Consider the following 47500-nt stretch of genomic DNA (forward strand, 5'->3'; position numbering starts at 1 on the left):
GTGGGGCAAGCTGGCGTGTACGATTCAGGTCAATCGACAGGTCGCGCAGGTCGCGGTTATTGATGCCGACCACTTTGGCTTCCAGCGCGATGGCGCGTTCCAGCTCTTCTTCGTTGCTAACCTCGGTCAGCACACCCATTTTCAGGCTGTGGGCCACCGCGGCCAGTTGGCGGTACTGCTCGTCATCTAACACCGACAGCATCAGCAGAATGGCATCGGCCTGGTAATGACGCGCCAGGTAGATCTGATAAGGGTCGATGATAAAATCTTTGCACAGCACCGGCTGCGTGATCGCTGCACTGACGATGGGCAGAAACTCGAAGTTGCCCTGGAAGTATTTTTCATCGGTCAATACGGAAACGGCGGAGGCATAGTTCCGATAAATACCGGCGATGGTCGCGGGATCAAAGTCCTCACGAATCAGTCCCTTCGACGGTGACGCCTTTTTGCATTCCAGAATAAAGGCAGTTCGTGTACCGCGCAGCGCATCGTAAAAATGGCGTTCGGCCGGTTGCAGGCTGTTCTGGAAAGTGGTCAGCGGCTGCTGCGCTTTACGCGCCTCGACCCAGACGGCTTTATCCAGCACAATTTTTTCTAACACGGTTCCCTTAATGCTCATCTCATCCTCTCGCTGCCAGTGCGACAACGCGTTCATAGGCCTGACCGCTGCGAATGGCGGTGATGGCGCGTTGTGCGTTGTCACGCAAATCTTCATTACCAAATACTTTCAGCAACATCGCCACGTTCACCGCAACGGCTTCCTCGTGCGCTTGCTGGCCTTTACCCTGGAGTAAACGCGTCAGAATGTCACGGTTTTCTTCCGGTGTACCGCCCGCCAGCGCTTCTTTGTCGTGGAAGCGGAAACCAAAGTCTTCTGGCGTCAGCTGATAGCCGGTAATTTCGCCGTCACGCAGCTCCGCCACCTGGGTTGGGCTATGCAACGCCACTTCGTCCATTCCGCCACCGTGCACCACGGCGGCGCGCTGGTAGCCGAGCACTTTCAACGTCTGGGCAATCGGCAGCACCAGCTCCGGGCTGTACACGCCGATCACCGCCAGCGGTGGACGCGCCGGGTTAATCAACGGACCGAGTACGTTGAACAGGGTGCGGGTTTTCAGCTGCTGACGTACCGGCATCGCGTGACGGAAACCGCTGTGATATTGCGGCGCGAACAGGAAACAGACGTTCAGATCATCCAGCGCCTGGCGCGCTTGCTCTGGCGGCATGTCCAGATTGATGCCAAACGCCGCCAGCAGGTCGGACGAACCGGATTTGCTCGATACGCTGCGGTTGCCATGCTTGGCGACTTTCAGGCCACAGGTCGCCGCAACAAAGGCGCTGGCGGTGGAGATATTAATGCTGTTGCTGCCGTCACCACCGGTGCCAACGATATCGGCAAAGGTGTAATCCGGGCGCGGGAAGGGTTTGGCATCTTCCAGCAGCGCTGACGCAGCACCAGCGATCTCTTCCGGGCGCTCGCCACGCACTTTCATGGCAATCAGCGCAGCCGCCAGTTGGGTCGGTTCCAGTTGGCCGGTAATAATGGCGCTAAACAGCTGATGGCTTTCTGCCTGAGTCAGCGTCTGGGCCTGATAAAGTTTTTCCAGAATAGCTTGCATCATTATCTCCCTATTACTTCGCCAGCGCCCAGGCCAGCGTCTGCTCTAACAAACGTGCGCCCTGGGTGGTCAGAATTGATTCAGGATGGAACTGGAAGCCGCATACGCGATCGGCATCGTGACGTACCGCCATCACCATGCCGTTGTAGCTGGCGTTCACCGTCAGCTCGGCTGGGGTATTGCTCCCCACCAGTGAGTGATAGCGCGCGACGGGCAGGGGATTGCTCAGACCGGCAAACATGCCAATCCCGTCATGGGTAATGGAGGAAGCCTTACCATGCAGAATCTCACCGGCCTGACCTACCTGGCCGCCATAGGCTTCAACAATCGCCTGATGGCCGAGGCAGATACCGATAATCGGCAGACGGCCACGCAGGGTGCGCAACAGTTCCGGCATACAACCGGCATCTTTCGGCGCGCCCGGTCCGGGAGACAGCATCAGCACCGGGTTTTCCATCTGCTGTAAGCGTTCAACCAACAGCTCCGCTGGCAGGTTATTACGGTAGATCACCACGTTGTGGCCGAAGGTCCGCAGCTGATCAACGAGGTTGTAAGTAAAGGAGTCGATATTATCGAGCAGCAGGATATCGGCCATCAGAAAATCTCCTTGCAGTGATGGGCGGTGGCAATCGCGCGCAGCACCGCGCGGGCTTTATTACGGCTTTCATCGGCTTCCGCCTGGGGCTGAGAATCCAACACGATACCGGCACCGGCTTGTACCGTGGCGACGCCATCTTCCACCCAGGCAGAACGAATGACGATACAGGTGTCAAGGTCGCCGTGCGCAGTGAAGTAACCGACCGCACCGCCATAGCTGCCGCGACGGGTGCCTTCGGCGTTGGCAATCAGTTGCATGGCACGTACTTTAGGCGCGCCGCTCAGGGTGCCCATGTTCATCACCGCACGATAGGCATGCAGAACATCCAGGTCATGACGTAACGTACCCACCACGCGGGAAACCAGATGCATCACATAGGTGTAGCGGTCAACGCTGGTCAGATCGGCGACATAGCGGCTGCCCGGCACACAGATGCGTGCCAGATCGTTACGCGCCAGATCGACCAGCATCAGATGTTCAGCCAGCTCTTTATGGTCGGTACGCATTTCCAGCTCGATACGGCTGTCCAGATCGCGATCCAGCGAGCCATCGGCATGACGGCCACGCGGCCGTGTACCGGCGATTGGGTAGATTTCAATCTGACGACTGGTGGCATCGTATTTCAGCGAGCTTTCCGGCGAGGCGCCGAACAGCGCGAAATCCTGGTCCTGCATAAAGAACATATACGGGCTGGGGTTGCTGTTTTTCAGCGTGTCATAGGCCGCCAGCGGTGACGGGCAAGGCAACGAGAAACGACGCGATGGCACCACCTGGAAGATCTCACCAATGCGAATGGCTTCCTGCATCTGGCTCACCACGTTGCAATAGACCTCATCGCTTTGGTTGGTGCTGAGGACCATATGTTCTACGGTTTGCACCGGCAGGGCGGGTGCGGGCTGCGTCATCTGTCCACGCAACTGTTCAACACGGCTTTGCAGACGCTGGAACTCGCTGGTGGAAGGGCAGAACAGGCTGGCCTGTAGGCGCGCACTGCGCGTCTGATGGTCAATCACCAGCAAGGTTTCTGCCAGGTAGAAGCAGTAATCCGGGCAGCGCTGATCATTGCGAAGCTCAGGTAACTCTTCAAAACCGGCCACCAGGTCATAGGCGAATAATCCACCGAGGAACATCGCTTCGCGCTCTTCCTCCGGGCTTTGCACCAGTTGCGGAATCAGACGTAACGCATCAAACACCGACAACGCTTTCAGGCGCGAATCTTCATCCTGTAAATCCTGGGGTTGCGGGAAGTGCAGCTCACGGCCATCGGGACGTACAGCAATCTGCACCGCCTGCGGTAATGCTTCATCCAGCAGCGCCAGCAATGAGCGGCCATTCTCAGACAGCGCCTGAACAGTGACCACATTGCCGGTAGCGCTGATACGCAGGGCGCTATCCACAATTAACAGGCTTTTCAGGTTACGTTTGCTGTCGATATCGGCGGATTCAAGCAGCAGGGTTGCCGGACGTGCGCCGCATAATTGATGAAACACTGCGGCCGGATCTTCGCGATAGGGCGCGGTGCCGGTAATCAACTTCAATGTAGGTTTCGCATTTGGCATGATGAATTCTCTGAATTTAGCTCAAAAAAAAGCCCGCTCGGTGGCGGGCTCAGGTATCTGCACAGCGTTTACGCAAGTTGTGCACGACGACGTCGCCCGTGTTCGGGAACATCGCGCCACCAACCATTTGAATGCGTGTGAACAACAGCCATGATTAAATACCCGTTACGTGTGAACTTGTGTACTAGTTAACTGGTTCGGCTGAAAAAAGTCAATACCCTTTTTCAGTTAAGGGCAAAATCGGTATCATGCCTGCCGGTTTATGCAGTTGCTGGAGCTATCCTTGTCGGACATCCCCCGTTTTCCCCTTTACGATTTACACAGTCATACGCTGGCTTCTGACGGCGTGCTGACTCCTGCGGCGCTGGTGCAGCGCGCAGTGGAGATGCGCGTCGGCGTGCTCGCCATTACCGATCACGATACCGTTGCCGGGGTGGCGGAAGCGCAACAAACGGTAGCGCAGCACAACTTGCCGCTGAAAGTGGTCGCCGGACTGGAAGCCTCAACGTTATGGGAAAACCATGAAATCCATATTGTCGGATTGTATGTCGACTGCCAGCATCCGGTACTGACCCAATTCCTGGCGCAGCAACATCACTGCCGTGAGCAACGGGCGCTGCTGATCGCCGAACGGCTGGAGCGCGCGCGAATTCCCGGTGCGCTGGACGGAGCGCAGCGTCTGGCACAGGGTGGGGTGATCACGCGCGGCCATTTTGCCCGCTATCTGGTTGAAATCGGGAAAGCGGATAACCTTGCCCAGGTGTTTAAGAACTACCTGGCGCGTGGGAAAACCGGTTATGTGCCCCCGCAATGGTGTACAATTAAACAAGCCATTGATGCAATTCATGATTCTGGTGGCTTTGCCGTGCTGGCACACCCCGGACGTTACGGTCTTTCCGGCAAATGGCTGAGACGACTGATCGCCCATTTCACGGATGCAGGTGGCGATGCAATGGAAGTGGCGCAATGCCAGCAGGCACCAAACGAACGCAGCCAGCTGGCAACGTATGCCCGCGAACATCAGCTGGCAGCGTCGCAGGGATCTGATTTTCACCAACCCTGTCCGTGGATAGAACTGGGTCGCAAGCTGTGGTTACCAGGCGGTGTGGAACCGATCTGGGAACGCTTTCCCGTGCTTGCGCCTGAGCTGAACCCCAGCGACAGGTGATATGAGGTTTTTATGAGTCAATTGTTCCATATTCATCCGGAAAATCCGCAGCCACGTCTGGTCAACCAGGCGGTTGACTATCTCAACAAAGGTGGGGTGATTGTCTATCCGACCGATTCCGGTTACGCGCTGGGTTGCCGTCTCGAAGAGAAAAATGCCATGGAGCGTATTTGCCGCATTCGTCAGCTGGATGGGCACCACAACTTTACCCTGATGTGCCGTGATTTATCGGAGCTTTCGACCTATTCACAGGTGGACAACTCGGCGTTTCGCATCATTAAAAACAACACGCCGGGAAGCTACACCTTTATTCTGAAAGCGACCAAAGAGGTGCCGCGTCGCCTGATGAACGACAAACGTAAGACCATTGGTCTGCGTGTGCCGTCGAACCCGGTGGCTCTGGCGCTGCTGGAAGCGCTGAACGAACCGATGATGTCGACCTCGCTGATGCTGCCAGGCAACGATTTCACCGAATCCGATCCGGAAGAGATTCAGCACAGCATCGGCAAGCTGGTGGACCTGATCATCGATGGCGGCACGCTGGGACAGCAGCCGACCACGGTTATCGACCTCACCAGCGATGCTCCGGTCATCGTGCGTGAAGGGGTGGGCGATATTCGCCCGTTCCAGTAATTATGTGTGGTCAGGCACGCTGTCAGGTGTCTGACCAATATTTCTCTCCAGCCAGCTCCTGAATTCACCGTACGGTATATACAGCGACACATCTTTCAACACCGCCTGACCGCTACGAATATTATCAATCCGGTGGCTATAGCCGACAATAACGCCGGCCATTGTCTGGTCTGCATTATAAACCGCGCCGCCCGACATTCCCTGTACAACACCGGCATTGGTTGCCATTGCGACACAAGGTTTTTTATTCCAGCGATTGTTAATTGCAGTGCGCGCTAAATTAACGCCACTTGATTCCACTGGCATGGCAGAAACAAAACTGTAACCGTACATCTTAATCGGTTCGCCAATGTTGCTTTTGCGGAATTTAACCAGGGTACTGGGATCGTTCTTGTGATAAATAATTGCCACATCACAATACGGATGATAAGCCTTCACACGCTGGACGGCAGTGGTTGCAACGTGCGCAGCGGTCAGGCTGTATTCTGGCGTTAAGGGAATGGTTGTGCCAAGGACACCTAAACCCAGTACAGTCGGGATGCCGGTCACGCTCATATCAACGTGTTGCAGCGCCGCACGGCTGTACTCAGTATGGCCCACGGAACAACCGCTCAGTGCCAGCGCGGCGAGCGCAGGCCAAAGCAGTGACGTTCTCATAATAGTCATCTTTATTCAGGCATGCCGGCAAAATCCCTGGTGAAGATTTTTGGCATGCAAGTTTAATTCGTACCTGAATGAATTAACGCAACAGCTCCCGCGCGCGCCGGTTTATAATATCAATGAAATTTCACAGTGCTCGTTAATGATTTGTTGGTAAATCGATAATAAAAAGTAAGACTTAATTTTTTTATTTTTACGATGCACTGGATTTCAGGCTCAAATTTTACACAATTTTTAATTCAGAACAATTCAGAAATTTAACCTTTCTCAAAAAAATCGGAAAATATAGATATAATCCAATCCACGATATTATTTGGCTGAGGATTTACATTTAATGCGCTTACGAAACTTACTTAACCTTTTTGAGTGGAGTTTTATCCTGTTTTTACCTTAAGGTTTGGTCTTTGAAATGGCACTTTATCATAAGTACAGATAGCTCTGCTGCGATATGAGCCTTGAGTCTGGCTAATGTATCAGTTTGTTTAAGTGAGGTCGGTTTAAGCCAGGGAAGTCTTAAGCTAAAAAGACAAAAATTCAGAGGGTTGAGTCAACGTCGCTGCGTAGCGCAGAACGTGATTTATTAGTCTGGCGAATGGATGGGATTTTTGACCCCAGGGTGATGGAAATCTGCGCGACCATTGTTATCGGCAGAAAAGTAAAAGGTTTTAACGCTGCTATGCTTAGTGTAAAATCGCGGGCCGCCTGAAGGTCTGGCGGTTAATCCGAATTCCGATATGGGAACTGGTAATCCCTGTATCTGTACCTTCTTACCACGACGCCTGGGAAGGCGACAACGAGGCTGCTCAATGAGCGAGAAATTACAGAAAGTGTTAGCGCGCGCCGGTCATGGCTCGCGCCGTGAAATCGAAACCATGATTTCAGCCGGACGCGTCAGCGTTGACGGCAAACTGGCGACGCTGGGCGATCGCATCGAAAGCGACAAATCCCTGAAAATCCGCATCGATGGTCATCTGGTGTCCATCGCTGAATCCACCACCGAAGTATGCCGGGTGTTAGCCTACTACAAACCTGAAGGCGAACTCTGTACGCGTAATGATCCGGAAGGTCGTCCGACGGTGTTTGATCGTCTGCCGCGCCTGCGCGGTTCCCGCTGGATTGCCGTTGGCCGTCTGGACGTGAACACCTGTGGCCTGCTGCTGTTCACCACCGACGGGGAACTGGCGAACCGCCTGATGCATCCCAGCCGTGAAGTCGAGCGTGAATATGCCGTGCGCGTGTTCGGTGAAGTGGGCGACGATAAAATTCGTCAGCTGAGCAAGGGCGTGCAACTGGAAGACGGTCCTGCTGCGTTCAAAACCCTGCGTTTTGCAGGTGGTGAAGGGATCAACCAGTGGTACAACGTCACGCTGACCGAAGGACGTAACCGTGAAGTTCGTCGTTTATGGGAAGCGGTAGGCGTGCAGGTGAGCCGCCTGATGCGTGTGCGTTATGGTGATATCCAACTGCCGAAAGGGCTTCCGCGCGGTGGCTGGATGGAGCTGGAATTACCGGCGGTCAACTATCTGCGTACCCTGGTGGGGATGCCGGAAGAGACGGTGACCAAAGTTGCGGTGGAGAAAGATCGCCGTCGTACCAAAGCCAACCAGATTCGCCGTGCGGTGAAGCGTCACAGCCAGGTGAGCAACTCACCACGCCGTAGCAGCAAACGCGGCGCCTGAGAATAAAAAGACGCCAGTGCGGCGTCTTTTTTTACCAGTCAATACCCTGCTGGGCCTGAATCCCGGCATCAAAGGCGTGTTTCACCGGACGCATTTCCGTCACGGTATCCGCCAGCTCGGTTAAGCTGCGATGGCAGCCGCGGCCGGTAATGATCACGCTCTGTCCCGTGGGCCGTTGCTGCAATGCGGCGACCAGTTCATCCAGATCCAGATAATCCATGCTAACCATGTAAGTGATCTCATCCAGAATCACTAAATCCAGTTGCGGATCCGCCAGCATACGTTTTGCATGTTGCCACACCTGCTGGCAAGCGGCGGTATCGGTCGCCCGGTTCTGGGTTTCCCAGGTAAAGCCGGTCGCCATCACCTGGAATTCCACTCCGTGCTGTTCCAGCAGATTACGCTCGCCGTTGGGCCATTCACCTTTAATGAACTGAATAGCAGCAACTTTTTTACCGTGACCACAAGCGCGCAGGGCTGTGCCAAACGCGGCGGTGGTCTTGCCTTTGCCATTGCCGGTAAACACCATCAGAATGCCGCGCACCTCATTCGCCGCTTTGATGCGTGCATCAACCTGTTCTTTCAAACGCTGCTGACGTTGTTGATGTCGTTGTTCACTCATGCGCTGGCCGGTCCGGGTTTGCGTCCTGGCTGAGCATCAAAACTGATGCCAGTCTTGCGGCGGCTGTCATCACCCATTAAATAAAGATACAACGGCATCAAATCCGCCGGGGTTTTCAGCAGGCTGGCATCTTCCTGCGGGAAGGCACTGGCGCGCATTTTGGTGCGGGTGCCGCCGGGATTGATGCAGTTCACCCGTAAATGGCGGTTTTTGTATTCATCTGCCAGCACCTGCATCATCCCCTCGGTGGCGAATTTCGATACCGCATACGCCCCCCAACCGGAGCGACCAACGCGACCGACGCTCGAGGTGGTAAAGATCAGCGATCCGGCATCGGATTTCAGCAGCAATGGCAGCAGGGCCTGAGTGAGGTAGAAGGTGGCATCAAGGTTAATCTGCATCACCTGACGCCAGATATGCGGCTCCAGCTCTGCCAGGGGGACAATCTCTCCCAGGATGCCCGCGTTGTGCAGCACCCCGTCGAGCCGTGGCACTTGCTGCGCCAGTTGTTGCGCCAGTTGCTGGCAGCTCTCAGGCGTGGCATGGGCAAAATCCAGCAGCAGGGTGGATGCCGGTTTTTTTTGCAGCTGATTAATCGCCTGTTCAGTTTGCTGCAAGGTGTGCGGGTTGCGCCCCAGCAGGATCACCTGCGCGCCATAGCGCGCATAGGTTAACGCGGCTTCACGGCCAATGCCATCTGAAGCGCCGGTTACCAGGATAATACGGTTTTCAAGCAGATCGCTTTTCGGTTGATAATGCACAGCGATGTCCTTTGCACAGGTCAGAAGGTTTTTTGGCTTTATGCCTTAATTTGCGGTCTGGCGCAATCGCTCAACCGCGCTTTCTGTGCCGCCTGCGGGCAATTCAGGCGACGAATGCCACTAAAGCGGGTAAACTCGGGCTTTGTTTGTAATTCACTGTTTAATAAGGCGGCAGAATGGATTTACTCTCCAGTTATGGATTATTTCTGGCCAAGGCCGTCACCTTAGTGGTGACGATCGCAGCTATTGTTCTGATTGTGCTCAATGCGGCGATGCGGAAACGTCACAGCGGTGGTCAGCTGCGCTTAACCCATCTGGATGAAGACTACCGCCAGATGAAAGAAGATTTGCAGTTGGCGAAGATGAAACCGCAAGCGCAAAAAGTTTGGTTGAAGCAACATAAAAAAGAAGAGAAACAAAAAGCCAAACTCGCCAAACGCCAGGCGAAAACAGGCGTGACGGAGACCGAAAAGCCGACGCTTTACGTGCTGGAATTTAAAGGCAGCATGGACGCCGGAGAAGTCAGTTCGTTGCGTGAAGAGATCTCCGCCGTGCTGGCGGTGGCCACGCCTGGTGATGAGGTGCTGCTGAAGCTGGAAAGCCCGGGCGGTGTGGTGCACGGCTACGGCCTGGCGGCTTCGCAGCTGCAACGTCTGCGCGATGCTGGCCTGACGCTGACGGCAGCGGTAGATAAGGTAGCGGCCAGCGGTGGTTATATGATGGCGTGCGTGGCCGATCGTATCGTTGCCGCGCCTTTCTCAATCATCGGCTCAATCGGGGTAGTGGCGCAGATTCCTAATTTTAATCGCCTGCTGAAGCGAAACGATATTGATGTTGAACTGCATACCGCCGGGCAATATAAGCGCACCCTGACTTTGTTCGGTGAAAATACCGATGAAGGGCGTGAAAAGTTTCGTGAAGACCTGAATGAAACGCATCTGCTGTTCAAAGATTTTGTCCATCAGATGCGCCCAGGGCTGGATGTGGAAAAAGTCGCTACGGGTGAACATTGGTACGGGCGCCAGGCGCTGGAACTGGGGCTGGTGGATGAGATTGGCACCAGCGATGCGTTGATTATCAATCAGATGGAACGATTCACCGTGCTGGGTGTGCATTATGCGCGCAAACGTAAAATGATCGATCGTATGACCCATAGCGCCAGTCTTGCCGCAGAGCGACTGATTCTGAAAATGTGGCAGCGTGGTAATAAGCCGCTCTTGTAAAACTACTCTATCCTGTAGCGGCGCGATTTATCGCGCTGCTACAAATAAGGGCGTTTTACTCCAGGTGATACTGCGACGAGAAGGTGATAGCCAGGTATTTAAACACGTTAAACACGGCGGTGGTTTTGGCGGTCGGTAACTCGTCGTTATCGAGAAACAACGGGCCGCGAAACACCAACACATCGCGTTGCTGGATGACGTCCGTCGCTTCCATACCGGCAAAATAATCATCGTGTTCTTTGATCAGTTGATTGGCCTTTTCCAGTAACGCCTGGCGCGAAATGGATTCCGTAAATGCTGACATTATTCACTCCTTTTTTGACAGTCTCTTTTCTCCTTCTATATTACTTGCCAGTGAGCATAAGGTGCAAACCCGCGCGGGAGTGTTAAGTTGGCGCAAAATTAACCAGGATGCTAATTAAGTTGCGTAACGGATTTTATCAGGTAGAGTGTGGGCGATTCAGATTTCAGGGAGATCACACTGGGATGTGTGATATTGTCAGATGGAAAACTCGCTCCTAATCATAAAGTTGCATAAGTCGATGCAATCTGACCTGAGATTGTCCCGGTTGCCTTGAAAAGTGAAACAGTGGCAGCAATATTGAACCCATTGGGTTTTAGGGTCTTCAATCCTCTCCCGTTTATCAGGACGTTTCAATTAGGTAAAGGTACATATGGGTAAAGCACTCGTCATCGTTGAGTCCCCGGCAAAGGCCAAAACAATCAATAAATACCTCGGTAATGACTACGTGGTGAAATCCAGCGTCGGTCATATCCGTGATTTGCCGACCAGTGGTTCAACTGCCCGTAAAACTGCCGATGGGGAAAAAGCGAAACCGGCTGGCAAAAAGGTCAAAAAAGATGAAAAAGCCGCGCTGGTCAACCGTATGGGCGTGGATCCCTGGCATGGCTGGCAGGCAGATTATCAAATCCTGCCAGGCAAAGAGAAAGTGGTCTCTGAGCTAAAAAGCCTGGCTGCCGATGCTGACCATATCTATCTCGCAACCGACCTTGACCGCGAAGGGGAAGCCATTGCCTGGCACCTGCGGGAAGTGATCGGTGGTGATGACAAGCGTTTCAGCCGCGTGGTGTTTAATGAAATCACCAAAAATGCGATTCGTCAGGCGTTTGAGAAGCCTGGCGAACTGAATATCGAACGTGTTAATGCCCAACAGGCGCGCCGTTTTATGGACCGCGTGGTGGGTTATATGGTTTCTCCGCTGCTGTGGAAAAAAATCGCCCGAGGCCTCTCTGCCGGCCGTGTGCAGTCGGTGGCAGTGCGCCTGGTGGTTGAGCGTGAACGTGAAATCAAAGCCTTCGTTCCGGAAGAGTACTGGGAAGTTGATGCTGATCTGGTGACGCCGAAAGGTGATGCACTGGCTATGCAGGTGACTCATCAGGGTGACAAGGCGTTCCGTCCGGTTAACCGCGAGCAAACCTATGCCGCAGTGGCGTTGCTGCAAAAAGCGCGTTACGACGTACTGGACCGTGAAGACAAACCGACCAGCAGCAAACCTTCTGCGCCCTTTATCACTTCCACGTTGCAACAGGCGGCCAGCACGCGTCTCGGCTTCGGGGTGAAGAAAACCATGATGATGGCACAGCGGCTGTATGAAGCGGGCCACATTACTTATATGCGTACTGACTCCACCAACCTGAGTCAGGATGCCATTGCTATGGCACGCGGTTATATCGATAAAAACTTCGGTGCCAAATATCTGCCGGATGCGCCAAATACCTACGCCAGCAAAGATAACTCGCAGGAAGCGCACGAAGCGATTCGTCCTTCTGATGTGGCTGTGGCAGCAGACCAACTTAAAGATATGGAAACAGATGCGCAGAAACTGTATCAGCTGATTTGGCGTCAGTTTGTCGCCTGTCAGATGGTACCGGCGCAGTATGATTCCACCACCCTGACCGTTGGCGCAGGTGATTTCAAACTGAAAGCCAAAGGACGCACACTGCGTTTTGACGGCTGGACGCGCGTGATGCCCGCGCTGCGTAAAAATGATGAAGATTTGACGCTGCCACCGGTAAACGTGGGTGATGTGCTGGATCTCAAAGAAGTGCTGCCAAGCCAGCATTTCACCAAGCCGCCAGCCCGTTTCAGCGAAGCTTCGCTGGTACGTGAACTGGAAAAACGCGGTATTGGTCGTCCTTCGACTTACGCTTCGATTATCTCGACCATCCAGGATCGTGGTTATGTGCGGGTAGAAAACCGCCGTTTCTATGCCGAGAAGATGGGTGAGATTGTGACCGATCGTCTGGAAGAAAACTTCCGCGAGCTGATGAACTACGATTTCACAGCCCATATGGAAGACAGCCTCGACCAGGTCGCGAATAATCAGGCTGAATGGAAGGGCGTGCTGGATTCGTTCTTTAGCGATTTTAGCCAGCAGCTGGACCAGGCGGAAAAAGAACCGGAAGAGGGCGGCATGCAGCCGAACCAGATGGTGCTGACATCTATCGATTGTCCAACCTGTGGACGTAAGATGGGGATTCGTACTGCCAGCACCGGCGTGTTCCTTGGCTGTTCAGGTTATGCCTTGCCGCCGAAAGAGCGTTGCAAGCAAACCATCAACCTGATCCCGGAAAATGAAGTACTCAACGTGCTGGAAGGTGACGACGCCGAAACCAACGCGTTGCGCGCCCGTCGTCGTTGCCAGAAATGCGGCACCGCGATGGACAGCTATCTGATTGATAATCAGCGCAAGTTGCACGTCTGCGGTAATAACCCGGAATGTGACGGCTACGAGATCGAGCAAGGTGAGTTCCGTATCAAAGGGTACGACGGCCCGATTGTTGAGTGTGAAAAATGTGGCTCGGAAATGCACCTGAAAATGGGGCGTTTTGGTAAGTACATGGCCTGTACCAACGACGAGTGTAAAAATACCCGTAAAATCCTGCGTAATGGTGAAGTGGCACCGCCGAAGGAAGATCCGGTCCCGTTGCCAGAACTGCCGTGCGAGAAGTCAGACGCTTACTTTGTGTTGCGTGACGGTGCCGCTGGCGTGTTCCTCGCAGCCAACACCTTCCCGAAATCACGCGAAACCCGTGCACCACTGGTAGAAGAGTTGCAGCGTTTCGCCGATCGCCTGCCTGAGAAACTGAAGTACCTGGCGGAAGCGCCGGCAGCCGATCCGGAAGGTAACAAAACTATGGTGCGTTTTAGCCGTAAAACGAAACAACAGTATGTTGCTTCGGAGAAAGAGGGCAAAGCGACCGGCTGGTCTGCCTTCTATATCGATGGCAGTTGGCAGGAAGCGAAGAAGTAATCCCCCCAGGCCAGCGTCAGCTGGCCTTTTCACCATCCTTATAGCTAATCGTTCTACATTCTTTCTTTAACTGATATAGTGGTTATAGATTTTACGTTTCGCTGACACGCTTTCCCTGAATACCTCGCTCAAGGCGAAAATACGCTCGCCGGGATTGCTCCTCTGTCGCCTACCGGGAAGATATAACTATGAAATTGCAGCAGTTGCGCTACATCGTTGAAGTGGTCAATCACAACCTCAATGTTTCTTCGACGGCAGAAGGTTTATATACGTCGCAGCCGGGCATCAGTAAGCAAGTCAGAATGCTGGAAGATGAGCTGGGGGTGCAGATTTTTGCCCGTAGCGGTAAGCACCTGACGCAGGTGACACCAGCCGGTGAGGAAATCATCCGCATTGCCCGTGAAGTGTTATCAAAAGTGGATGCCATCAAATCGGTGGCGGGTGAGCATACCTGGCCTGATAAAGGCTCTTTATACGTCGCCACCACCCATACCCAGGCACGTTATGCGCTTCCCGGTGTAATCAAAGGCTTTATTGAACGCTATCCTCGTGTTTCCCTGCATATGCACCAAGGCTCACCGACGCAAATTGCGGAAGCAGTTTCAAAAGGTAACGCTGACTTTGCCATCGCCACCGAAGCGCTGCATCTTTACGATGACCTGATTATGCTGCCTTGCTATCACTGGAATCGTGCGATTGTCGTGACGCCCGACCATCCGCTGGCAGGCAAAGCGCAGGTGACGATTGAGGAATTGGCGGAGTTTCCGTTGGTGACATATACCTTCGGCTTTACCGGGCGTTCTGAACTGGATACGGCGTTTAATCGTGCGGGGCTGACGCCGCGAATTGTGTTTACTGCAACCGATGCTGACGTCATTAAGACCTATGTCCGTCTGGGGCTGGGGGTTGGGGTGATTGCCAGCATGGCGGTAGATCCGGTTTCTGACCCTGATCTGGTACGCATTGAAGCATCAGAGATCTTTACCAATAGCACGACAAAAATTGGCTTCAGACGCAGCACCTTCCTGCGAAGCTATATGTATGATTTTATTCAACGTTTCGCACCGCATTTGACCCGCGATGTGGTGGATACTGCGGTGGCATTGCGCTCCAACGAAGATATCGAAGCGATGTTCCGTGATATCAAGTTACCCTTCAAATAGCCTGTAAACTCATTATGTTAACAGGGTGCCCATTGGGCACCCTTTGTTTTTTGTGCCGTTGCTTAGCGCCATTGGTAGCTCAAAAATTAGATTAATTTTATGTAAATGAAACATCGGTCACATGTTTTTTCATTGTTAGTTGTTAAATGCGAATTAGTACACATTTTTTACTTTACCGCTTTGCGTGATCCCAGGAATATTCCCATACTCCAGTTAAGAGTTGATGGCGAAGGGCTTTTTAGCTGCCTCGCTAATTTAAACTTGAATTTAGAATGGATCTAATTTTGATTTAACCCAAATTTACAAAGTTAGTTTTTAATTAATAGTTTGCTTAGTTATTAAATTTATCTCATCATTTTTCGGTGTTTTGATAAATAGCATTAATCGTTGTGCTCAATAAAAATAACTGGATTTTTGGACTTAAGGCGTTTAGGATTCGTCCTAAATCTTAATCGATGTTAACAATCGTTTTATTGAGAGTGATTATCAAAAACTATGGCTACGAGATTAACTGTACAACCGGACTTCCGGGCTAAAAGCACCAAGGTTGAGCGTTCAGGGAACATCCGTCGCAAAGCCTGGTTGACTGTCTTCGCTGCTTCAGCCTTGTTCTGGGTAGTGGTGGCATTAATGATTTGGCGTATGTGGGGTTAAGCCATGTGGGCAAATACACTCAGTCGTAAATCTCCGGTTTCTGCACGTCAGCCCAACACGCCTGCGTGTAAAGCTAAAGACGTTGCCAGCACAGAACAAGATGTAGCGATACCGGCATCCTGGGAACTGAGTGAAAAGCAGCGCGGTTTTATTGAATCATTCATGGATCCGAAGTCCAAATAACGCAGTCTGCGTTCAGTTCTTTATATAGACGAATAGTCCTTCTCTTTACCGGGTTATCCGGTGGGCAATTTGAACGCCCTTCCTATAACACTCAGCATATAAAAAATGGTGTCATCAGCTAAGGCTGAAGACCGTAGCCCTTTTTTACCCGGAATCCGGGAGGGAGTGACTTAATGAACTCAATGAATAGTACAATTACCCTGTCATGGTTCAGCGTATATGCCTTTTCATTCGCTGTTTGGGCTGCTGCCGTGTGGACGATGATGTAATTTAATAACTCAAATTATTTCTTTTTTTAAATGCCCTGGCCAATATCCAGGGCATTTTTGTTTCTGGATCAATGTGTCAATTCGTGTTGTTATCAAAACGTTAACGAAAATGTGGTCTATCTTTAAGCTAAACCTTGCGGTTACTGAGGTTAAGAGAAACCCATGAGGAGGAGCTATGTCGTTAACGTTGCGCGAGCAGAGCCGGGAGACGCTCGAAGTTGGTAACCATACTTATCACTACTACAGCCTGCAAAAAGCATCCCATCACCTTGGAACCCTTGAACGCCTGCCTAAATCCATGAAAGTCCTGCTGGAGAATTTGCTGCGCTGGCAGGATGGCGATTCGGTAACGGCGGAAGATATTCAGGCGCTGGCCGCATGGCAAAAAGATGCGCACGCCGACCGTGAAATTGCCTATCGTCCGGCACGCGTGCTGATGCAGGATTTTACCGGCGTACCCGCGGTGGTTGACCTGGCGGCAATGCGCGAGGCGGTGAAACGTCTTGGCGGTGATGTCGCTAAAGTGAACCCGCTCTCTCCGGTTGACCTGGTGATTGACCACTCTGTCACTGTTGACCATTTTGGTGACGATGAGGCATTTGAAGAGAACGTGCGGTTGGAGATGGAGCGCAACCATGAACGTTATGTCTTTCTGCGCTGGGGGCAAAAAGCCTTCAATCGTTTTCGCGTGGTGCCGCCAGGCACCGGCATTTGTCACCAGGTAAATCTTGAATATCTCGGCCAGGCGGTCTGGCATGAAAGCCAGGATGGCAACGAGGTGGCGTATCCCGATACCCTGGTTGGCACCGATTCCCACACTACGATGATCAATGCGCTCGGTGTATTGGGGTGGGGGGTTGGCGGTATTGAAGCTGAGGCGGCAATGCTCGGACAGCCGGTATCGATGCTGATTCCAGACGTGGTCGGTTTTAAACTGACCGGCAAACTGCGGCCAGGGATCACGGCGACCGACCTGGTATTGACCGTGACGCAAATGCTGCGTAAACACGGCGTCGTAGGCAAGTTCGTTGAATTCTATGGCGATGGCCTGGCGGATCTGCCGTTGGCTGACCGTGCAACTATCGCCAATATGTCTCCCGAATATGGTGCCACCTGCGGCTTTTTCCCGATAGATGACATTACTCTTAGCTACATGACGCTGACAGGACGCGACAGCGAGCAGATTAAATTGGTTGAAGCCTATGCCAAAGCGCAAGGTATGTGGCGTAATCCGGGTGATGAACCGATCTTCACCAGCACGCTGGCGCTGGATATGAACGAGGTTGAATCCAGCCTCGCTGGTCCGAAACGTCCACAGGACCGTGTCTCTCTGGCGGATGTCCCTGCGGCCTTCGCGGCGAGTAATGAACTGGAGGTGAACCAGGCACAGAAACCGCATAAAAGCGTCAGCTATCGTGACAGTGAGACGGGGGATAGCCATCAACTGGATGATGGGGCGGTAGTGATCGCGGCGATTACCTCCTGCACCAACACCTCGAATCCCAGTGTGCTGATGGCTGCGGGACTGTTGGCGAAAAAAGCGGTGGAAAAGGGATTGATGCGTAAGCCGTGGGTCAAAGCATCACTGGCTCCCGGCTCTAAAGTGGTGTCCGATTATTTGGCCGTGGCAGAACTTACGCCCTATCTGGATGAGCTGGGTTTTAATCTGGTGGGTTATGGATGCACCACCTGCATTGGTAACTCCGGGCCATTGCCAGACAGCATTGAGAGCGCCATTAAGGAGGGCGACCTGACCGTCGGCGCGGTGCTTTCGGGTAACCGAAATTTTGAGGGTCGTATCCATCCCCTGGTGAAAACCAACTGGCTGGCGTCGCCGCCGCTGGTGGTGGCCTATGCACTGGCGGGCAACATGAAACTCAATCTGCAAAACGATCCCATCGGCCAGGATCAGCGCGGGAAGGATGTTTATCTGAAAGAAATCTGGCCGTCGCCGGAAGAAATTGCCGAGTATGTGCAAAAAGTCACCAGTGATATGTTCCACAAAGAGTATGCCGAAGTGTTTGATGGCACCCCGGAATGGCAGCAGATTAAAGTCAGTGAAGCGGCCACCTATGACTGGGATGAAGATTCAACCTATATCCGACTTTCTCCGTTCTTTGATGATATGGAAAAAACACCGAAACCGGTGCAGGACATCAAAGGAGCACGCATTCTGGCAATGCTGGGAGATTCCGTCACCACCGACCATATCTCCCCGGCGGGAAGCATCAAGGCAGAAAGCCCGGCAGGGCGTTATCTGCTGGCGCACGGTGTGGAACGGACGGACTTCAACTCATATGGATCAAGACGCGGCAACCATGAGGTGATGATGCGCGGCACTTTTGCCAATATCCGTATTCGCAATGAGATGGTGCCGGGCGTGGAGGGGGGTTACACCAAACATTTCCCCAGTAATGAACAATTGGCGATCTACGATGCAGCCATGAAGTATCAGTCCGAGGGTGTTCCGCTCGCGGTGATTGCCGGGAAAGAATATGGATCGGGATCCAGTCGTGACTGGGCAGCCAAGGGGCCTCGATTGCAGGGGGTACGTGTGGTGATTGCCGAGTCATTTGAACGTATCCACCGTTCCAATCTGATTGGCATGGGGATTCTGCCGCTGGAGTTCCCACAGGGTGTCACGCGTAAGACTCTCAACTTAACCGGAGAGGAACACATTGATGTGGCGAACCTGAATCAGCTCAAGCCTGGCGGTACAGTTAAGGTGACGCTGACGCGCGTGGATGGTGCTACAGAGACGCTGGAGACACGTTGTCGCATCGATACCGGCAATGAACTGACCTATTACCAGAACGACGGCATTCTGCACTACGTGATCCGCAATATGCTGAACTAAGAAAAAAGCCGGGATAATTTCCCGGCTTTGTTTTATTGCTTCGGCAGCAAATGGCCCATTTTTTCAGCTTTGGTATCGAGATAATGCGCGTTCTTCGGGTTACGCCCGACAATCAGCGGGACGCGCTCAACGATGTTGATGCCAGCTTCGCTGAGAATTTCCACTTTACGTGGGTTATTGGTCAGTAAACGCACTTCGTTGACACCCAGCAGTTTGAACATATCTGCACACAGGGTGAAATCACGCTCATCGGCGGCAAAACCTAACTGATGGTTGGCTTCTACCGTATCGTAGCCTTTGTCCTGCAAGGCGTAGGCGCGAATTTTGTTTAGCAGGCCGATATTACGACCTTCCTGACGATGATAAAGCAGGATACCGCGTCCTTCTTCAGCGATAGCGGTCAGCGCGGCTTCCAGCTGAAATCCGCAATCGCAACGCAGGCTGAACAGTGCATCACCGGTCAGGCATTCGGAGTGGACGCGTGCCAGTACCGGATTGTGGTCGCTAACATCACCGTAGACCAGCGCGACATGGTCGTGACCGGTTGCCAGTTCTTCAAAACCAACCATGAGGAAATCTCCCCAGGGCGTGGGCAGTTTGGCTTCTGCTACCCGTTTAAGCTGCATGTGACTCTCCAGAACCTTCAGAGGATGCGCTATCATCATGATAACGCACGGGCCTGATTGGCCCGAAAACTGACAATATTGTGCCACAACCTGGGTGCAGGCAGTTAATCAGTCAGAGTTATTGTAGTGATAAAGCACAATTATCCAAGCTGCAACGGTTATGTTATTCTTTTTTCAGCTAAAGTTATGCCCGACACAGTGTTTTGCGCGGTTTTAAGGACGATGGATGTTAAAGATTATACAACGCACCACCCTTGGCACGCTTCTGTTGCTGATTATGCCGCTGAGCGTCTGGCTTTCTGGCTGGCAGTGGCAACCAGGAGAAAATGGTGCGCTGTTAAAGCTATTATTCTGGATGACTGAAACGGTCACCAGCCCGTGGGGAATCCTCACCAGCCTGATCCTCAGTGCCTGGGTACTCTGGTGTCTGCGTTTCCGGCTCAAGCCTGCCATCCTGCTGCTTGTCATCATGAATGGCGCGATTCTGGTCGGTCAGTACACCAAATCCTTCATCAAAGATCAGGTCCAGGAACCTCGACCTTATGTGGTGTGGCTGGAAAAAAGTCATGGCGTTAATGAGAGCGCATTCTATGAATTGAAGCGTAAACAGCGCGGCAAGTTGGTAGAGCAACTGGTGGCGGATGATACGCAACTACCAGGATGGTTAAAAAAGCATTGGGCTTTTGAAACCGGCTTCGCTTTTCCTTCCGGCCATACGATGTTTGCTGCCAGTTGGGCGCTGCTGGTTATAGGCCTGCTCTGGCCCCGTCGGCATACCCTGACGATTGTGGTGTTATTTGTCTGGGCCACGTTGGTGATGGGAAGCCGCCTGATGTTAGGGATGCATTGGCCACGCGATTTGGTGATGGCGACACTGATTTCCTGGTTGCTGGTCACGGTGGCGACCTGGTTAGCACAACGTTTTTGCGGGCCGTTGACGGTGCCGCCAGCAGAGGCAAAAGAGATTGCACAGCGTGAAGACGGATTGTAATTTTTGCATCCGGCCCCATATTATTGATTGCACTTGCCTAAATCAGGCGGTTTGATGCGCTGATAAGCAGCATCGGCGCGGCTTTTTTGGCATACTCCTACTGGATAACCTCACGACAGGATGCATTGTGAAATATTTGCTGATTTTTCTCGTGGTATTGGTCATTTTCATCATCTCCGTGACGCTCGGAGCACATAACGACCAAATCATCACTTTTAACTATCTGCTGGCGCAGGGCGAATTTCGTATTTCCACATTGCTGGCTGTTCTGTTTGGTGCGGGATTCTTGCTGGGATGGGCGATCTGCGGCCTGTTCTGGTTGCGTTTACGGGTATCGCTGGCACACGCGCAGCGTAAACTGAAACGTATGCAGGCGCAGAATGAACAATCGACGGCGGTGACAACGTCGCCTTCTGCCGGTTGTCGGGATTAAGCTTAGATGCTTGAATTGCTGTTTCTGCTTCTTCCTGTGGCTGCGGCGTATGGTTGGTATATGGGCCGACGCAGTGCGCAACAGGATAAGCAACAGGAAGCCAATCGCCTGTCGCGTGAATACGTTGCGGGGGTTAACTTCCTGCTGTCCAATCAACAGGACAAAGCCGTTGATCTCTTCCTCGACATGTTGAAAGAAGACAGCGGCACGGTCGAAGCCCATCTCACCCTGGGTAACCTGTTCCGTTCACGCGGCGAAGTTGACCGCGCCATCCGCATTCACCAATCCCTGATGGAAAGTGCCTCGCTCAGTTATGACCAGCGTCTGCTGGCGGTGCAACAACTTGGCCGCGATTATATGGCGGCTGGTTTGTATGACCGCGCAGAAGATATGTTTAGCCAGCTGGTGGATGAGACGGATTTTCGTATCGGTGCGTTGCAGCAACTGCTGCTGATCCACCAGGCAACCAGTGACTGGCAGCAGGCCATTGAAGTGGCGGAAAAACTGGTCAAGCTGGGAAAGGACAAGCAGAAAGGCGAAATTGCCCATTTCTACTGCGAACTCGCCTTGCAGGCACTCAGCAGTGACGATCTTGAACGGGCCATGACGCTGCTGAAAAAAGGTGAAGCGGCGGATCGTCAAAGTGCGCGCGTGTCGATAATGACCGGCCGCATTTTTATGGAGCAGGGCGAATACGCAAAAGCGGTCGAACGTTTACAACGGGTGCTGGAACAGGATAAAGAGCTGGTCAGTGAAGCCTTGCCAATGCTCGAAACGTGTTATCAGCGCCTGGATCAACCCGAACAATGGGCGCAATTCCTGCAACGTTGCGTGGATGAGAATACCGGAGCGGTCGCTGAACTCTATCTCGCCGATATCCTTGAACAACAACAAGGCCCGGAAGCGGCGCAACTCTATATTAATCGCCAGTTGCAACGTCATCCGACGATGCGGGTTTTCCACCGTTTAATGGATTTTCACCTGCATGAAGCTGAAGATGGTCGGGCAAAAGAGAGTCTGATGGTGTTACGCGATATGGTGGGGGAGCAAATCCGCACCAAGCCGCGCTATCGCTGCCAGAAATGTGGTTTCACTGCGCATGCGTTGTACTGGCATTGTCCTTCCTGCCGCACCTGGTCTTCGGTGAAACCGATTCGTGGACTTGACGGCCAATAACGGCCGTCTTTTCTAAAAAAAGTCATTTTATAGTTACAACATACTAAAAATCTAAACTATTTATTCAATGCAGCATCGTGCAGGGCTCAGTCAAACAGATTACAAATCCTGGCACCGTGATTGTCGTCATCATGTCGCGCAGGTAGAATGCTTGCCGTTTGTCTAACGCGCCTGCGGGTGCCTGTAACTGAGGAAACGTTATGCCTGTTACCACTTCACCTATTCTGGTGGCACTCGACTATCATAATCTCGACAGCGCACTGCAATTTGTCGATCGCATCGACCCGAGCCAATGCCGCCTGAAAGTGGGCAAAGAGATGTTCACGTTGTTTGGGCCAACGCTGGTGAAAACGTTGCAGGATCGTGGTTTCGAAATCTTCCTCGATCTGAAATTCCACGATATCCCGAACACCACGGCGCATGCGGTTGCGGCGGCGGCAGACCTTGGCGTATGGATGGTTAACGTTCACGCCAGTGGTGGGGCACGCATGATGAACGCAGCGCGTGAGGCGCTGGTGTCGTACGGTAAAGATGCGCCGTTGCTGATTGCGGTCACCGTACTCACCAGCATGGATGAAGAGGATCTGAAAGGGCTTGGTATCACCTTGTCTCCTGCGGCACAGGCCGAACGTCTGGCATGCCTGACGCGTGACTGTGGTCTTGACGGCGTGGTGTGCTCCGCACAGGAAGCGGCACATTTCAAACAGGTGATTGGCAAAGACTTTAAGCTGGTGACACCAGGAATTCGTCCGGCAGGCAGTGACGCGGGTGATCAGCGTCGTATCATGACGCCACAGCAGGCGCAGCAGGCAGGGGTGGATTATATGGTAATTGGGCGTCCGATCACCCAATCTGCCGATCCTGCCGCCACCCTGCAACAGATTCTGCAAAGTTTACAGGAGGGCTAATGGCTCAGGACAATCCGCTGGTTTACTCCACCGAAACCGGCCGCATTACGCCAACCGAAGAGAAAGCTGTACGCCCGAAAGGCGATGGCATCGTACGTATTCAACGTCAGACCAGTGGTCGTAAAGGTAAAGGTGTTTGCCTGATCACCGGTGTCGATCTCGATGATGACGCGCTGACCAAACTGGCCGCCGAACTGAAGAAAAAATGCGGTTGCGGTGGGGCGGTGAAAGACGGCGTGATTGAGATTCAGGGCGATAAGCGCGACCTGTTGAAATCGCTGCTTGAAGCTAAAGGCATGAAGGTCAAACTGGCTGGCGGTTGAAATGACCAGGCCACTCGGTGAGTGGCCTGTTTATGTAGATGCGCTGCGTAAGCCTTTTGTTATGTAGTCGGAATTAATGAACCTGATGGCCGATAATGCCACCAACAGCAGCACCACCAATGGTGCCCAATGCGCTTCCGTTAGTCAGAATAGAACCGCCAATTGCACCCGCACCCGCACCAATCGCGGTATTGCGGTCACGCTTGGACCAGTTTGAACAACCGCTCAGGGCAATAATCAGGGTGGTAGCCAGCACGGCGGCGGTCAGACGTTTCATTGTTGTTGTCATAAACTTCTCCTTGATTGTACATACAGGGACAACCTTTTAAGTATAGGTGTTGTTTCCTGCAATCGTTTCACCCTGTGGTTTCATAACGGTTCTCATCCCTGAGCCTGCAATCCGCAGCCCGCATGCAAAAACAGCGTGATAGCCGCATCACCGGGCAATAAAATCGTCCCGTGGTTGGCTGGAGACAGTCTAATCATTACGGGATTTTTCCGAAGATGGAAAACTCCGAATTCACGCCACATTTTTACGCCCTCAGCCACTTTCCGCAGCTTTTACAGCGATTCCTTCCATAACGCTTTTGCGCCAGGCTTTGCACAATTTCTCCATCACATCTAACGGGAGAAAAAACATGCTGGAAGCGCTGAAACAACAGGTGCTGGAAGCCAATCTGGATCTGCCACGTTATAACTTGGTGACCTTTACCTGGGGCAATGTCAGTGCCCTCGATCGTGAAAGCGGTCTGCTGGTGATCAAACCTTCCGGGGTGAAGTACGTTGATATGAAACGTGACGATATGGTGGTGGTGGAGCTGGAAAGCGGGAAGGTGGTGGAGGGTACGATGCGCCCCTCATCTGACACCGCTACCCATCGCGCGCTGTACCTCGCCTGGCCGGATATTGGCGGCATAGTCCATACCCATTCACGTCATGCTGCCATCTGGGCGCAGGCAGGGCGGGATATTCTCGCCTGGGGCACCACTCATGCGGATGACTTTTACGGCACCATTCCTTGCACACGGGCTATGCAGCGTGAAGAAATCGAGCAGGAATATGAGTGGAATACCGGACAGGTGATTATCGAAACTTTCGCTAAGCGCGAAATATCGCCCACCGCGATTCCGGCGGTGCTGGTGAATTCGCACGGCCCTTTTGCTTGGGGGAAAGATGCGGATGCGGCAGTGCACAGCGCGGTGGTGCTGGAGGAGGTAGCATATATGGCGTTGCATACCGAGCAACTACACCAGGCACTCCCACCGATTTCGCAAACGTTGCTTGATCTGCATTACCTGCGCAAACACGGCAAAAACGCCTGGTATGGGCAGAAGTGATAAACAGGTGCGCTTGATCGCGCAGCTCTTTCAGGCGCCATCTGGCGCCTTTTTTATTGCCTTCAACCAACTGGTATGGCGACGTCGATCAAAAAATAAAATGATAATCCAATAAAAATAAAACAACGTTTCATAAATATATTTGCGATCACTTTTTTGTCTGTGGTGAGCCGGTATCTTGCCCGTAATGCCTGACGGCAACAAATAACGCACCTCCCTCTGGCTTAGTACAGGTGATACTCAAATGCATATTAAACGTGCAATCGATAAAATTCCTGGCGGTATGATGTTGATCCCGCTGTTTCTCGGCGCGCTATGCCATACCTTCTCCCCTGGCGCGGGCAAATATTTTGGCTCCTTTACCAATGGATTAATGACCGGCACCGTGCCAATTCTGGCGGTGTGGTTCTTCTGTATGGGGGCATCGATCAAACTCAGTGCCACCGGTACCGTGCTGCGTAAATCTGGCACCCTGGTATTAACGAAAATCGCCGTTGCCTGGGTAGTTGCTGCGATTGCCTCGCGCGTCATGCCTGAAAATGGCGTTGAAGTGGGCATGTTCGCCGGTCTTTCCACCCTGGCGCTGGTGGCGGCGATGGATATGACCAATGGTGGCCTGTACGCGTCAATCATGCAGCAATATGGTTCGAAAGAGGAGGCGGGCGCGTTTGTGCTGATGTCGCTCGAATCAGGACCACTGATGACTATGGTTATTCTTGGCACCGCAGGTATCGCCTCATTTGAACCTCACGTCTTCGTGGGTGCAGTTCTGCCATTCCTGGTTGGCTTCGCCCTGGGCAACCTTGACCCTGAATTACGTGAATTTTTCGGTAAGGCGGTACACACCCTGATTCCGTTCTTTGCCTTTGCCCTCGGCAACACCATTGATTTAGCGGTAATTGCCCAAACCGGTTTGCTCGGTATTTTGCTTGGCGTTGCGGTCATCATCATCACCGGCATTCCGTTAATCCTGGCGGATCGTCTGATTGGGGGCGGCGATGGTACGGCGGGTATTGCTGCCTCCAGCACCGCTGGCGCAGCGGTAGCGACACCTGTGTTGATTGCCGAAATGCTGCCGCAGTTTAAACCGGTTGCGCCTGCCGCCACCGCCTTAGTGGCCACATCAGTAATTGTCACTTCAGTATTGGTGCCGATCATTACGGCGCTTTATTCACGCCGCGTTAAGCGTTTTCATGCTGCGGTGGGCCAACGCGCCGCTATTAAGTAAGCCCGCTAATCTTTCCCCGACCCCTGTGTCGGGGAAATCTCTGGAATTTGCTTTATAAATCAATCTCTCATTTGGTCTGGCCTCACTCTGGATTACGCTGATATTGCGTTTAACGCATCACATAACTAGAGGATGAGACTATGACAGTGATTAACCAACCGACATGCCGACTGTTCACCGAAGTCGGACAAACCACTCAACTGGCTGCCTATTATGAAGAAGGGCGTCACACCATGTGGATGATGCTGCGGGCGCAACCTCGACCCAGTTTCAACCACGAGTTAATCGAAGAGATCATGAACCTGAGCTACGCGGCGCAGCGTTCCGGTTTACCGATTGATTTCTGGGTGACGGGATCGTTAGTTCCTCAGATGTTTAACGCCGGGGGCGATTTACGCTTCTTTGTTGAATGCATTCGCAACAACCGGCGCGAAGCACTGCGTGCCTACGCCCGTGCCTGCGTGGATTGCATCCATTCAGCCGCCCGAGGTTTTGATACTGGCGCGGTGACGCTGGCAATGATCGAGGGTAGTGCTCTCGGCGGAGGATTTGAAGCCGCCCTGGCGCACCACTTCATTCTGGCGCAAAACAGCGCACGCATGGGGTTCCCGGAAATTGCGTTTAACCTGTTCCCCGGCATGGGCGGATACTCGTTAGTGGCGCGCCGCGCGGGGATGAAGCTGGCTGAAGAGTTAATTTGTGAAGGGGAGTCACACAGCGCGGAGTGGTATGAAACCCGTGGTCTGGTCGATAAAGTGTTCCAGCCTGGTGACAGCTATCGCACTACACGCACCTTCATCGACACCTTACGTCCCAAACTCAATGGCGTACGGGCGATGCTGAAAGCACGTCAACGCGTGTTGCAACTCTCAAGGGCGGAACTGATGGATATAACGGAAGATTGGGTGGATTATGCCTTCACGCTGGAACCGAAAGACATTGCTTATATGGAACGTCTGGTGCAACTGCAAAACCGTCATAGCGCATCCTTGCGCAAAGCCGGATAATCTCGCAGTTCAGCGTTAAACGCGGGCAGGATGCTTAGCCAGCCAATGCCCGAGCTGGTCTGCGGGCATTGGTTTTGCGTAAAAATAACCCTGACGCCCATCGACGCCGTTAGCCATCACAAATTTTTCTTCGGCTTTGGTTTCAATACCCTCGGCAATCACCTGCAACTCCAGGGCTTTGGCCACAGCCATAATGGCACGCACCAGTGACTGTGCCACCGGTTGCTTATTGATATTACGAATAAAACTCTGGTCCAGCTTGATGGCGTCAATCGGTACTCGCGCCAACTGCGACAGGGAAGAGTAACCGGTCCCGAAATCGTCAAGATGCACCTGTGCCCCCAGCTCCTGAAACTGTTTCATCAGTTTCAGTGCATCGGCTTCGTTCTCGATCAGGCAGCTTTCAGTCAGTTCGATATCAATCGGGCAATCCTTGATGCCACTCTCAATCAGGGCCTGCTTCAGATCGCTATAGATACTCTGATCAATCAATTGCTTGGCTGAAACATTCACTGCCACCCGCAACCAGATCCCTTCTTTGCGCCACGCAATCACCTGCTGCAACACATTCAGCATCACCCAGCGCCCCAGCGGCACAATCAGACCGGATTCTTCCGCATAAGCAATAAAATCACCTGGCGGCACCAGGCCACGCTCCGGCGAATTCCAGCGTACCAGCGCTTCGGCACTGCGCACCTCGCCATCACGGTCGATTTTCGGTTGGTAATACACCACCAGGTGATCCTGGTCCAGGGCTTTACGCAGATTGGTATCCAGCCACAGATACTCAAACACGCGTTGATTCATTTCGCTGGCAAACACGCAAAACTTACCGCGACCATTTTCTTTGGCGTGATACATGGCGGTATCGGCATTGCGGATCAGGCTTTCACGGTCTTCGCCATGCAAGGGGGCAAGGGCGATACCGAGCGAGCAGCCGCTGTAAACCTCAATCAGTCCGATGCGAAAAGGCTGACGCAGCCGTTCGAGGATCCGCGAAGCCATCGCTTCCAGCGCCGCCTGGCTGGTATTTTCTGCCAGTACCACAAACTCGTCACCGCCGAGGCGTGCCAGGGTTTGATCTTTGCCGAGGCAGCTAAGGATCGCCAGCGAAACCGCCTGAAGTAACTGGTCACCGAACATGTGCCCGTAGGCGTCATTCACCTTCTTGAAATTGTCTAAGTCGAGATACACCACGCCGGTTTGCGTGCCTTTCGCCGTTTCAAGTGCCAGGCTAATTTGCTGATGGATGGCATTGCGATTGGGTAACCCGGTCACCGTATCGGTGTTGGCCAGCACGCGCAGACGCTCCTGGGCCCGGCGCTCCTCGGTAATATCCGTTCCTGAACAGATGAGGAAAATTTCATTTTTTCCGCTGCCGCTGTGAACGAACTTATTACGAAACAGAAACAGTCGCTGACCTTTCTTGGTTTTGATCCAGCGTTCCACTTCATAAGAGTTGCCGTCGCGAAAAAATCCGGCGATGTTGCGGCGGGAGGCCTGGGCTTCCTGTTTGGTCATGAATAGCTGGAACACATTACGGCCAATCACTTCGTGTTCTTTCAGGCCAGTGTATTCTTCACTTAACCGATTAAAACGTTGAATGTTACCTCGCTGGTCGAGGATAACGATCACCGAGTTGGCCTCGGAAACTACTTGCTCGGCAAACGACAGGCCCAGCGTCAAATCGCGTGCGACAGAAGAGGTGTCTCCCCAGGCTGATGCGGTGCCTGCCCACGTCGCCTGGTTCACTTTACGACCGACAAAATGCATCGGTACCGGTACGCCATGCAGCGACAGCGTCAGGTTGATGCTGGAGGTAATCACGGTCATGGCGCGCAACAAACTCGCCTGTGCCGGGGTTAGCGGAACGGCCAGATTGGTATGAGCATTTTCCTCTTCGGCAAAATGTAAAGCATCGCTGTCCGCAGTCAGACGCCAATGAGGGCTGGTGGTGCCAAACAAGGTGTATAGCAACGTTTGCCCTTGTTCATCGGTCATGGAAACTTCCTCCAGGGAGTTCTCAGCAGGCGGTATCTCATTATTTTAGCAACAGTATTCATCCTCTTGCGTAAGCACAAGATGCAATCCAAATATATTTTTGTTTAGATAAATGAATGGCACGAAAAAGCCCCAAAAATTTGGGGCTAAACAGGATTAACACGGGCACTTACCCAATTTTCCTGGCTGGCTGGGAAAGCGGGCGTCGAGGCAGTAACGATAAAATTCGCGTTCACTCATCGGGGGCTGTTCGGGATGATGCAGACGCATATGCTGTAGATAATTTTGATAATCGTGTACGCCGACCATTAAGCGAAAGCTCTGCTGCAAGCCACGCCAGATTTTTTGCCAGCGGGTGCGCGGCGGCTCGCCCAGCGGCAGACACTGATTTATCTGCCAGCGCCCGGCCGGTTTACGCCAGGCTAAAATCGCTTCAGACATTACGCACCTCCTTACGCAACGACACCGGTGCCTCATGCACGGTCGGCACGTCACTGTGCAGCGCCCGGCGAATGACAAAGAAGGCCGCGATCAACATGGTGACAGCCACCAGCATGAAGAAACCGCACAGCAGGGCGTTAATCTGGTTGCTGAACACGATGGTTTGCATATCAGCGACGGTTTTCGCGGGTGCGATAATCACGCCCTCATCCAGACCTTTGCGGAACTTATTCGCCTGGGCAAGGAAACCAATCGACGGTTTTTCATGGAAAATCTTTTGCCATCCGGCGGTCATTGAGGTGATAAACAACCAGGCAGTTGGCAGAATCGTCACCCACGCGTAACGCTGTTTCTTCATCTTAAACAGCACCACGGTGCCGAGAATCAGCGCCATCGACGCCAGCATCTGGTTACCAATACCGAACAATGGCCACAAGGTGTTGATGCCGCCCAGGGGATCGACCACGCCCTGATAGACAAAGAAACCCCAACCCGCAACAGCCACGGTGGTTCCCGCCATATTGCCGAGCCATGAACGGTTATTGGCAAGTGAAGGCACCACGGTGCCGACCAAATCCTGCACCATAAAACGGCAGGCACGCGTACCAGCGTCCACGGCGGTAAGGATAAACAAGGCTTCGAACAGAATGGCGAAGTGATACCAGAACGCCATCATGGCGCGGCTGTTGAACACCTCAGTAATGATATGTGCCATTCCTACGGCGAAGGTTGGCGCACCACCCGCACGGGACAGGATGGTCTTCTCACCCACTTCAGAAGCGATGGTGGTCAGCATTTCCGGTGTGACGACAAAACCCCAGCCATTAATCACCTGCGACGCGTTTTCCACGGTGGTGCCAATCAGCGCCGCCGGGGCGTTCATGGCAAAGTAGACGCCCGGATCCAGCACCGACGCGCAAATCAGCGCCATGATGGCGACAAAGGATTCCATCAGCATCGCGCCATAGCCAATAAAACGAATATGGCTTTCACGTTCCACCAGTTTCGGCGTGGTGCCGCTGGAGACTAACGCATGGAAACCAGAAATCGCGCCACAGGCGATGGTGATAAACAGGAACGGGAACAGCGCCCCGGAAAACACCGGGCCGCTACCATCGATAAATTTAGTCACCGCAGGCATTTTCAGTTCTGGCATGGCAAACAAAATGCCGATCGCCAGACCGATAATCACACCAATTTTCAGGAAGGTAGAGAGATAGTCACGCGGTGCCAGCAGCAGCCATACCGGCAGCGATGAGGCAACAAAACCATAAATCACCAGCACCCAGGTGAGTTCCGTGCCTTTCAGGGTGAAGAACGGTCCCCAGAAGGGATGTTGTGCGATATCACCGCCAAAAATAATCGCCGCCATCATCAGTACAAAACCAATAATCGATACCTCAGCGATTTTTCCCGGATGCAGAAAGCGCATATACACGCCCATAAACAGCGCAATCGGGATAGTCGCGGCGATGGTGAACAACCCCCAGGGGCTGTTCGCCAGCGCTTTGACCACCACCAACGCCAGGGCCGAAAGAATAATGATCATCACCCCGAGTGCGCCAAGCATGGTGATCACCCCGGCAAAACTGCCGAGTTCCTGGCGCGCCATTTCACCCAGCGAACGCCCATCGCGGCGGGTGGAGATAAACAGCACGAGGAAATCCTGTACTGCGCCAGCCAGCATCACACCGACCAGAATCCAGATGGTGCCTGGCAGGAAACCCATTTGTGCCGCGAGGATCGGGCCGACCAGCGGGCCAGCACCGGCAATGGCGGCAAAGTGGTGGCCGAACAGCACCCACTTGTTGGTAGGCACGTAATCCAGACCATCGTTAAAGCGCTCCGCCGGTGTACGGCGGCGATCGTCCAGTTCGAAAATACGGCGGGCAATAAACAGGCTGTAAAAGCGATAAGCGATGCTGTAGCACGCCACGGCGGCAATCACCAGCCAGACGGCATTGACGTGTTCACCACGGCTTAGCGCCAGCATGGCGAACGACGCCGCACCAATTAACGCCACCGCTAACCAGATCAATCCGGTTTTGACGTTGTTCATGAGTTAACTCCTTGTAGGGACCGGGAAAAATAAACGATCGAATACAACAAGTTAAAAATAATGTAATGGAATGTAAGCGACAGCGAATCGATGAAGAAGTGTGAAGCGAGGAGCAAATTTAACAATTACTTAAAAGCAGGAATCCGTAGCGGCGCGATTTATCGCGCAATTCCGTTGGCGTTTCCAGAAAAAATGCGCGATAAATCGCGCCGCTACGGTTAGTGCAATCTGCGGGATAACGTTGTTATCCCGCAGGTTTTCATACTCAGGCAGCGGGACGTGCCACGACACTACGCGTTTCCATACGCACTTCGGCGATGGTCACGTCGATCACATCGGTGACGCGATAAACGACTTCACCTTTGATCTGCACGGTGCCGTTTTCCTGGGAACACACCAGCTCATCACGCACCGCGTGGATGAACGGGGCAGGGATAAAGGCTACCGCGCCATTCTCCAGCAGACGCACACGCATACCACCACGGGAAACGTCGATGATTTCTGCGCTGAACTTGCGATCGCCACCGGCAAACGGCGCGAGGAAACGCGCGTACAACCAGTCACCGACATCGCGCTCGGCCATACGGTTCAGGCGGCGACGTTCGCTCATGGTCACGGTCACATCATCCTGCGGGCGATTGATCGCTTCACCGCGAATAATGGCTTTCAGCAGGCGATGGTTAATCATATCGCCGAACTTACGGATGGGTGAGGTCCAGGTGGCGTAAGCCTCAAGACCAAGGCCAAAGTGCGGGCCTGGCTCGGTGCTGATTTCAGCAAAGGCCTGGAAACGACGGATACGGCTGTCGAGATACTGGGTCGGCTGGGCATCCAGCTCACGGCGCAGCTGACGGAAACCGTCCAGCGTAGTGATGGCCTGCGCATCAACGGTGATACCGTGTCCGGCCAACACGCCTGCTGCCTGTTCGGCGTTGGCGAGGTCGAAACCGGTATGCACGTTATAGATACCGAAGCCCAGCTTCTGTTGCAGCACGCGGGCGGCACAGACGTTCGCGAGGATCATCGCTTCTTCTACGATACGGTTCGCGATGCGGCGAGGCTCGGCAATGATATCCAGCACTTCACCTTTTTCACCCAAGACAAAGCGGTAATCCGGACGGTCTTTGAACACCAGGGCGTGAGTTTGACGCCAGTCGCCGCGCGCCAGACACAGACGATGCAGCAGACGAATCTGTTGGGCAATGGCATCACTGGCGGGCTGCCAGCTACCGTTGTTTTCCAGCCAGTCTGATACTTCGTCATAGACCAGCTTAGCTTTGGATTCGATCCAGGCGGCAAAGAAATGGATATCGTCGGCGAGGCTACCGTCTTTCAACACGGTGACGCGGCACGCCAGCGCCGGACGGCGTACATTCGGGCGCAGCGAGCAAACGTCATCGGACAGTTCACGCGGCAGCATCGGGATGTTGAAGCCCGGCAGATAGTTAGTGAAGGCGCGTTTCGCGGCCAGTTTGTCCAGCGCGCTGCCTTCCGGCACATAAGCGGTAGGATCGGCAATGGCGATAGTCAGCAGCAGGTTACCTTCGGCAGTCTCTTCTGCGTACAGCGCATCGTCCATATCTTCGGTGCTGGCGCTGTCGATGGTGACGAAATCGAGCGCGGTCAGGTCTTCACGCGTCAGATGCTCATCAATCATCTCACCAAAACCGACTTCCGGCGCTTCACGCTCCAGGTTGTGGCGCGACAGCGTGACCCACCACGGTGCCAGATGGTCATTCGCAGTGGTAATAAATTCGGTCAGTTCGGCATAAAAGCCACGATCGCCTTTCAGAGGATGGCGACGCATTTCAGCCACGGCCCAGTCACCGGCCTGGAAATCGTGGGTCACGCCACGGGCAGCACGGCACTGGATAGCATCTTTCAGCAGCGGATGATCCGGCACGATAGACAGGCGATCATCTTTCTTCTGTACGCGGCCGACAAAACGCGTCAGGAATGGCTCAACCAGGCTTTCCGGCTCGGCACTTTCGCGATCTTTATCGGTGTGGATCACAGCAACGATGCGGTCGCCGTGCATCACTTTCTTCATTTGTGGCGGTGGAATGAAGTAGCTTTTCTGAGCATCAACCTCCAGAAAGCCAAAACCTTTTTCCGTGCCTTTCACCACGCCTTCGGCGCGCGGCGTCTGCGCGTGGAGCTTCTCTTTCAGCTGCGCGAGCAGCGGGTTATCCTGGAACATAATTTATTTAGTTTCGTGGCCTAAGAGCGGCTGACAGTTTTACGCGAATCATGCCCGCGCGGCAAGGCCAAAACAGGGTAAAAAGCCGCTTAACGCGGCTTTTTTACCTTCTGATAACCTTCAGATCAGGCAATACGTTGGGTGGGTACGGCGGCAGTTAACGCCAGTTTGACCGGCACCGATTTTGAGGTCGGTGTGCCGCTGCCGTCACCGTAGCTGGAAAGCGGGACAAGTGGGTTGGTTTCCGGGTAATACGCCGCCAGGTTGCCACGCGGAATATTGTAGGGCACCAATTTAAAACCGCTGACGCGACGGGTCAAACCGTCGTTCCACAGGGTTTCGATATCCACCAGTTGGCCTTCAGTGAAGCCCAGTGCCTGCATATCATCCGGGTGAATAAACACCACTTCACGCTGGCCGTAGACACCACGATAACGGTCATCGAGGCCGTAAATGGTGGTGTTGTACTGGTCATGTGAACGCAAGGTTTGCAGCGTAAACGGCACTTCCACATCGCCCAACTGCGGGAACAACGAGCTGGGCAGGGCGGCATTGCTGAACTCCGCCTTCTGCGACGGAGTGTTGAAACGCAATTCGGCGGCAGCGTTACCGAGGTAGAAACCACCCGGGAGGTCGCATTTGGTGTTGAAGTCGGCAAAGCCAGGGATGGTGGCGGCAATATGATCGCGGATCAGATTGTAATCCCCGGCCAGCGCCAGCCAGTCCACTTTATCGCTGCCGAGAGTGGCATGAGCGATACCAGCGACAATCGCGGTTTCAGAACGTTGGGTATCCGCCAGCGGAATGCCTACGCCCTCAGAAGCGTGCACCATGCTGAAGGAGTCTTCCACGGTGATAAACTGGTTACCGGTTGCCTGACGATCGCGCTCGGTGCGGCCCAGCGTCGGCAGAATCAAGCCCTCATGGCCCGGCACCAGATGGCTGCGGTTGAGCTTGGTGCTGATATGCACCGTCAGACCACAACGTTGCAGCGCTTCTTCCGTCAGCGGCGAGTCCGGTGCGGCGGCTGCCAGGTTACCACCCAGCGCGATCAACACCTTCACTTCATCACGCAGCATGGCGTTCAGCGCCTCAACGGTGTTGTGGCCGTGCTCACGCGGTGGTTCAAAATCAAAATGCTGACCTAACGCATCGAGGAAGGGTTTACTCGGCTTCTCGTCAATGCCCATGGTACGGTTGCCCTGCACGTTACTGTGGCCACGAACCGGACACAGGCCCGCGCCTTTTTTGCCGAGCTGACCAAATAGCAGTTGCAGGTTAACGATTTCACGCACCGTATCCACCGAATGCTTGTGCTGGGTGATGCCCATCGCCCAGGTACAGATCACCCGGTCAGCACTTTGGTAAATGGCGGCGGCTTCGCGGATCTGCGCTTCGCTCAGACCGGACTGACGCACAATATCTTCCCAGCGGGTGTTATCCACCGCTGCCAGGTAAGCTTCAACGCCCTGTGTGGCGGCGTTGATAAAGGTTTCGTCAAACAGACCTTTTTCCCCGGCGGCAAGCAGCGCGCGATGGGTTTCCAGCAGCGTTTTCACCATGCCGCGAATCGCAGCCATATCACCGCCGAGATTCGGCTGGTAATAGGCGGAGCTGATGGTGCCGGCCATCGAGGTCACCACTTCCAGCGGTTTTTGTGGATCGGCAAAACGCTCCAGACCACGCTCACGCAGGGTATTAAAGGTGACGATGCGTGCGCCGTGGTCGGCGGCATGGCGCAGGCTGTGCAGCATACGCGGGTGGTTAGTCCCCGGATTCTGACCGAAGACGAAAATCGCATCTGCATGATCAAAATCGTCGAGACGAATGGTGCCTTTACCCACGCCGATACTGCGTTTCAGGCCGGAGCCACTGGCTTCGTGGCACATGTTGGAGCAGTCGGGGAAGTTGTTGGTACCCATCAGGCGACCAAACAATTGATACAGCCAGGACGCTTCGTTACTGGCGCGACCGGAGGTATACAGCTCCATCTGGTCGGGATTGTCCATCGCCTGTAAATGGCTGGCAACCAGCGCGAAAGCGTCGTCCCAGCTGATTGGCTCATAATGGTCGGTTTCGCGGTTGTAACGTAACGGGTGGGTCAGACGGCCCTGATATTCGAGGAAATAATCACTTTGTTGATACAGCGTGCTGACGCTGTGCTGGGCAAAGAACGCCGGCTCAACCACACGGCGGGTTGCTTCCCAGGTGACCGCTTTGGCACCGTTCTCACAGAAACTAAAAGTACTTTTGTTGTCATCGCCCCACGCGCAGCCGGGGCAATCAAAGCCGCGCGCTTTATTCATGCGCAACAGGTTACGCATGTTTTTCAGGGCAGCTTTACTGTCAAGGACAAAACGGGTGGTCGCTTCCAAAGAGCCCCATCCACCAGCAGCAGCGCGGTAGGGCTGAATTTTACGTTTAAATTTCATAGTAGATGCAGGCTTATTGTTTAGGAGTTGTTATCAGGATATGACGACTGTTGGCAAGAAGTTTGCGACTGACAGCAAAAGTTGTCTAATTGATTGACTTAATGGTGCGATAGGTGGCGTTTATCGCGTAAAACGGACAGAAGCGTGAGCCAGTTCAAACTTTGGCGGATCGCCAACGCGGTGCGGTTACGTGCGATGTCGATAACTGGCTAATAATTGTACTTTCAATTATTGCAAGGAACTGAACCATGAAGCCTTTGGCCAGCCAAATTCACGCTTTCGGTAAAGCCTTGATGATGCCCATCTCGGTGATTGCCGCTGCCGGGATCTTCCTCGGACTTGCCGCCGCCATGCAGAATCCGGCGATCACCGGTGACGCCTTCGTGCAGATGCAGGTGCCGCAGTTGATCATTGGTTTTATCCGTAAAGTGGCGGGCGCGTTGTTCGCCAACCTCCCGGTGTTCTTTGCTGTTGCCAGTGCGATTGGACTGGCAACAGCAGAGAAGCCCACCGCCGCCTTTGCCGCCGTGATTGGCTATATCGCCATGAATGTCGGCATCAGCACCACGCTGGCTGCCAAAGGGCTGACAGCCGCCACCACCACGCCGCAGGCGCTGCAACAGGCGGGGATGGATCAGACCACCGCGATGATGACCTCAGCGGAATATATCGAGATGCTGGGCATCTTCACCTACAACATGAGCGTGCTGGGAGGCGTGATTGCGGGGCTTACCACCGTGGCGCTGCACAACCGTTTCTATACTCAGCAACTCCCCACCGCCATTAGCTTTTTTGGCGGGCGACGCTTTGTACCGATTGTCACCATCGTGGTGTTGCCGTTGATCGGGGTGTTGCTGGCGTTGATTTGGCCGACCATCGGTGCCGCCATCGCCTGGGTGGGGCAGATGATTGGGAAAAGCGGCCAGTACGGTGCGTTTTTACTGGGCGCTTGCGAACGCTTACTGATCCCGACCGGATTGCACCATATCCTCAATGAAACCGTCCGTTTCACCCCAATTGGCGGCATGGCGACGGTTGATGGGCAAACCATTGTCGGTGCGCTAAACATTTTCAACACCTCGCTGACGAATCCCGGCGCGATCTCGGATGCTACCGTGCGCACCGCGACGCAATTTCTGGCGCAGGGCAAAATTCCGGTGATGATGTTTGGTTTGCCTGCGGCGGCGTTGGCGATCTACCACACCGCCCGCCCGGAGCATAAGCAGCGCGTCAAAGCGCTGATGCTGGCCGGTGCGCTGACCTCCTTTACCACCGGCATTACCGAACCGCTGGAATTCTGCTTTATCTTCGTCTCGCCGGTGCTGTATATCCTGCACGCGCTGCTGATGGGGTTGTCGTTTATGTTGATGTCGATGCTGCACCTGATGATCGGAAACGTGCAGGGTGGTGCCATCGATTTGGTGGTGTTCGGCATTCTCGGCGGCAGCAAAACCCATTGGTGGTGGACGCTGGTGTTGGGGGTGATTTACGTACCGATTTACTACTACGGATTCCGCTTTGTCATCACCCGTATGGGGGTGGAAACACCGGGACGTGAATCTGACGATGAACACAAACCTGTACAGGTGGCAGCCGATGAACGTACCCGGGTCATCATCAGCGGGTTGGGTGGTGAAGCCAATATCGAGGACGTTGATTGCTGCTTTACCCGGTTGCGCGTGCGCGTCAAACAGATGAATGAAGTGGTGGACCAGACACTGATGACCACCGGTGCCAATGGCGTCAATCGAGTCAGCGAGCATGACGTGCAGGTGATTTACGGTCCCCAGGTGGAAAAGATTGCCAACGAGGTGAAAAGTGCGCTGGGTGTCGCCTGACCGGAAAGCGCTTGAGAATATTCAGCGCTGGCAGGATGATAGCCAAATTGATGGTAGTCAGGGATATACCATGCTGTTAAGCACTGAAAGTTCCAGAACTTACAATACCGACCGCCGCCTCGCTTGTACCCTGGCGGCGGTGGCCGGGGCACTGAACACCGCGGCGTTTGAAACCGTGGGTTTTTTCTCCGCCAATATGACCGGCAACGTCTCGCTGTTGTCGGATCACCTGGCAAAAGTTGATCTCCACATCGGCCTGTTTTTCCTGGTGATTATCCTGCTGTTTATCGCCGGTTCCTCCGTCTCGACCCTGATTATCAATGCCGGGCGGCGGCGTGAAATTCGTGGCATCTATGCCATTAATATCTTTATTGAGGGCATTGCCTTGCTGGTGCTCGGCGTGCTGGAGAGTTGGTTTCCCAATAACGATTCTGGCGTGCAACTGATCTTCAGCCTGAGTTTTTTGTTGGGATTGCAGAATGCGGTGGTGACGCGGATTTCCAACGCGCGCGTCAGAACCACCCACGTTTCCGGCACTTCTACCGACATCGGTATCGAGTTGGCGATGCTGCTGGATGTGCTGCGGCGCAAAGAATCCCCCAAGGATGCCCCGTTGTACATTGAACGGCTGAAGCTGCATCTGTTCACGGTGTTGGCGTTCCTCGGTGGCGGCGTAGTGGGTATCGTGCTGTTAAAAGCCATTAGCTTTAAATTGTTATTAATGATTGGCCTGATGTTGACGATGATGTCACTGACCGCCTTGCATCGCGCCCGCCAGGTGGCACGATAATCCTTGTGAAAAAGTATGGATATCAAACAGTTAATCTATCTTTGCAATCTTGAGCGCGAGCGCCATTTTGGCCGCGCGGCGGAGGCGAGCTTTGTCAGCCAGCCCACGCTGTCGATGCGCCTGAAAAACCTCGAGCGCGAGCTGGGGTTATCGCTGATCAATCGCAGCAACAATTTTGATGGCTTCACCCCGGAAGGGGAACGGGTGCTGGCGTGGGCGCGCGAGATCGTTTCCGTCTATCAGGGACTGAAGCTGGAAGTGGAATCGCTAAAACACGGCGTGAATGGCACCCTGCGTCTCGGCGTGATGCCGCAGTGCAGCGTGGCGTTACCGGCGTTGTTGAAGGCGGTGGAAGCCCGCTATCCGCAGCTTGACTACCGGGTGTCAGCCATGAGCGCCGATCAACTGCTGGATGCGCTCAACAGCCATACCGTTGATGGCGGGATTGGTTTTTTTGAACTCAATGCCCTGCGCGAGTTGCATTTCCAGACCGCGCTGCTGAAGGACAGTGGTGTGGAGGCGGTGTTCAACCCGGACTTTTTTCCGGCGTTGCTGGAACATCAGACGCTGGATCTGCCGCTGCTTGCCAGTCAGCCTTTATGTCTCGCGGAGCCAACTCGCTATTTCCGACGTTATCTCGACAGCCAGTTGCGAGCGCGGGAGTTGCTGCCACGGGTGATCGTCGAAAGCGCGTCAATTATGCAGCTATTGCAAAGCGCACAGGTTGGATTGGGGGTGATGGTGTCACCGTGCGGGCATCTGTTGCCGGAAATGCTGCAAAACCTGCAACGCCGCCCGATTGACATCGCCCCAATGGGACGACAGGCGGCGTTGGTGATTGCTGAGCCGGGCAGGGCGACGCCGCTGGCTCAGCACTTCTTCGATGAGGCACGCGGGCATTTGCCCGATTAACGCGTCTCGCCCAACGCCATCGACAGGCGGTCCTGCCAGTTTGCCAGTGCCACCGCCTGAAGCAGGGTAAATATTCGCTCTGCGCTCCAGCCCGCGTTCAACAGCGGTTGCAGATGGGCAGCACTGAACCTTTCAGGTAAACGGGTCAGCTGGGCGCTCACCGTCACCAGTGGATTGTCACCGGCAACCTCCCTGAGCAGCGTCTGTCGTGCGCTACCCGCGAAGCGGTCGAACTGGCGCTGGCAGCCGAGGATGCGTGCGCTCACCGCCTGCACCAACGCTTCATCTTGCGCAAAATGATCGTTGAGTCGCTGCTGTAACGTTGCCCAGCCATACAACGTCTGGGCGTCATGCACCAGCAGCCAAACCGCGTCTTCCAGACCTTCCATCCCCTGACAAAAGGTGATGGCCGCCAGTTGTTCTGCGCTGGCGTAACGCAGTTCTACCGGTTTTAACGCATGCTGCCAGACCGGAGACGGTTGAAACAACGCCGCATCGGCATCGGGTGGCGGTGATACGCCAGGGATCCAACGCACCGGCAGGCCCATGATCGCCTGCAAGGCGGCCACCACGCGCGCCTGATAGCTGACAAACCCCACCAACTGATTCAGGGTGACAATATCCGGTTCGGTCAGTCCAACGGCGTCCAGTGCGCTGATGCTGTTGGCGGTAATTAACGCAGGTTGCATCGCCAGCTGGCGTGCATATTGGGTGATTTGCGTCAGCCGGTTATTGCTTTCACGCGATGAATCAGGGCCAGGCAGTGGATTTAAACGTGCCGCATAATGATTGCACAACCGTTGCACCCCGGCGACCTGCGCCACGGTCAGCGCGGTGCTGAGGCGGTCGTACAACGTCAGCGTATGGGTCAGGCTGGGGGTTAATGAATCGGGAAACAGGATTTGGCTCAGATCGCGCGCTGCCAGCAGCGCCGGCTGAAAACGCAGCAACAGCGGCTGTAACGCACTGGCTTCTTGCTGCAAACCCAGCAGAAAACGATCGTCGAGATAAGCAGCCTCGGGCACCAGCGGCGCGGCGGCGCTATGCTGCGGGCGCGTCTGGCTTTCGTAAAACCACTGGTCATGGCCTGGAGAACGCCGTTGTTCCATGGTCATTCCTTTTGCAAAAAACGGACTCGGTGTCGGTCGCCACAATCTGAAAATTCTGGGCGCACCAAAGGGCTAGCTTATCGTCGCCGAAGGGCGGTCCGGGGCAAAAGAATGATCGGTGATAATTAATAGCAAGAATGTATAAGGGGGGCGTGTAGCGGCGCGATTTATCGCGCGGATTTAAAAAGAAAAGGGCGAGCCAGGCTCGCCCTCAGGAACTTATTTCAGTTCCAGCTCGTTCATCGCGGCAATGCTGAAGCCGCCATCAACGTGTACCACTTCACCGGTGATACCACCGGCCAGGTCGGAGCACAGGAAAGCCGCAGAGTTACCCACGTCTTCGATAGTCACGGTACGACGAATCGGGGTAACCGCTTCGCAGTGTGCCAGCATCTTACGGAAGTCTTTGATGCCTGAAGCAGCCAGAGTACGGATCGGGCCAGCAGACACGGCGTTAACACGCACGCCTTCCGGACCCATCGCGTTCGCCATATAACGAACGTTGGCTTCCAGAGACGCTTTCGCCAGACCCATCACGTTGTAGTTCGGGATAGCGCGCTCTGCACCCAGGTAAGACAGGGTCAGCAGTGCTGAATTCGGGTTCAGCATCGCACGGCACTCTTTGGCCATCGCGACGAAGCTGTAGGCGCTGATGTCGTGAGCGATTTTGAAGCCTTCACGGGTAACGGCGTTGACATAGTCACCATCCAGCTGGTCGCCAGGGGCGAAACCGATGGAGTGAACGAAACCGTCAAATTTCGGCCAGGTTTTTGCCAGTTCGGTGAACAGCGCAGTGATGCTCTCGTCTTCTGCCACATCGCACGGCAGAACAATGTCTGAACCCAATTCTTTAGCAAACTCTTCCACACGACCTTTCAGTTTGTCGTTCTGGTAGGTGAAAGCCAGTTCTGCGCCCTGTTTGTGCATCGCCTGCGCAATACCGTAGGCGATGGAAAGTTTACTGGCAACGCCAGTAATCAGAATGCGCTTACCGGAAAGAAAACCCATAGCTGTAATCCTTATGGTCATTGTTGTTGGCGGTCGCAATGATTAAAAAGTGTGCGACCGACGTTAATCGACGTGCGGATTCTAGCACGTCTCTGTCAAATGCGGTAAATCGCACCGCGTTTTCCGCGATGCAGCGAACAATCAACGTTCACGCCGCCAGGCTTCGGCGGTGAGTGCTTCACCAAAATGGCTGGCAATTAACCGTTTGGTCAGCTCGTGCAGCGGAGAGGCCAGTACATCGGCGGTGCCGCCACGTTCCACCACCTCGCCCTGATGCATCACCAGCACCTGATCGCTGATGTGCTTCATCATGCCGATATGCTGCGTGACATAAATATAGGAGATGCCGTGCTTCTCCTGGAGTTCCAGCATTAAATTAACCAACTGCGAGCGCATGGTCATATCCAGCGACGCCAGCGCTTCATCGGCGATAATCACCTTTGGTTGCAGGATCAGCGCACGCGCCAGTGCCAGGCGTTGCTTCTGCCCCGGAGCCAGCATATGCGGGTAATACCCGGCATGATCGCGCAGCAAGCCGACCTGGCGCAGCGTGGCGATAATGCGCTTCTCGCGCTCTTCATCGTCCAGCTCGGTGTTCAACCGTAAGGGGAAGTCCAGGATCTGACTGACGCGCTGGCGTGGATTGAGTGAGGTCGACGGGTCCTGAAAAATCATGCGGATGCGCTGGCTGCGATAACCGTAGTCACCATACTCCAGCGGATGATCGTCAATCAGGATCTGTCCTTCAGTCGGCGCGACCATGCCACTTAACATCTTCGCCAGCGTAGATTTGCCGGAGCCGTTCTCACCAATAATCGCCAGCGTCTGTTTATCGCGCAGGGTAAAACTGACATCTTTCACCGCTTCCACATGCTGACGGCGGAATAATCCGGTGCGATAACGGAAGGTTTTGCTCAGGTTGCGCACTTCAAGCAGCGTTTCCATGCTTACTGGCCCTCCATATTCAGCGGGAAGTGGCAGGCGTAGAGATGCGCTTTGTTACCATTGAGGCGCGGTGTTTCAATGCATTTGCGTTGTGCATAGGGACAGCGCGGCCCGAGACGGCAGCCAATTGGCAGATGCTCCAGCGAGGGAATCGCTCCGGTCAGGGTATTGAGACGGCTTTTATGCGGCAGTGCGCTACCGAAATCGGGCATCGCGCGGATCAGCGCTTGGGTGTAAGGATGGTGGGGCGTTCCCATCAGGTCTTCACTTTGCGCGGTTTCTACCGTCTGGCCGCAATACATCACGTTAATGCGATCGGCCCACTGGCTCATGGTGCGTAGGTCATGGCTGATCAGCAAAATGGTGGTGTTGTTGTTCTGGTTAAGGCGGCTTAACAGGCGGAAGATCTGGGCCTGGGTGGTGGGCTCCATCGCGTTAGTCGGCTCATCGGCGATCAACAGACGTGGCTGATTCGCCAGCGCGATGGCAATCATCACCTTCTGACACTCCCCCTCAGTCAGCTCATAGGGGAAACTGCGCATAATGTCTTTATGATCCTTGATGCCGACGCGGTGCAACAGCTCAATGGCGCGCGCTTTGCGCCAGAACCACAGCCGTTGATACCAGTGACCTTTAAAGGTCCAACGTGGGATGGCCTGCATCAACTGGCGACCAATACTTTCTGAGGGATCAAGACAGGATTGCGGCTCCTGGAAAATCATCGACACGTTATGGCCGACGATGCGACGGCGCTCGCGCGGCGAAAGGCGCAGTAAATCGATATCATCGAAACGCATACGGTCGGCGGTGACGCGCCAGTTGTCTTTGGTGACGCCACAGATGGCTTTCGCTACCAGGCTTTTGCCGGAGCCGGATTCGCCCACCAGACCGCGCACTTCGCCTTCGGTGAGGGTAAGGTTGATGCGGTCGACGGCTTTTACCGGCCCTTCGGCAGTCATAAATTCGATGGTCAGATTGCGGATATCAAGTAACGGCATTATTCAGCTCCCGCTTCTACGGCGCGACGGATGCCATCGCCCAGCAGGTTAACAATCAACACACTCACCATCAGTGCCGCGCCGGGCAGCATCACGGTCCAGGGCGCAACGTAAATCAGTTCCAGCGAGTCACCCAGCATCGCGCCCCATTCGGGCGAAGGCAGCTGTGCGCCAAGATCGAGAAAGCCGAGGGCCGCGATATCAAGGATCGCCATCGACAGGGCGCGGGTAAATTCCCCGACCAACAGCGGCAGCACATTCGGCAGCACCGCGTTCCACAAAATATTCAGATTGCGCGCACCATCAAGGCGCAACGCCACCACATACTCTTTTTCCATCTCGTCATGCACGGCGGTGTAGATTTCGCGCACCAGTCGCGGGATCAGCGCCAGCCATACCGCCAGCATTGCATGTTCGAGGCGCGGGCCAAGAAACGCCACCACAATGATCGCCAGCAGCAGCGACGGAATCGACAGCAGGGTATCCAGTACGTGATTCATCACCGCTGAACGCAAACCGTGGGTAATGCCCGCCAGCACGCCGAGTAACAAGGCGCAGAAGCTGGCCAGCAATGTCACCAGAATGGCGGATCCCACGGTGGGCGCGACACCGCTCAGCAGACGGCTCAATACATCGCGGCCCAGATCGTCAGTGCCGAGAAAGAACGACACATCGCCATAGCGGGACCAGGACGGCGGTAGCAACTGGTAGCCCAGGAACTGCTGGTCGATGCCATAAGGGGCCAGCAAACCGCCAAACAGACACAAAAACAGCAACGCGCCGAAACCGTATAGACCAATCATCGCGCTGGTGTCGTGGTAAAAACGCTGCCAGCTAAGGCGGAAGGTGCCGGGCTGCCGTTTTTCGGCGTAGATATTATCGTAGGGCATACCATTCCTTATGTTTCAATGGATTAAGTGCGGCACCGACAATGTCAGATAACACATTAACCACAATCACCAGGCTACCCACCACCATCACGCCAGCGGAAATCGCTGCATAATCCTGCTGGCGAATGGCGTTGATCAACCAACGGCCCAGCCCCGGCCAGTTGAATACCACTTCAGTAATCATCGCCAGCGTCAACATGGTGGAGAACTGCAAACCCAGACGTGGGATCACTGGCGGCAACGCATTATGCAGCACATGGCGACGGATAATGGTAAAGCGTGACAAACCCCGCGTGGCCGCTGCTTTGACATAGTTCTTATCCATCACTTCGCTGGTACTGCCGCGCAGCAGGCGAATCACTTCGGTAGTGGGTGCCACCGCCAGTACGATCACCGGCAAAATCATATGGGTCAGCGCGCTCATCAACATTTCATGACGCCACGGTGAATGGCTTATCCAGGCGTCAATCAGCGCAAAACCGGTGACGTTCTGCACCGGGTAGAGCAAATCAAAACGCCCTGATACCGGCAGCCAGCCGAGGGTTAATGAGAAGAACAGGGTAAACAGCAGCGCCAGCCAGAACACCGGCATAGAGAAGCCAAGCAGTGCCAGCGCGCTGATGGCCTTGTCCTGCCACTTATTACGCATCACCCCGGCGCAGATCCCCAACGGAATACCGACCAGCAGGGCCAACATAAACGCCAGAATGCACAGTTCAAGGGTGGCAGGAAAAACCTCGCGCAACTGGAGATCAATCAATTGGCCGTTGGTGCTGGAAACACCAAAATCGAGCTGCAACAAACCCTTAAACCAGAACCACCAGGCATCAAACAGCGACGCACCTTCCAACGGGGCATTCGGGGTGAAGTAACTGAGACTGAAGCTGACCAGCGACAGCAAAAACAGCGTAATGATCAGTAGCAGCAGACGACGCAAGATATAGATGATCATGATTATTCCTCGCTGCGTTCGTCACGATAAACGCCTGCGAACGAGGCGTTGCCAAATGGACTCAGTACCAGACCTTTAATATCGTGGCGATACGCCTGCAATCGCAGCGATGACGCCAGTGGCAACACCGGCAACTCTCGCGCCAGGATCTGCTGTGCTTCATCATAACTCTCAATGCGAGCCGACAACTGTTGTGACAGCAGGGCGCGTTGCAACACTTCATCAAATGCTGGCGAGCACCAATGTGCATAGTTGGTTTGCGAACGAATCGCCGCACAGCTCAACAGCGGGCGGAAGAAGCTATCAGGATCGTTGCTGTCGGTGGCCCAGCCGGTCAGGGTGATATCATGGTTCATCGCCATCAGTTGCGCTTCCTGAAAACGCCCCTCAACCGGCACGATGGTGACGCGTACCCCCACCTGTGACAAATCGGCCTGTAACAATTCAGCAGTTTTTAGCGGGCTGGGATTCCACGCCTGCGATGCTGTCGGCACCACCAGCCGCAGATGGAGATTCTCCACCCCCAGCGCTTTCAATTGCTCCCGCGCTTTGGCCGGATTGTATTCGGTCACCCGCGCATCATTATCATACGCCCAGGACGCGCGCGGCAGAATCGAGGCCGCCGTTTCGGCGGTGCCGTAATAAATCGACTCCATCAGACGTTCATTATTGATTGCCAGCGCCAGCGCGTGGCGGACTTCGGGGCGATCCAGCGGCGGTTTACGGGTATTAAATGCCAGATAGGCGATATTCATCCCCGGACGTAACGTCATGCGCAGGCGGGGATCGTCACGCAGAATGCTGAGCTGACTGGCGGCAGGATAGGCCAGCACATCACACTCGCCGGTCAGCAATTTTGATAAGCGACCGGTCCCGCCGACACCGAGGTCAATGACCACCTGTTGTAAACGCGGCACGCCTTTCCAGTAGTGGGGATTGCGCGCCAGGCGCAGGTATTGCCCGGTACGGTATTCGCTAAGCTGGAACGGGCCGGTGCCGACCGGTTCCCGATCCAGTCGCTCCTGCTGGCCTTTAGCAGTCAGCTTGTCAGCGTACTCTTTGGAGAGCACCGGTGCGTAATGGGTGGCGATATGCCACAGGAATGATGCATCCGGGCTGTTCAGGCGAATTTCGACGGTATCGTTGTCGAGTTTTTTCACGCTCTGCACTGAGTCAGCAAATTGCAGGCTATCGAAATAGGGATAGCTGCCACCGTTGACGTTATGCCAGGGGTGCTGGCGATCGAACATGCGGGCAAAGCTGAACACCACATCGTCGGCATTCATATTGCGGGTAGGGGTGAACCAATTGGTGTGCTGGAAGGGCACATCTTTGCGCAGATGGAAACGGTAAGTCGCGCCGTTATCCCGCACCTCCCAGCTCTGCGCGAGGTCAGGCACCAGGCGATAGGTGTAAGGATCGACATCCAGCAGACGGTCGTAAAGCTGCGCGGCGAGGGTATCGACCACCAGACCGCTACTCGCCATTTGCGGATTGAAGGTATTTACCGTGCCGTTAACGCAATAAACAAAGCCGCTTTGACGAATGTCGTTCGCAGGTGCAGCCCAGACAGACGCACTCAATACGCTGAGACCGAGCAGCAGCGTGGGGATTAATTTTGGCATAGAACTCAACGATTCTGAGGCAATAGCGAGAGTGTATCGCAAACGCCGGGTACTCCCCAAATTAAGGCGAATTGTGCTGTCTTTTTCGCCATCCCGACGCCGGGGTAATCACACCGTTAGTGTGGAAATGAGAAAAATTCTCAATTAGGGCTTTACAGATGATAATAAGAATGATTATTATTCTTCTGCGCTTCGACGGTGGCTCTACCGAAGAAGAGCACGACATTGCTCACATTGCTTCCAGTATTAAGTTGCCCGCTTCTGCGGGCTTTTTTTTCTTCATATTTTGCACTGTACCGGCGTTGTCTGCGGTTGCTCACCCCGGTCACATACTCCGGTATGCTCCCG

The 47500-nt window shown here is 54.2% G+C and carries 39 protein-coding genes, 2 pseudogenes and 1 other annotated feature (1 of these 42 only partly in view); of the genes and pseudogenes, 19 read left to right on the forward strand and 22 right to left on the reverse strand.

The window, feature by feature from the left end:
- From trpCF to L579_RS04470, 3 genes and pseudogenes are all read right to left on the reverse strand, one after another.
- Positions 1-619, reverse strand: partial view of a bifunctional indole-3-glycerol-phosphate synthase TrpC/phosphoribosylanthranilate isomerase TrpF gene (gene trpCF, locus L579_RS04455; protein ID WP_021183083.1) — the beginning only. Its footprint begins 749 nt before the window's first position; the window shows 619 of its 1368 coding nt (coding positions 1-619); the start codon lies at positions 617-619; the stop codon falls past the left edge of the window.
- A 1-nt stretch (position 620) separates the two neighbouring features.
- Positions 621-2214, reverse strand: a pseudogene (trpD, locus tag L579_RS24130) (bifunctional anthranilate synthase glutamate amidotransferase component TrpG/anthranilate phosphoribosyltransferase TrpD).
- Entirely contained in the window at positions 2214-3776 is a 1563-nt protein-coding gene (locus tag L579_RS04470) for an anthranilate synthase component 1 (protein ID WP_021183084.1), read from the reverse strand. Before L579_RS04470 ends, trpD begins: the two are co-directional and overlap by 1 nt.
- Before the next feature lie 23 nt (positions 3777-3799).
- Positions 3800-3904: a sequence feature (Trp leader region), on the reverse strand.
- A gap of 134 nt (positions 3905-4038) precedes the next feature.
- On the opposite strand from L579_RS04470, the gene L579_RS04475 reads away from it, so the two are divergent.
- Positions 4039-4944 (forward strand): RNase RNM, encoded by a 906-nt coding sequence (locus L579_RS04475; RefSeq protein ID WP_021183085.1) that lies wholly within the window; start codon positions 4039-4041, stop codon positions 4942-4944.
- A 12-nt stretch (positions 4945-4956) separates the two neighbouring features.
- Positions 4957-5577 carry an L-threonylcarbamoyladenylate synthase gene (locus L579_RS04480; protein ID WP_021183086.1) on the forward strand — a complete coding sequence of 207 codons (621 nt, stop codon included), beginning with the start codon at positions 4957-4959 and terminating at the stop codon, positions 5575-5577.
- On the opposite strand, the gene L579_RS04485 is transcribed toward L579_RS04480, so the two are convergent.
- The gene (locus L579_RS04485; RefSeq protein WP_021183087.1) at positions 5578-6234 is read right to left on the reverse strand and encodes a trypsin-like peptidase domain-containing protein; all 657 of its coding nucleotides are present in this window, start codon (positions 6232-6234) and stop codon (positions 5578-5580) included.
- Between the two features lie 809 nt (positions 6235-7043).
- Between L579_RS04485 and rluB the strand changes: the two genes are divergently transcribed.
- Positions 7044-7916, forward strand: a complete 873-nt coding sequence (gene rluB, locus L579_RS04490; protein WP_021183089.1) for a 23S rRNA pseudouridine(2605) synthase RluB — start codon at positions 7044-7046, stop codon at positions 7914-7916.
- A 31-nt stretch (positions 7917-7947) separates the two neighbouring features.
- Here rluB and cobO read toward each other — a convergent pair whose 3' ends face one another.
- Positions 7948-8538: a cob(I)yrinic acid a,c-diamide adenosyltransferase gene (gene cobO, locus L579_RS04495; RefSeq protein ID WP_021183090.1), complete on the reverse strand. Its 591-nt coding sequence runs from the start codon at positions 8536-8538 to the stop codon at positions 7948-7950.
- Positions 8535-9299 carry a YciK family oxidoreductase gene (locus L579_RS04500; protein ID WP_021183091.1) on the reverse strand — a complete coding sequence of 255 codons (765 nt, stop codon included), beginning with the start codon at positions 9297-9299 and terminating at the stop codon, positions 8535-8537. Before L579_RS04500 ends, cobO begins: the two co-directional genes overlap by 4 nt.
- A 176-nt stretch (positions 9300-9475) precedes the next feature.
- Here L579_RS04500 and sohB point away from each other — a divergent pair, with 176 nt between their 5' ends.
- Positions 9476-10522 carry a protease SohB gene (gene sohB, locus L579_RS04505; RefSeq protein WP_021183092.1) on the forward strand — a complete coding sequence of 349 codons (1047 nt, stop codon included), beginning with the start codon at positions 9476-9478 and terminating at the stop codon, positions 10520-10522.
- Between the two features lie 55 nt (positions 10523-10577).
- On the opposite strand, the gene L579_RS04510 is transcribed toward sohB, so the two are convergent.
- Positions 10578-10826 (reverse strand): DUF2498 family protein, encoded by a 249-nt coding sequence (locus L579_RS04510; protein WP_021183093.1) that lies wholly within the window; start codon positions 10824-10826, stop codon positions 10578-10580.
- A 370-nt stretch (positions 10827-11196) separates the two neighbouring features.
- Between L579_RS04510 and topA the strand changes: the two genes are divergently transcribed.
- From topA to acnA, 4 genes are all read left to right on the forward strand, one after another.
- On the forward strand, positions 11197-13797 hold the full coding sequence (gene topA, locus L579_RS04515) for a type I DNA topoisomerase (RefSeq protein ID WP_021183094.1): 2601 nt from the start codon (positions 11197-11199) through the stop codon (positions 13795-13797).
- Positions 13798-13985: 188 nt separating this feature from the next.
- On the forward strand, positions 13986-14960 hold the full coding sequence (cysB, locus tag L579_RS04520) for an HTH-type transcriptional regulator CysB (RefSeq protein WP_021183095.1): 975 nt from the start codon (positions 13986-13988) through the stop codon (positions 14958-14960).
- A 495-nt stretch (positions 14961-15455) separates the two neighbouring features.
- On the forward strand, positions 15456-15614 hold the full coding sequence (locus L579_RS23190; RefSeq protein WP_013509244.1) for a YmiA family putative membrane protein: 159 nt from the start codon (positions 15456-15458) through the stop codon (positions 15612-15614).
- Positions 15615-16241: 627 nt separating this feature from the next.
- Positions 16242-18923, forward strand: coding sequence for an aconitate hydratase AcnA (gene acnA / locus L579_RS04525; protein ID WP_021183097.1), 2682 nt, complete (start codon positions 16242-16244; stop codon positions 18921-18923).
- Between the two features lie 32 nt (positions 18924-18955).
- Here acnA and ribA read toward each other — a convergent pair whose 3' ends face one another.
- Positions 18956-19549: a GTP cyclohydrolase II gene (gene ribA, locus L579_RS04530; protein ID WP_021183098.1), complete on the reverse strand. Its 594-nt coding sequence runs from the start codon at positions 19547-19549 to the stop codon at positions 18956-18958.
- 226 nt (positions 19550-19775) lie between these two features.
- Between ribA and pgpB the strand changes: the two genes are divergently transcribed.
- The 5 genes from pgpB to yciH all read left to right on the forward strand — a co-directional run bounded on the left by pgpB (position 19776) and on the right by yciH (position 23380).
- On the forward strand, positions 19776-20540 hold the full coding sequence (gene pgpB, locus L579_RS04535; RefSeq protein ID WP_021183099.1) for a phosphatidylglycerophosphatase B: 765 nt from the start codon (positions 19776-19778) through the stop codon (positions 20538-20540).
- A 127-nt stretch (positions 20541-20667) separates the two neighbouring features.
- Positions 20668-20973: a LapA family protein gene (locus tag L579_RS04540; protein ID WP_021183100.1), complete on the forward strand. Its 306-nt coding sequence runs from the start codon at positions 20668-20670 to the stop codon at positions 20971-20973.
- Positions 20974-20979: 6 nt separating this feature from the next.
- On the forward strand, positions 20980-22149 hold the full coding sequence (gene lapB / locus L579_RS04545; RefSeq protein WP_021183101.1) for a lipopolysaccharide assembly protein LapB: 1170 nt from the start codon (positions 20980-20982) through the stop codon (positions 22147-22149).
- A 200-nt stretch (positions 22150-22349) separates the two neighbouring features.
- Entirely contained in the window at positions 22350-23057 is a 708-nt protein-coding gene (gene pyrF, locus L579_RS04550; RefSeq protein ID WP_021183102.1) for an orotidine-5'-phosphate decarboxylase, read from the forward strand.
- Complete coding sequence (gene yciH, locus L579_RS04555; RefSeq protein ID WP_021183103.1) at positions 23057-23380, forward strand: stress response translation initiation inhibitor YciH; 324 nt, start codon at positions 23057-23059, stop codon at positions 23378-23380. The genes pyrF and yciH overlap by 1 nt, the downstream gene beginning before the upstream one ends.
- 73 nt (positions 23381-23453) lie before the next feature.
- Here yciH and osmB read toward each other — a convergent pair whose 3' ends face one another.
- Complete coding sequence (gene osmB / locus L579_RS04560) at positions 23454-23669, reverse strand: osmotically-inducible lipoprotein OsmB (RefSeq protein ID WP_021183104.1); 216 nt, start codon at positions 23667-23669, stop codon at positions 23454-23456.
- Positions 23670-24018: 349 nt separating this feature from the next.
- Here osmB and araD point away from each other — a divergent pair, with 349 nt between their 5' ends.
- The 3 genes from araD (at position 24019) to L579_RS04575 (ending at position 26952) form a co-directional block, all read left to right on the forward strand.
- The gene (gene araD, locus L579_RS04565) at positions 24019-24717 is read left to right on the forward strand and encodes an L-ribulose-5-phosphate 4-epimerase (RefSeq protein ID WP_021183105.1); all 699 of its coding nucleotides are present in this window, start codon (positions 24019-24021) and stop codon (positions 24715-24717) included.
- Positions 24718-24961: 244 nt separating this feature from the next.
- Entirely contained in the window at positions 24962-25945 is a 984-nt protein-coding gene (gene kdgT / locus L579_RS04570; protein WP_021183106.1) for a 2-keto-3-deoxygluconate transporter, read from the forward strand.
- A gap of 140 nt (positions 25946-26085) precedes the next feature.
- Complete coding sequence (locus tag L579_RS04575) at positions 26086-26952, forward strand: crotonase/enoyl-CoA hydratase family protein (RefSeq protein ID WP_021183107.1); 867 nt, start codon at positions 26086-26088, stop codon at positions 26950-26952.
- A gap of 15 nt (positions 26953-26967) precedes the next feature.
- Here the strand turns inward: L579_RS04575 and pdeR are convergent, their stop codons facing one another.
- From pdeR to L579_RS04600, 5 genes are all read right to left on the reverse strand, one after another.
- Positions 26968-28953: a cyclic di-GMP phosphodiesterase gene (pdeR, locus tag L579_RS04580; RefSeq protein ID WP_021183108.1), complete on the reverse strand. Its 1986-nt coding sequence runs from the start codon at positions 28951-28953 to the stop codon at positions 26968-26970.
- 156 nt (positions 28954-29109) lie between these two features.
- Positions 29110-29394 carry a YbdD/YjiX family protein gene (locus L579_RS04585; RefSeq protein WP_021183109.1) on the reverse strand — a complete coding sequence of 95 codons (285 nt, stop codon included), beginning with the start codon at positions 29392-29394 and terminating at the stop codon, positions 29110-29112.
- On the reverse strand, positions 29387-31453 hold the full coding sequence (locus tag L579_RS04590) for a carbon starvation CstA family protein (RefSeq protein ID WP_021183110.1): 2067 nt from the start codon (positions 31451-31453) through the stop codon (positions 29387-29389). The genes L579_RS04585 and L579_RS04590 overlap by 8 nt, the downstream gene beginning before the upstream one ends.
- Before the next feature lie 265 nt (positions 31454-31718).
- Entirely contained in the window at positions 31719-33653 is a 1935-nt protein-coding gene (locus tag L579_RS04595; RefSeq protein WP_021183112.1) for an exoribonuclease II, read from the reverse strand.
- Between the two features lie 125 nt (positions 33654-33778).
- Positions 33779-36085, reverse strand: coding sequence for an FdhF/YdeP family oxidoreductase (locus L579_RS04600; protein ID WP_036625062.1), 2307 nt, complete (start codon positions 36083-36085; stop codon positions 33779-33781).
- 248 nt (positions 36086-36333) lie between these two features.
- Between L579_RS04600 and L579_RS04605 the strand changes: the two genes are divergently transcribed.
- The 3 genes from L579_RS04605 (at position 36334) to L579_RS04615 (ending at position 39625) form a co-directional block, all read left to right on the forward strand.
- Positions 36334-37923 carry a PTS transporter subunit EIIC gene (locus L579_RS04605; RefSeq protein ID WP_021183114.1) on the forward strand — a complete coding sequence of 530 codons (1590 nt, stop codon included), beginning with the start codon at positions 36334-36336 and terminating at the stop codon, positions 37921-37923.
- Between the two features lie 70 nt (positions 37924-37993).
- A complete protein-coding gene (locus L579_RS04610; RefSeq protein WP_036625134.1) occupies positions 37994-38713 on the forward strand; it encodes a YoaK family protein in 720 nt (239 codons plus the stop codon).
- A gap of 15 nt (positions 38714-38728) precedes the next feature.
- Complete coding sequence (locus tag L579_RS04615; RefSeq protein WP_021183116.1) at positions 38729-39625, forward strand: LysR family transcriptional regulator; 897 nt, start codon at positions 38729-38731, stop codon at positions 39623-39625.
- Here L579_RS04615 and L579_RS04620 read toward each other — a convergent pair.
- The 8 genes and pseudogenes from L579_RS04620 to L579_RS24135 form a co-directional block, all read right to left on the reverse strand.
- Complete coding sequence (locus L579_RS04620; protein ID WP_021183117.1) at positions 39622-40734, reverse strand: CMD domain-containing protein; 1113 nt, start codon at positions 40732-40734, stop codon at positions 39622-39624. The genes L579_RS04615 and L579_RS04620 overlap by 4 nt on opposite strands.
- 219 nt (positions 40735-40953) lie before the next feature.
- Positions 40954-41742: an enoyl-ACP reductase FabI gene (fabI, locus tag L579_RS04625; protein WP_021183118.1), complete on the reverse strand. Its 789-nt coding sequence runs from the start codon at positions 41740-41742 to the stop codon at positions 40954-40956.
- A gap of 141 nt (positions 41743-41883) precedes the next feature.
- On the reverse strand, positions 41884-42687 hold the full coding sequence (sapF, locus tag L579_RS04630) for a putrescine export ABC transporter ATP-binding protein SapF (protein ID WP_021183119.1): 804 nt from the start codon (positions 42685-42687) through the stop codon (positions 41884-41886).
- Positions 42688-42689: 2 nt separating this feature from the next.
- Entirely contained in the window at positions 42690-43685 is a 996-nt protein-coding gene (gene sapD / locus L579_RS04635; protein WP_021183120.1) for a putrescine export ABC transporter ATP-binding protein SapD, read from the reverse strand.
- Positions 43685-44575 (reverse strand): putrescine export ABC transporter permease SapC, encoded by an 891-nt coding sequence (gene sapC / locus L579_RS04640; protein WP_021183121.1) that lies wholly within the window; start codon positions 44573-44575, stop codon positions 43685-43687. The genes sapD and sapC overlap by 1 nt, the downstream gene beginning before the upstream one ends.
- Positions 44562-45527: a putrescine export ABC transporter permease SapB gene (gene sapB, locus L579_RS04645; protein WP_021183122.1), complete on the reverse strand. Its 966-nt coding sequence runs from the start codon at positions 45525-45527 to the stop codon at positions 44562-44564. Before sapB ends, sapC begins: the two co-directional genes overlap by 14 nt.
- A 2-nt stretch (positions 45528-45529) precedes the next feature.
- On the reverse strand, positions 45530-47152 hold the full coding sequence (gene sapA, locus L579_RS04650; RefSeq protein ID WP_021183123.1) for an ABC transporter substrate-binding protein SapA: 1623 nt from the start codon (positions 47150-47152) through the stop codon (positions 45530-45532).
- A 152-nt stretch (positions 47153-47304) separates the two neighbouring features.
- A pseudogene (locus L579_RS24135) lies at positions 47305-47500 on the reverse strand (hypothetical protein); the annotation flags it as partial.

Origin of the sequence: Pantoea sp. AS-PWVM4 (assembly GCF_000468095.1) — a bacterium.
Classification (GTDB): Bacteria; Pseudomonadota; Gammaproteobacteria; order Enterobacterales; family Enterobacteriaceae; genus Pantoea; species Pantoea phytobeneficialis.

Bases quoted from the DNA above. Each gene is read 5' to 3' on its own strand.
- L579_RS23190 (WP_013509244.1), top strand. From the start codon at position 15,456: ATGGCTACGAGATTAACTGTACAACCGGACTTCCGGGCTAAAAGCACC.
- L579_RS04510 (WP_021183093.1), bottom strand. From the start codon at position 10,826: ATGTCAGCATTTACGGAATCCATTTCGCGCCAGGCGTTACTGGAAAAG.
- kdgT (WP_021183106.1), top strand. From the start codon at position 24,962: ATGCATATTAAACGTGCAATCGATAAAATTCCTGGCGGTATGATGTTG.
- cysB (WP_021183095.1), top strand. From the start codon at position 13,986: ATGAAATTGCAGCAGTTGCGCTACATCGTTGAAGTGGTCAATCACAAC.
- L579_RS04575 (WP_021183107.1), top strand. From the start codon at position 26,086: ATGACAGTGATTAACCAACCGACATGCCGACTGTTCACCGAAGTCGGA.
- sapD (WP_021183120.1), bottom strand. From the start codon at position 43,685: ATGCCGTTACTTGATATCCGCAATCTGACCATCGAATTTATGACTGCC.
- araD (WP_021183105.1), top strand. From the start codon at position 24,019: ATGCTGGAAGCGCTGAAACAACAGGTGCTGGAAGCCAATCTGGATCTG.
- L579_RS04475 (WP_021183085.1), top strand. From the start codon at position 4,039: ATGCAGTTGCTGGAGCTATCCTTGTCGGACATCCCCCGTTTTCCCCTT.
- L579_RS04620 (WP_021183117.1), bottom strand. From the start codon at position 40,734: ATGGAACAACGGCGTTCTCCAGGCCATGACCAGTGGTTTTACGAAAGC.
- ribA (WP_021183098.1), bottom strand. From the start codon at position 19,549: ATGCAGCTTAAACGGGTAGCAGAAGCCAAACTGCCCACGCCCTGGGGA.
- L579_RS04600 (WP_036625062.1), bottom strand. From the start codon at position 36,085: ATGAAATTTAAACGTAAAATTCAGCCCTACCGCGCTGCTGCTGGTGGA.
- fabI (WP_021183118.1), bottom strand. From the start codon at position 41,742: ATGGGTTTTCTTTCCGGTAAGCGCATTCTGATTACTGGCGTTGCCAGT.
- osmB (WP_021183104.1), bottom strand. From the start codon at position 23,669: ATGACAACAACAATGAAACGTCTGACCGCCGCCGTGCTGGCTACCACC.
- acnA (WP_021183097.1), top strand. From the start codon at position 16,242: ATGTCGTTAACGTTGCGCGAGCAGAGCCGGGAGACGCTCGAAGTTGGT.
- lapB (WP_021183101.1), top strand. From the start codon at position 20,980: ATGCTTGAATTGCTGTTTCTGCTTCTTCCTGTGGCTGCGGCGTATGGT.
- L579_RS04595 (WP_021183112.1), bottom strand. From the start codon at position 33,653: ATGTTCCAGGATAACCCGCTGCTCGCGCAGCTGAAAGAGAAGCTCCAC.
- sapB (WP_021183122.1), bottom strand. From the start codon at position 45,527: ATGATCATCTATATCTTGCGTCGTCTGCTGCTACTGATCATTACGCTG.
- L579_RS04585 (WP_021183109.1), bottom strand. From the start codon at position 29,394: ATGTCTGAAGCGATTTTAGCCTGGCGTAAACCGGCCGGGCGCTGGCAG.
- pyrF (WP_021183102.1), top strand. From the start codon at position 22,350: ATGCCTGTTACCACTTCACCTATTCTGGTGGCACTCGACTATCATAAT.
- L579_RS04590 (WP_021183110.1), bottom strand. From the start codon at position 31,453: ATGAACAACGTCAAAACCGGATTGATCTGGTTAGCGGTGGCGTTAATT.
- topA (WP_021183094.1), top strand. From the start codon at position 11,197: ATGGGTAAAGCACTCGTCATCGTTGAGTCCCCGGCAAAGGCCAAAACA.
- sapF (WP_021183119.1), bottom strand. From the start codon at position 42,687: ATGGAAACGCTGCTTGAAGTGCGCAACCTGAGCAAAACCTTCCGTTAT.
- L579_RS04615 (WP_021183116.1), top strand. From the start codon at position 38,729: ATGGATATCAAACAGTTAATCTATCTTTGCAATCTTGAGCGCGAGCGC.
- pgpB (WP_021183099.1), top strand. From the start codon at position 19,776: ATGTTAAAGATTATACAACGCACCACCCTTGGCACGCTTCTGTTGCTG.
- L579_RS04480 (WP_021183086.1), top strand. From the start codon at position 4,957: ATGAGTCAATTGTTCCATATTCATCCGGAAAATCCGCAGCCACGTCTG.
- L579_RS04485 (WP_021183087.1), bottom strand. From the start codon at position 6,234: ATGAGAACGTCACTGCTTTGGCCTGCGCTCGCCGCGCTGGCACTGAGC.
- L579_RS04470 (WP_021183084.1), bottom strand. From the start codon at position 3,776: ATGCCAAATGCGAAACCTACATTGAAGTTGATTACCGGCACCGCGCCC.
- sapC (WP_021183121.1), bottom strand. From the start codon at position 44,575: ATGCCCTACGATAATATCTACGCCGAAAAACGGCAGCCCGGCACCTTC.
- sapA (WP_021183123.1), bottom strand. From the start codon at position 47,152: ATGCCAAAATTAATCCCCACGCTGCTGCTCGGTCTCAGCGTATTGAGT.
- L579_RS04610 (WP_036625134.1), top strand. From the start codon at position 37,994: ATGCTGTTAAGCACTGAAAGTTCCAGAACTTACAATACCGACCGCCGC.
- pdeR (WP_021183108.1), bottom strand. From the start codon at position 28,953: ATGACCGATGAACAAGGGCAAACGTTGCTATACACCTTGTTTGGCACC.
- rluB (WP_021183089.1), top strand. From the start codon at position 7,044: ATGAGCGAGAAATTACAGAAAGTGTTAGCGCGCGCCGGTCATGGCTCG.
- L579_RS04605 (WP_021183114.1), top strand. From the start codon at position 36,334: ATGAAGCCTTTGGCCAGCCAAATTCACGCTTTCGGTAAAGCCTTGATG.
- cobO (WP_021183090.1), bottom strand. From the start codon at position 8,538: ATGAGTGAACAACGACATCAACAACGTCAGCAGCGTTTGAAAGAACAG.
- yciH (WP_021183103.1), top strand. From the start codon at position 23,057: ATGGCTCAGGACAATCCGCTGGTTTACTCCACCGAAACCGGCCGCATT.
- sohB (WP_021183092.1), top strand. From the start codon at position 9,476: ATGGATTTACTCTCCAGTTATGGATTATTTCTGGCCAAGGCCGTCACC.